The sequence below is a fragment of the Lysobacter sp. ISL-50 genome (assembly GCF_018612875.1).
Taxonomy (GTDB): Bacteria; Pseudomonadota; Gammaproteobacteria; order Xanthomonadales; family Xanthomonadaceae; genus Lysobacter.
In genome coordinates this window covers 1-54,312 of record NZ_JAGGRI010000006.1, presented here as the reverse complement: position 1 = coordinate 54,312, position 54,312 = coordinate 1, and the positions used below count along the sequence as shown (strand labels likewise).

General features: G+C 68.1%; 54 protein-coding genes and 2 riboswitches (1 of these 56 only partly in view). Of the genes, 23 read left to right on the top strand and 31 right to left on the bottom strand.

The genetic code is table 11. The features are described from left to right. On the bottom strand, positions 1–276 hold the start of the coding sequence (mutM, locus tag J7J50_RS04430; protein ID WP_215063027.1) for a bifunctional DNA-formamidopyrimidine glycosylase/DNA-(apurinic or apyrimidinic site) lyase. 537 nt of this gene lie to the left of the window's left edge; 276 of the gene's 813 nt are visible here — the first part of the coding sequence; it begins with the start codon at positions 274–276; its stop codon lies off the left edge, out of view. A gap of 69 nt (positions 277–345) precedes the next feature. Between mutM and J7J50_RS04425 the strand changes: the two genes are divergently transcribed. The 6 genes from J7J50_RS04425 (at position 346) to J7J50_RS04400 (ending at position 6,185) form a co-directional block, all read left to right on the top strand. Further along, the gene (locus tag J7J50_RS04425) at positions 346–1,242 is read left to right on the top strand and encodes a CHAD domain-containing protein (protein ID WP_215097463.1); all 897 of its coding nucleotides are present in this window, start codon (positions 346–348) and stop codon (positions 1,240–1,242) included. A gap of 376 nt (positions 1,243–1,618) precedes the next feature. Continuing rightward, positions 1,619–2,824, top strand: coding sequence for a fatty acid desaturase (locus tag J7J50_RS04420; protein WP_215058460.1), 1,206 nt, complete (start codon positions 1,619–1,621; stop codon positions 2,822–2,824). 152 nt (positions 2,825–2,976) lie between these two features. Continuing rightward, positions 2,977–3,327, top strand: a complete 351-nt coding sequence (locus J7J50_RS04415) for a calcium-dependent protein kinase 21 (RefSeq protein WP_215058459.1) — start codon at positions 2,977–2,979, stop codon at positions 3,325–3,327. A 136-nt stretch (positions 3,328–3,463) separates the two neighbouring features. After that, entirely contained in the window at positions 3,464–4,282 is an 819-nt protein-coding gene (locus J7J50_RS04410; RefSeq protein WP_215058458.1) for a kanamycin nucleotidyltransferase C-terminal domain-containing protein, read from the top strand. Between the two features lie 182 nt (positions 4,283–4,464). Further along, complete coding sequence (locus J7J50_RS04405) at positions 4,465–5,460, top strand: hypothetical protein (RefSeq protein WP_215058457.1); 996 nt, start codon at positions 4,465–4,467, stop codon at positions 5,458–5,460. Beyond that, entirely contained in the window at positions 5,457–6,185 is a 729-nt protein-coding gene (locus J7J50_RS04400) for an ABC transporter ATP-binding protein (protein ID WP_215058456.1), read from the top strand. The genes J7J50_RS04405 and J7J50_RS04400 overlap by 4 nt, the downstream gene beginning before the upstream one ends. A gap of 5 nt (positions 6,186–6,190) precedes the next feature. Here J7J50_RS04400 and J7J50_RS04395 read toward each other — a convergent pair whose 3' ends face one another. Continuing rightward, positions 6,191–6,703, bottom strand: coding sequence for a hypothetical protein (locus J7J50_RS04395; protein WP_215058455.1), 513 nt, complete (start codon positions 6,701–6,703; stop codon positions 6,191–6,193). Beyond that, on the bottom strand, positions 6,700–7,290 hold the full coding sequence (locus tag J7J50_RS04390) for an RNA polymerase sigma factor (RefSeq protein WP_215058454.1): 591 nt from the start codon (positions 7,288–7,290) through the stop codon (positions 6,700–6,702). The genes J7J50_RS04395 and J7J50_RS04390 overlap by 4 nt, the downstream gene beginning before the upstream one ends. Positions 7,291–7,390: 100 nt before the next feature. Beyond that, positions 7,391–7,496, top strand: a riboswitch (glycine riboswitch). Further along, positions 7,497–7,605: riboswitch (glycine riboswitch) on the top strand. Positions 7,606–7,768: 163 nt separating this feature from the next. Between J7J50_RS04390 and J7J50_RS04385 the strand changes: the two genes are divergently transcribed. Further along, the gene (locus tag J7J50_RS04385) at positions 7,769–8,374 is read left to right on the top strand and encodes a trimeric intracellular cation channel family protein (RefSeq protein WP_057944967.1); all 606 of its coding nucleotides are present in this window, start codon (positions 7,769–7,771) and stop codon (positions 8,372–8,374) included. A 9-nt stretch (positions 8,375–8,383) separates the two neighbouring features. On the opposite strand, the gene J7J50_RS04380 is transcribed toward J7J50_RS04385, so the two are convergent. From J7J50_RS04380 to J7J50_RS04370, 3 genes are all read right to left on the bottom strand, one after another. After that, a complete protein-coding gene (locus J7J50_RS04380) occupies positions 8,384–8,971 on the bottom strand; it encodes a uracil-DNA glycosylase family protein (RefSeq protein WP_215058453.1) in 588 nt (195 codons plus the stop codon). 91 nt (positions 8,972–9,062) lie between these two features. Further along, entirely contained in the window at positions 9,063–10,727 is a 1,665-nt protein-coding gene (locus tag J7J50_RS04375; RefSeq protein ID WP_215058452.1) for an MFS transporter, read from the bottom strand. A 322-nt stretch (positions 10,728–11,049) separates the two neighbouring features. Next, positions 11,050–12,462: a DcaP family trimeric outer membrane transporter gene (locus J7J50_RS04370; protein ID WP_215058451.1), complete on the bottom strand. Its 1,413-nt coding sequence runs from the start codon at positions 12,460–12,462 to the stop codon at positions 11,050–11,052. 388 nt (positions 12,463–12,850) lie between these two features. On the opposite strand from J7J50_RS04370, the gene acs reads away from it, so the two are divergent. Further along, positions 12,851–14,803, top strand: a complete 1,953-nt coding sequence (gene acs, locus J7J50_RS04365) for an acetate--CoA ligase (RefSeq protein ID WP_215058450.1) — start codon at positions 12,851–12,853, stop codon at positions 14,801–14,803. A 185-nt stretch (positions 14,804–14,988) separates the two neighbouring features. Here the strand turns inward: acs and J7J50_RS04360 are convergent, their stop codons facing one another. Then, on the bottom strand, positions 14,989–15,354 hold the full coding sequence (locus tag J7J50_RS04360) for an endonuclease domain-containing protein (RefSeq protein WP_215058449.1): 366 nt from the start codon (positions 15,352–15,354) through the stop codon (positions 14,989–14,991). Positions 15,355–15,490: 136 nt separating this feature from the next. On the opposite strand from J7J50_RS04360, the gene J7J50_RS04355 reads away from it, so the two are divergent. Beyond that, positions 15,491–16,159, top strand: a complete 669-nt coding sequence (locus J7J50_RS04355) for a response regulator transcription factor (RefSeq protein WP_215058448.1) — start codon at positions 15,491–15,493, stop codon at positions 16,157–16,159. 122 nt (positions 16,160–16,281) lie between these two features. Here the strand turns inward: J7J50_RS04355 and J7J50_RS04350 are convergent, their stop codons facing one another. The 4 genes from J7J50_RS04350 to J7J50_RS04335 form a co-directional block, all read right to left on the bottom strand. Next, positions 16,282–16,635 carry a DUF3634 family protein gene (locus J7J50_RS04350; RefSeq protein WP_215058447.1) on the bottom strand — a complete coding sequence of 118 codons (354 nt, stop codon included), beginning with the start codon at positions 16,633–16,635 and terminating at the stop codon, positions 16,282–16,284. Next, complete coding sequence (locus J7J50_RS04345) at positions 16,632–17,342, bottom strand: hypothetical protein (RefSeq protein WP_215058446.1); 711 nt, start codon at positions 17,340–17,342, stop codon at positions 16,632–16,634. The genes J7J50_RS04350 and J7J50_RS04345 overlap by 4 nt, the downstream gene beginning before the upstream one ends. Further along, a complete protein-coding gene (locus J7J50_RS04340) occupies positions 17,339–18,202 on the bottom strand; it encodes a DUF2167 domain-containing protein (protein ID WP_215058445.1) in 864 nt (287 codons plus the stop codon). Before J7J50_RS04340 ends, J7J50_RS04345 begins: the two co-directional genes overlap by 4 nt. A 334-nt stretch (positions 18,203–18,536) precedes the next feature. After that, a complete protein-coding gene (locus tag J7J50_RS04335) occupies positions 18,537–22,016 on the bottom strand; it encodes a PAS domain-containing hybrid sensor histidine kinase/response regulator (protein WP_215058444.1) in 3,480 nt (1,159 codons plus the stop codon). A gap of 764 nt (positions 22,017–22,780) precedes the next feature. Between J7J50_RS04335 and J7J50_RS04330 the strand changes: the two genes are divergently transcribed. Continuing rightward, positions 22,781–24,025, top strand: coding sequence for a serine protease (locus J7J50_RS04330; RefSeq protein ID WP_215058443.1), 1,245 nt, complete (start codon positions 22,781–22,783; stop codon positions 24,023–24,025). A gap of 439 nt (positions 24,026–24,464) precedes the next feature. Here the strand turns inward: J7J50_RS04330 and rpmG are convergent, their stop codons facing one another. Both rpmG and rpmB read right to left on the bottom strand, forming a co-directional pair. Then, positions 24,465–24,629 carry a 50S ribosomal protein L33 gene (gene rpmG / locus J7J50_RS04325; RefSeq protein ID WP_031370656.1) on the bottom strand — a complete coding sequence of 55 codons (165 nt, stop codon included), beginning with the start codon at positions 24,627–24,629 and terminating at the stop codon, positions 24,465–24,467. Between the two features lie 13 nt (positions 24,630–24,642). Further along, entirely contained in the window at positions 24,643–24,879 is a 237-nt protein-coding gene (gene rpmB, locus J7J50_RS04320) for a 50S ribosomal protein L28 (RefSeq protein WP_057916198.1), read from the bottom strand. Positions 24,880–25,198: 319 nt separating this feature from the next. Here rpmB and J7J50_RS04315 point away from each other — a divergent pair, with 319 nt between their 5' ends. Continuing rightward, positions 25,199–25,594, top strand: coding sequence for a GFA family protein (locus J7J50_RS04315; protein WP_215058442.1), 396 nt, complete (start codon positions 25,199–25,201; stop codon positions 25,592–25,594). Between the two features lie 21 nt (positions 25,595–25,615). On the opposite strand, the gene J7J50_RS04310 is transcribed toward J7J50_RS04315, so the two are convergent. From J7J50_RS04310 to J7J50_RS04275, 8 genes are all read right to left on the bottom strand, one after another. After that, entirely contained in the window at positions 25,616–25,951 is a 336-nt protein-coding gene (locus tag J7J50_RS04310; RefSeq protein ID WP_215058441.1) for a lipid-A-disaccharide synthase N-terminal domain-containing protein, read from the bottom strand. A 10-nt stretch (positions 25,952–25,961) separates the two neighbouring features. Beyond that, the gene (locus tag J7J50_RS04305) at positions 25,962–26,687 is read right to left on the bottom strand and encodes a glycosyltransferase family 2 protein (protein WP_215058440.1); all 726 of its coding nucleotides are present in this window, start codon (positions 26,685–26,687) and stop codon (positions 25,962–25,964) included. A gap of 373 nt (positions 26,688–27,060) precedes the next feature. After that, a complete protein-coding gene (locus tag J7J50_RS04300) occupies positions 27,061–28,026 on the bottom strand; it encodes an NAD-dependent epimerase/dehydratase family protein (protein ID WP_215058439.1) in 966 nt (321 codons plus the stop codon). 177 nt (positions 28,027–28,203) lie between these two features. Continuing rightward, a complete protein-coding gene (locus J7J50_RS04295) occupies positions 28,204–28,635 on the bottom strand; it encodes a hypothetical protein (RefSeq protein WP_215058438.1) in 432 nt (143 codons plus the stop codon). A gap of 392 nt (positions 28,636–29,027) precedes the next feature. Continuing rightward, positions 29,028–29,945: a ParB/RepB/Spo0J family partition protein gene (locus tag J7J50_RS04290; RefSeq protein ID WP_215058437.1), complete on the bottom strand. Its 918-nt coding sequence runs from the start codon at positions 29,943–29,945 to the stop codon at positions 29,028–29,030. Next, on the bottom strand, positions 29,942–30,760 hold the full coding sequence (locus J7J50_RS04285; RefSeq protein WP_215058436.1) for an AAA family ATPase: 819 nt from the start codon (positions 30,758–30,760) through the stop codon (positions 29,942–29,944). Before J7J50_RS04285 ends, J7J50_RS04290 begins: the two co-directional genes overlap by 4 nt. Positions 30,761–30,962: 202 nt before the next feature. After that, positions 30,963–31,628, bottom strand: coding sequence for a 16S rRNA (guanine(527)-N(7))-methyltransferase RsmG (gene rsmG, locus J7J50_RS04280; RefSeq protein ID WP_215058435.1), 666 nt, complete (start codon positions 31,626–31,628; stop codon positions 30,963–30,965). Between the two features lie 206 nt (positions 31,629–31,834). Further along, the gene (locus tag J7J50_RS04275) at positions 31,835–32,422 is read right to left on the bottom strand and encodes a 4'-phosphopantetheinyl transferase superfamily protein (RefSeq protein WP_215058434.1); all 588 of its coding nucleotides are present in this window, start codon (positions 32,420–32,422) and stop codon (positions 31,835–31,837) included. Positions 32,423–32,722: 300 nt separating this feature from the next. Here J7J50_RS04275 and J7J50_RS04270 point away from each other — a divergent pair, with 300 nt between their 5' ends. Continuing rightward, positions 32,723–34,009 (top strand): AMP-binding protein, encoded by a 1,287-nt coding sequence (locus J7J50_RS04270; RefSeq protein WP_251044298.1) that lies wholly within the window; start codon positions 32,723–32,725, stop codon positions 34,007–34,009. A 351-nt stretch (positions 34,010–34,360) separates the two neighbouring features. After that, on the top strand, positions 34,361–34,642 hold the full coding sequence (locus J7J50_RS04265) for a GlsB/YeaQ/YmgE family stress response membrane protein (RefSeq protein WP_215058432.1): 282 nt from the start codon (positions 34,361–34,363) through the stop codon (positions 34,640–34,642). A gap of 213 nt (positions 34,643–34,855) precedes the next feature. On the opposite strand, the gene xth is transcribed toward J7J50_RS04265, so the two are convergent. Then, positions 34,856–35,626 carry an exodeoxyribonuclease III gene (gene xth, locus J7J50_RS04260; protein WP_215058431.1) on the bottom strand — a complete coding sequence of 257 codons (771 nt, stop codon included), beginning with the start codon at positions 35,624–35,626 and terminating at the stop codon, positions 34,856–34,858. Between the two features lie 187 nt (positions 35,627–35,813). Then, entirely contained in the window at positions 35,814–37,241 is a 1,428-nt protein-coding gene (locus tag J7J50_RS04255; protein ID WP_215058430.1) for a coniferyl aldehyde dehydrogenase, read from the bottom strand. A gap of 251 nt (positions 37,242–37,492) precedes the next feature. On the opposite strand from J7J50_RS04255, the gene J7J50_RS04250 reads away from it, so the two are divergent. The 8 genes from J7J50_RS04250 (at position 37,493) to J7J50_RS04215 (ending at position 45,561) form a co-directional block, all read left to right on the top strand. Continuing rightward, on the top strand, positions 37,493–38,035 hold the full coding sequence (locus J7J50_RS04250) for a gamma carbonic anhydrase family protein (RefSeq protein WP_215058429.1): 543 nt from the start codon (positions 37,493–37,495) through the stop codon (positions 38,033–38,035). Positions 38,036–38,100: 65 nt separating this feature from the next. Further along, complete coding sequence (locus J7J50_RS04245) at positions 38,101–38,619, top strand: RDD family protein (RefSeq protein ID WP_215058428.1); 519 nt, start codon at positions 38,101–38,103, stop codon at positions 38,617–38,619. Then, positions 38,619–39,302, top strand: a complete 684-nt coding sequence (locus tag J7J50_RS04240; RefSeq protein ID WP_215058427.1) for an RDD family protein — start codon at positions 38,619–38,621, stop codon at positions 39,300–39,302. The genes J7J50_RS04245 and J7J50_RS04240 overlap by 1 nt, the downstream gene beginning before the upstream one ends. Then, complete coding sequence (locus J7J50_RS04235; RefSeq protein WP_215058426.1) at positions 39,299–40,312, top strand: stage II sporulation protein M; 1,014 nt, start codon at positions 39,299–39,301, stop codon at positions 40,310–40,312. The genes J7J50_RS04240 and J7J50_RS04235 overlap by 4 nt, the downstream gene beginning before the upstream one ends. After that, positions 40,309–41,958, top strand: a complete 1,650-nt coding sequence (locus tag J7J50_RS04230) for a DUF4129 domain-containing protein (RefSeq protein ID WP_215058425.1) — start codon at positions 40,309–40,311, stop codon at positions 41,956–41,958. Before J7J50_RS04235 ends, J7J50_RS04230 begins: the two co-directional genes overlap by 4 nt. Then, complete coding sequence (locus J7J50_RS04225; RefSeq protein WP_215058424.1) at positions 41,955–43,184, top strand: DUF4350 domain-containing protein; 1,230 nt, start codon at positions 41,955–41,957, stop codon at positions 43,182–43,184. The genes J7J50_RS04230 and J7J50_RS04225 overlap by 4 nt, the downstream gene beginning before the upstream one ends. Further along, positions 43,181–44,170 (top strand): MoxR family ATPase, encoded by a 990-nt coding sequence (locus J7J50_RS04220; protein ID WP_215058423.1) that lies wholly within the window; start codon positions 43,181–43,183, stop codon positions 44,168–44,170. The genes J7J50_RS04225 and J7J50_RS04220 overlap by 4 nt, the downstream gene beginning before the upstream one ends. After that, positions 44,167–45,561, top strand: a complete 1,395-nt coding sequence (locus J7J50_RS04215) for a DUF58 domain-containing protein (protein WP_215058422.1) — start codon at positions 44,167–44,169, stop codon at positions 45,559–45,561. The genes J7J50_RS04220 and J7J50_RS04215 overlap by 4 nt, the downstream gene beginning before the upstream one ends. Positions 45,562–46,031: 470 nt before the next feature. Here the strand turns inward: J7J50_RS04215 and J7J50_RS04210 are convergent, their stop codons facing one another. The 3 genes from J7J50_RS04210 to aroE form a co-directional block, all read right to left on the bottom strand. Then, a complete protein-coding gene (locus J7J50_RS04210; RefSeq protein ID WP_215058421.1) occupies positions 46,032–46,289 on the bottom strand; it encodes a YkgJ family cysteine cluster protein in 258 nt (85 codons plus the stop codon). 7 nt (positions 46,290–46,296) lie between these two features. Then, a complete protein-coding gene (locus J7J50_RS04205; protein ID WP_215058420.1) occupies positions 46,297–46,638 on the bottom strand; it encodes a hypothetical protein in 342 nt (113 codons plus the stop codon). 109 nt (positions 46,639–46,747) lie between these two features. Further along, on the bottom strand, positions 46,748–47,611 hold the full coding sequence (gene aroE, locus J7J50_RS04200) for a shikimate dehydrogenase (RefSeq protein WP_215058464.1): 864 nt from the start codon (positions 47,609–47,611) through the stop codon (positions 46,748–46,750). A 150-nt stretch (positions 47,612–47,761) separates the two neighbouring features. Here aroE and J7J50_RS04195 point away from each other — a divergent pair, with 150 nt between their 5' ends. Together J7J50_RS04195 and J7J50_RS04190 are read left to right on the top strand one after the other, a co-directional pair. Further along, a complete protein-coding gene (locus J7J50_RS04195) occupies positions 47,762–48,580 on the top strand; it encodes a TolB-like protein (RefSeq protein WP_251044257.1) in 819 nt (272 codons plus the stop codon). A 218-nt stretch (positions 48,581–48,798) separates the two neighbouring features. Beyond that, positions 48,799–49,104 carry a hypothetical protein gene (locus tag J7J50_RS04190; RefSeq protein ID WP_215058418.1) on the top strand — a complete coding sequence of 102 codons (306 nt, stop codon included), beginning with the start codon at positions 48,799–48,801 and terminating at the stop codon, positions 49,102–49,104. Between the two features lie 104 nt (positions 49,105–49,208). Here J7J50_RS04190 and J7J50_RS04185 read toward each other — a convergent pair whose 3' ends face one another. The 5 genes from J7J50_RS04185 to cysT form a co-directional block, all read right to left on the bottom strand. Next, the gene (locus J7J50_RS04185; protein ID WP_215058417.1) at positions 49,209–49,784 is read right to left on the bottom strand and encodes a hypothetical protein; all 576 of its coding nucleotides are present in this window, start codon (positions 49,782–49,784) and stop codon (positions 49,209–49,211) included. 30 nt (positions 49,785–49,814) lie between these two features. After that, complete coding sequence (hemB, locus tag J7J50_RS04180; RefSeq protein WP_215058416.1) at positions 49,815–50,807, bottom strand: porphobilinogen synthase; 993 nt, start codon at positions 50,805–50,807, stop codon at positions 49,815–49,817. Positions 50,808–51,096: 289 nt separating this feature from the next. Beyond that, the gene (locus tag J7J50_RS04175; protein ID WP_215058415.1) at positions 51,097–52,140 is read right to left on the bottom strand and encodes a sulfate/molybdate ABC transporter ATP-binding protein; all 1,044 of its coding nucleotides are present in this window, start codon (positions 52,138–52,140) and stop codon (positions 51,097–51,099) included. Positions 52,141–52,175: 35 nt separating this feature from the next. Beyond that, positions 52,176–53,048, bottom strand: coding sequence for a sulfate ABC transporter permease subunit CysW (cysW, locus tag J7J50_RS04170; RefSeq protein ID WP_215058414.1), 873 nt, complete (start codon positions 53,046–53,048; stop codon positions 52,176–52,178). Then, complete coding sequence (gene cysT, locus J7J50_RS04165) at positions 53,041–53,907, bottom strand: sulfate ABC transporter permease subunit CysT (protein WP_215058413.1); 867 nt, start codon at positions 53,905–53,907, stop codon at positions 53,041–53,043. The genes cysW and cysT overlap by 8 nt, the downstream gene beginning before the upstream one ends. Positions 53,908–54,312: the final 405 nt, after the last annotated feature.

The window sequence follows — 54,312 nt, the reverse complement described above, 5'->3', positions numbered from 1 at the left end:
GTCGTGATCGCGCACCGGCGTATCGGCCGGCAGCACGCGCAGGCTGCCGGACATGCCCAGGTGCAGCAGCGCGCTGCCGGCGGCGGTGTCCAGCAGCAGGTACTTGGCGCGGCGGCGCACCGCGTCGATGCGCTGGCCGGGCAGGGTGTCCTCGATCTGCAGCGGGATCGGCCAGCGCAGGTCGGGCCGGCGCAGGATCGCGGTCACCACGTGGCGGCCTTCCAGGTGCGGGGCCAGGCCGCGCCGGGTGGTTTCGACTTCAGGTAATTCAGGCATGACGCCAGCGTACTATCCCGGTCGGGCCGCTGCCGATACGGCATCGGTCGCGAATCGAGGAAGTCGCTCATGCAGCAGGCGAGTGCATCCGAAGAAGGCGCCGGGGCCGGGTCCAGGTCCGCCGCGGCGCAGGCCGCCACCGCCGGAGATTCGGAGCGGCCGCCCGGCCTGCGCCTGCGCGGCTTCGCCTCGCGCGAACTCGACCAGGCCCTGGACGCGTTGGGCTGGCGCGGCAATCGCATCCATTCCGGCGTGCATCTGGCCCGCAAGAGCCTGCGCCGGGCGCGCGCCACCCTGGCCCTGGGCGGGGCGGCGCTGGGGCCGGGCGCGGCCTTGATCGATCGCGAGCTGCGCCGCCTCAACCTCGACCTGTCCGGCCTGCGCGATGCGCATGCCCTGGTGGAAACCTTCGACCGCCTGCTGCGCAGCCATACCGAAGCCGACATCCGCCCGCTGCTGCTGCGCGCGCGCCGCCGCGCCGCCGCGGGACGGGCGGCCGCCGCGCGCCAGGCCCGCGCCGAGGACCCGGATCTGGGCGCGCGCCGGTCCCTGCTGCGGGTGTTGCGCGCCGGCCTGCGGGCGCTGCCCTGGGCGGACCTGCAGCCCGGGCATTGGCGCGAAGCGGTCGCCGCCAGCCTGATGCGGGTCGCCCAGACCGGCGCCCGCGCCCGCCGCAGCGGCTCGAACGAGGACTGGCACGACTGGCGCCGGCGCGCGCGGCGGCTGTCGCAGCAGCAGCGCGCCTTGAAGGCGGCCAAGCTGGGCCGCGACGCGCCCAAGTTCGACAAACACCAGATCGAGCGCCTGGGCGAGGCCCAGGACCTGAACCTGCTGCTCGACCATTGCGGCAAGCGCTCGCCGTTCGGCAAGCCCGACCGCGCCGCGCTCAAGCGCTTCGCGCAGACCGAGCTGGCCCGGCAGCGCGAGCGCATCGCCGGGGACGGGGAAATCTCGGCGGAGGATTGAAGCCTTTTGTGGGAGGGCTTCTGTAGGAGGGGCTTTTGTGGGAGGGGCTTTTGTGGGAGGGGCTTCAGCCCCGATGCTTTCCGTTCCGGAGCGGCGATCCAGCCCTGAACGAAGAGCATCGGGGCTGAAGCCCCTCCCACAAAAGCCCCTCCTACAAAAGACCTCTCAACCTCGGCTCATCCCCTGAACCCCGCCGCCGCGCCCGGTTCTTCGCGCCTTGCCCGTTGGAATTTACGACCCCATCACAACACCCGAGGCCGTACCGGCGCGAACGGTCATCGCGACGTGGCATCATCCAATATACAACTGTCTTTTAATTGGCCTAAGGCCGAACCGCCCGGCTGCCGCCACAGCCATCGTCCTCCCGGAGTCTGCAATGCCCGCGTCCCTGATCGATTTCCTTGCCGGCGGCCTGATCCAGGCCAGCTTTTGGGAACTCGCCGTGTATTTCCTGGTGGTGACCCAGCTCACCATCATGTCGGTGACCTTGTACCTGCACCGCTCGATGGCGCACCGCTCGGTCGATTTCCATCCCGCGCTCGCGCACGTGTTCCGCTTCTGGACGTGGCTGACGACCTCGATGATCACCAAGGAGTGGGCGGCGATCCATCGCAAGCACCACGCCAAGTGCGAGACCGAGGAAGACCCGCACAGCCCGCAGTTCAAGGGCATCGACACGGTGATGTGGCGCGGCGTGGAGCTGTACCGCGAAGCGCGCGCCGAGCGCGAGGACATCGAGAAGTACGGCAAGGGCTGCCCGGACGACTGGATCGAACGCAAGCTCTACACCCCGCACGCGACCATGGGCCCGGTGCTGTTGCTGGCGCTGAGCTTCGCCTTGTTCGGCGCCGCCGGCGTGGCGATCTGGGCGCTGCAGATGGTGTGGATTCCGTTCTGGGCCGCCGGCGTGGTCAACGGCCTGGGCCACTGGTGGGGCTATCGCAATTTCGAAACCACCGACACCGCGACCAACCTGACCCCGTGGGGTTTCTGGATCGGTGGCGAAGAACTGCACAACAATCACCATGCGTTCCCGAGCTCGGCCAAGTTCGCCCTGCGCAAGTGGGAATTCGACATCGGCTGGACCGCGATCCGCGGCCTGAGCGCGCTGCGCCTGGCCAAGGTGCTGCGCGTGGCGCCGTCGCTGGACGTGCGTCCGAACATCGCCATGCCCGACAGCGAAACCTTGAAGGCGCTGCTGGCGATCCGCTTCCAGGCCATGACCGACTACTACCGCAACGTCACCCTGCCGGCGCTGCGCGAGGAAGCCGGCAACGCCGGCGACCGCGTGCGTTCGCTGCCGCGGCGCCTGCGCAAGGGCCTGGCCGACGGCGGCCGCTGGCTCGACGACGGCGCCCGCTCGCATCTGCAGAGCTGGATCGACGAACGCCCGAAGATGGCGACCCTGGCCGATTTCCGCCAGCGCCTGGCGCAGGTGCTGGACGATCGCTCGCACGACGCCCAGGCCACGCTGCAGCGCCTGCACGCCTGGTGCGTGGAAGCCGAAGCCAGCGGTATCCACGCCCTGCAGGCCTTTTCCGAGCGCTTGAAGGGCTACGCCCTGGCGCCCGCGCGCCACTGAGCCCGCGCCGCAAGCCCCGGCGACCCGAGACCCGCGCAGCGATGCGCGGGTTTTTCGTATCCGCGCCTCGGCGCGCCGATCCGGCATCCGCCCCTTGCCTGCGCGCCGCGCCCGCGTCAGGCTCAGCCGCGTCCCCCGTCGCCGATACCCTCATGCGCCATCGTCTGTCCGCTTTGCTTGGCTTGTGCTTGCTGTGTCCGGCGCTGTGCGTCGCGCAAGTCGTGACCTCCACCGGCGACTACCTCTCGCGCATGGACGCCGACGGCGACGGCAAGATTTCGCTGAGCGAATACCAGGACTGGCTCAGCTACGCCTTCGACGCGATGGACGCCAATCACGACGGCGTGCTCGATGCGACCGAGCAACCCGCCAGCGGCCGCGGCGCGCGCGCGACGCTGACCCGCGAGCAGCACCGGCAGACCCTGGCCGAGCGTTTTCGCAAACAAGATCGCAATCACGACGGCTGGCTCGACGCGCGCGAACTCGCCTCGCCGCCGCAGTGAAGCCGCGTTCGATCCCAAGCTGAATCGCGCGTTCGCACGCGCGCGGCGCATGGCGCGATGCGAATTCTCCGCCGCGCGTCGCAATGCCCGCCTCGCGCAATTGCCGCATTCGCGCGCCGCGTGTTAACTAGCGCCGATGGAATACGCATTGCCGCAAGGCGAACTCGACACCCTGTTCGCCGGCCCCCAATCGGTCACCGGCGAGCAACGCCGCGAACTGGTGGACGATATCGTCGAACAACTGCGCCGCCGTCACGGCGAGCGCTTGCTCGCGGTCGCGTTGTACGGTTCGACCGCGCGCCAAGCCGACGGCCCGTACTCGGACGTGGAACTGTGGGCGGTGCTCGACGACGGCGCCTTCGGCGCGGATTTCGAGGAATCGCTGGAATGGGTGCACGGCCGCGGCAAGGCCGAGGTCAATCTGATGTCGCGCACCACGGTGGAAGCGTTCGCGCGCGAAGTCGATGAGCGCTGGGCGCTGACGCACGGCCAGTTCGTGCATGCGCGCGCGCTGTGGATCGCACCGGATCACGGCACCTTGATCGAGACGCTGCGCTCGCTGGCCGCGCATCCCGACGACGAAGCGGTCGATCGCGCCATGGCCGAGGCCGTGGTCGGCGAGTTGTACGAGTTGGTCGGCAAGCTGCGCAACCGCTTCGCGCGCAAGCCGCTGGCGCTGCTGGCCGGTGAGTTCGCCGAGCAACTGGCCTGCCTGATCGGCCTGGCTGAGCGGCATGTGTTCGTCAGCGCCGGCAGCTTGTTCGACGAAGCCGCCGACCTGCCGGCGCCGGACGGCGCGACGTCCTTGTTCAAACTGGTCGCCCGGGGCGATCTGAGCGACGAAGCGGCGATCACCGCGGCGATCGAGCGGGTCTGGGCCGGCATGGAGGCCTGGGCGGGCGAGGTGGCCCTGGACGCGGCGCTGCTGCGGCGCTGCGTGGCAGGCGAACGCTGAGGCGGTCTACGCGGGCGAATCTTTCTGCAAGCCCGCTCAGTCCGGCACGATCCGCTAAGCCCGATACCTAAGGCACTGGAGCGCCGCGTGCGCGATCATGACGATGTCCCCGGCGCGGTCCGATCCGCGCCGCGCGTCGCGTTCGTGTCATTGCCCGACTCCGTCCTTTCAAGCGCCCATTCATGACGATGCTGCTTCATCCGTGGCTGCATGAGGCCCGCATCGCCGCCGCGCGCGGCGGCGGCCGGCGCCGTTGGCGCACGCCGGGGCTGGTGCTGGCGGCCTGCGTCCTCGTGCCGATCGCGTTGCGGCTGTGGAGCGCGCAGGCAGCGGCCTTGCCGGCGGCGCTGCCGCGATTGATCGTGCAACTGCCGTTGCCGTTCGGCCTGCTCGCGATCGCCTTCGCCTACGCGATCGCGCGCGGCCGGCTGATCGCGCTCGACGAACACCTGCGCCACGGCTGGTGGGCGGCGGCGCCGATCGATCCGGCCCGCGCCACCCGCACCCTGATCGTGCTCGCCGCCATCGCCACGGCGGCGGCGATGGCGATCGTCGCGATCGTGCTGGCCGCGTTCGGCGGCATCGCCGGCGCATGGCGCGGCGCGTGCGGGGTGGTCGAAGCCGGCGTCGCGGTCGGCGCCGTGCTGGGTCTGATCTCGGCGCTGCGCCATCGCCGCCATCCCGCGCGGCGGGCGCGCGAAGGCGCGCGCGAGCCCTTGTTCGGCCTGCGCTGGCTCGACGACGCGCGTCTGCCGCACATCAGCGACTGGCAACGGCGCGAAGCGCTGCTGCGCTGGCGCCGCGGCGGCCACGCCTGGATGATCGGCGCGGTGCTGTTGGCGCTGCCCAGTTCCACCGGCGCCGCGAGCGGGCTGGGGGTGTTGCTGATCGTGATCGCGCTGGCCTGGTTCAGCCTGCTGGTGCAGGCCTGCGCGGCGAGCATCGTCGCCGCGCAAACCCTGCTGCACAGCGCGCCGCGCGCACCGCATGCGCTGGCGCGCGCGGCCTGGCGTTATCCCGCCTTCGCCTTCGCTTGCGCGGCCGGGTTCGCGACCGTGGGCTGCGTGCTGTTGTCGCTGAGCTGGCGCGCCGCGCCGGTGCTGCTGGCGATCCTGATCGTGCTGTGCCTGCCGGCGCTGTTCGCGCTGCGTCCCGCCCATCGCCCGACCACGCCATGACCTTCGTGCTCGAACTGGAACAACTGCAACACCGCTACGACGAGCACGCGGTGCTGCACGGCATCGATCTGCGCCTGCCGGGCGGCGAGTTCGCCGCGCTGATCGGCCCGAACGGTTCCGGCAAGACCACGCTGCTGCATTGCCTGGCCGGCATCCAGCGGCCCAGCGCCGGTCGGGTGCTGATCGGCGGCCATGACATCGTGCGCGCGCCGCTGCCGGCCAAGCGGTTGCTCGGCTTCGCGGTCGATCCGGCGCGATTGCCGCCGCTGCTGAGCGGACGCGAATGCCTGCGGCTGTTCGCCGGCGCGCGCGGCTTGAGCGAGATCCCGGCATCGACCTTGGCGCTGGCCGAAACCTTGTCGCTGTCGCCGATGCTCGACCGCCGCATCGGCCAGTATTCGCTGGGCACGCGGCAGAAACTGGCGATCGCGCTCGGCCTGCTCGGCGAGCCGCCGCTGCTGGTGCTGGACGAGCCGCTCAACGGCCTGGACCCGCTCAGCGCCTACGCGCTCAAGCGCCACCTGCAACAGCTCGCGCGCGAATGCGGCACCACCGTGCTGCTGGCGACCCATTCGCTGGACGTGGCCGAGCGCTTCATCACCCGCGCGGTGCTGTTGATGGACGGCCGGCTGCGGCGCGAATGGCATGCGCAGGAACTCGATGCGATCCGCGCCGATCCGCGGCGCTCGCTGGAGCAATCGATGGTCGAAGCGCTGGCCGGTTGAAACGCTCAGCCGCGCTCGCCGAGCGCGCGTTGCAACTCCGACCGGCGCCGCTGCAAACCACCGTAATAACGATGCGCGCGCACCAGCAGCGCCAACGCCAGCGCCAGCATGAACAGACCCAGCACGCCGGCGAGGAAAGCGCCTGGGCCGCCGCCCGACCCGGCGAGAGCGAACGCACCTACGCTGAAGACCGAGCAGAACAGCGTGGCCATGCGCGCCGATACCAGCCGATGGCGCGCATACAGCACGCGCCGATGACGCAAGGCCCAGATCGCGAAACCGCACCACGACAGCGCGATCGCCAGCAACACCGCGAACGCGACCTGGGTGCGCATCGGCAGCGACGGCTCGGTGATCCACAGCGAGGCCACGGCGATGCCGGCGGCGAGCGCGAGCAACAGCAGGCCGACGTAGGCCAGGCGCGCGCCGGGCGAGAGTTCGTGCTCCAGCAATCGGCGCAGCGCTTCGGGCAGGGGCGCGTCGTCGCTGGCGGCGGTGTAATTCGTATGCGTGTTCATCGATCCGCTCCGGTGGGATTCAATTGCAGCCGCAGCAGGCCGCGCGCGCGGAACAAGCGCGATTTGACCGTGCCGACCGGCAATTCCAGTACTTGCGCGATGTCCTGCAGCGACAGCTGTTGCAGATAGAACAGGCTCAGCGCTTCGCGCTCGATCAACGGCAGCCGGTCCAGGCCGCGTTGCAGCCGGTCCAGGTCCATGGCGTGGTCCAGGGCCTGCTCCGGCGCGGCTTCATCGCCGGGCAGGCTGTCGAGATCGGTCTCGTCCCCGCGCGGCGGCGCGGAGTAGCGGCCGCGCAGCCGGTCCATCAGCGCGCGCCGGGCGATGCCGAACAGCCACGCGCGCAAACGGGCGCCGTCATGCAATCCGGCGATGCCGCGCAGCACGCGCAGCCAGGTGTCCTGCGCGATCTCGTCGGCCAGTTCGTCGTCGCCGCACAGGCGCCGCGCGTAGCCGCGGATCGGCCCGTGCCAGCGCCGGATCAGGGTCTCGAAGGCGTCGCGCTCGCCGAGCTGGCAACGCACGACCAGCCACTCGTCGTAGCGGGGATCGGCAGGCGTCGCGGGATGGGCGGGCGGGGCGTTCAAGAGGCGATTCCGGCGGGGTTCGATCCTGTAGTCGCGATCTGGCGGAAAAGGTTCACGGGCGCCGGCCGCGGGATTGGCGGGCATCGCGCCTGCTACCATGCGCCGGTTCGCAGAAGAGTGGCGCCGGCCCGCACGCCGCCGCCCGCCGAAGGCGCAGGCTCCCATAATCGCTCAGGCCCGGCCGTTCGGCCGGAACACTGCGAACACTTCGCCGATCTGGAGAGAGGCCGCCACGCGGCCCACCGAAGGGGCAAGCGGCCGCCGGCGCATCGCGCCGGGCCGCGCAAACTCTCAGGTAAAAGGACAGCGGGAGCGGCGCCGCGGCCACGGCCTCGGAGACATCGGTTATCGGTGCGCGATCGCGTTCTTGCGTGATCGCGCGCGTTCGACGGCGCCCGAACCTGTGGGTTCGGCGCCCCGGCCCTGTCTTCGTTCGCGCGTCCGCGGTTTCCCCGCGTTCGTCCGACGGAGTTGCGCCGTGTTGCTGCAAATCATCTACCTCATCGCCATCAGCGCCGAAGCCATGACCGGCGCGCTGTCCGCCGGGCGCCGGCGCATGGACCTGTTCGGCGTGGTCATCATCGCCAGCGTGACCGCGCTCGGCGGCGGCTCGCTGCGCGACATCGTGCTCGGCCACTATCCGCTGGGCTGGGTGAAGCATCCCGAGTACCTCGCCTACACCGTGTGCGCGGCGATCGCGGCGACGTTCCTGGCCAAGAAACTGCATTACCTGCGGCGCGCGTTCCTGTGGCTGGACGCGCTGGGCCTGATCGCCTTCACCCTGATCGGCTGCGCGGTCGCGCGCGAGGGCGGCCACGCCCCGGTGATCGTGGTGATCGCCGGCATGCTCACCGGCGCCTTCGGCGGCGTGTTGCGCGATGTGTTGTGCAACGAGATTCCGCTGGTGTTCCAGCGCGAGTTGTACGCGGTGATTTCGCTGCTGACCGGAGTGGCGTATCTGCTGATGCTGCGCCTGGGCGTGGCGGAGAATCTCAGCGTGCTGCTGTGCCTGGGCGGCGGCTTCGCCTTCCGATTGCTGGCGATCCGCTACGAGTGGGAAATGCCGAAGTTCGTCTATCAGTGAGCGACGCGTTCAATCGGCGCCGTCCAGCACCCGCGCCACGCGTTCGCGCAACATCGGCAGCAGCTCGCGTTCGAACCACGCATTGCGTTTGAGCCAGGCCTGATTACGCGGACTGGGATGCGGCAGCGCGAGCTTGAGCGGCCAGGTGTCGCGCCATGCCGCCACCGCCTGGGTCAACGAAACCCCGGCGCCGGGTAGGTGATAGGCCTGCGCGTACTGGCCGATGGCCAGACTCAATCGCAGTTCGCGCAGTTGCGGCAGCAGGCGCGCGTGCCAGGTCGCGGCGCATTCGGGCCGCGGCGGCAGATCGCCGGATTTGCCCGTGCCCGGATAACAAAACCCCATCGGCACGATCGCGACGCGGCGTGCGTCGTAGAACGTCTCGCGGCTCATCCCCAGCCATGCGCGCAAGCGCTCGCCGCTGGCGTCGTCGAACGGAATCCCCGATGCGTGCACCTTGCGCCCCGGCGCTTGTCCCGCGATCAGAATCCGTGCGCTCGCCTCCATCTGCAACACCGGACGCGGCCCGTGCGGAAGGTGCGCCGCGCATACGGTGCAGGCGCGGGCTTGGGCGAGCAAGGTGGGCAGCGACTCCATGCGGCCGATTCTAGAGCCGCCGGCCGACCCGTGCCGCAACGAACGACGCCGGCGCGAGGCCGGCGTCGTTCGCGACCGATGGACAGGCCGATCAGTCGGTGATGTCGCGATCCTTGGTTTCCGGCAGGAACAACGCGCCGATCACCACCGTCATCGCCGCGACGATGATCGGATACCACAAGCCGCTGTAGATGTTGCCGGTCGCCGCCACGATGGCGAAGGCGGTGAACGGCAGGAAGCCGCCGAACCAGCCGTTGCCGATGTGGTACGGCAGCGACATCGAGGTGTAGCGGATGCGGGTCGGGAACAACTCCACCAGCCAGGCGGCGATCGGCCCGTAGACCATCGTCACCAGCAGCACCAGGAAGGTCAGCAGCGCGATCACCATCGGCTTGTTGATCTGCGCCGGATCGGCCTTGGCCGGGTAGCCGGCGGTCTTCAAGGCTTCGGTGAGTTGCTTGCCGAATTCCTCCGACTGGGCCTTGAACGCGGCGCTGTCGAGCGATTCGCCTTCGAAGCTGCTCAGGTTGGCGCCGCCGATGCCGACGGTGGCGACGCTGCCGGCCGGGCCGGGCGCGTTGACGTAGGGAATGCCCTTCTTCGCCAGCGCCGACTTGATCACGTCGCAGGACTGCTTGAACGCGGCCTTGCCGACCGGGTCGAACTGGAACGCGCAACGCTGCGGATCGGCGGTGACGGTGACCGGCGAAGCGGCGACCGCGGCTTCCAGGGCCGGATTGACGTTATGCGTGAGCGCCTTGAACACCGGGAAGTAGGTGAACACCGCGATCAGGCAGCCGGCCAGCACGATCTTCTTGCGGCCGATGCGGTCCGACAGCCAGCCGAAGAAGATGAAGCCGCCGGTGGCCAGCGCCAGGGCGATGGCGATCAGGATGTCGGCCTGGTTCGGGTCCATGCCCAGGGTCTTGGTCAGGAAGAACAGCGAATAGAACTGGCCGCCGTACCACACCACCGCCTGGCCCGCGGTCGCGCCGAGCAGCGCGAGCAGGGCGATCTTGCCGTTCTTGGAGAAGAAGCTCTCGGTGATCGGCGCCTTGGAGGTCTTGCCCTCAGCCTTCATCTGCTGGAACAGCGGCGACTCGGCCAACTGCAGGCGGATCCACACCGACACCGCGAGCAACAGCACCGACACCCAGAACGGAATGCGCCAGCCCCAGGACTCGAAATCTTCCTTGCCGAGGAAATTGCGGCAGCCCCAGATCACCAGCAGCGACAGGAACAGGCCCAGGGTCGCGGTGGTCTGGATGAAGCTGGTGTACAGGCCGCGCTTGCCGTTGGGCGCGTGCTCGGCCACGTAGGTCGCCGCGCCGCCGTATTCGCCGCCGAGCGCGAGGCCTTGCAGCAATCGCAAGGTGATCAGGATCACCGGCGCGGCGATGCCGAGGGTTTCGTAACTGGGCAATATGCCGACCAGGAAAGTGGCCAGGCCCATGATCACGATGGTGACCAGGAAGGTGTACTTGCGCCCGATCATGTCGCCGAGGCGCCCGAACACCAGCGCGCCGAACGGCCGCACCGCGAAACCGGCGGCGAAGGCGAGCAGGGCGAAGATGAACTGGCTGGTTTCGTTCAAACCGCCGAAGAACTGTTTGCCGATGATGACCGCGAGCGAGCCGTACAGATAGAAGTCGTACCACTCGAACACGGTGCCCAGGCTGGAGGCGAAGATGACTTTCTTATGGTCTTTGGTCAACGGCGCGGTGGACGGCGCCGCTTGGGCTGAAGTGCTGGACATGAGCTGTTCCCCCGAACAGTGGGAAGGAGCGGACTAGGGCCCGCCGAGGGTGTTACCGATCAGCTGCGTGATGGTTGAGGGTTGATGGTTGTTGGTGGTCTTGGGTAATCGTGGGTGGTCGCACAGGTTGTACGAGATCGTGGAGGTCGTAGATATTCGCGGATGGTCGTGGATGGTCGCGGGCGACATCCCTCCAGCCGTCATTCCCGCGAATGCGGGAATCCAGTGACTTTCGTGCGAGAACGTTTGAAGTCTCTGGATTCCCGCATTCGCGGGAATGACGGCTGGAGAGGCCCCGACGATCGGAAAGTTCATCGAAACATCAGAAACTGTACTTCACATGCGTCTGCAAGCGATTGAGTTCGCCCTTGTCGCCGGTTTCGATCTCGCGCTGGCCCCAGATGTATTCCGCGCCGATGTCGAGCTTCGGAATCGGGGTGTAGATCAGGTTGAGATGCGCCGACTGCGCCGACTTGGTGATGCCCAGGCCGGTCAACGCGGTCTTGTTGTCGTATTCGGCGCGCGAGTAGAACACGTTGCCGCGCAGCTTCGGGCTGAACACGTGACGCCAGCCGACGAAACCGGAGATCAGGTCGATGTTCTCCAGATCGCCCGCGCCGTCCAGCACCGCGTCGTTGTTCAGCGCCAGACCGACATAGCGGCCGATGCCGCTGCCGGTGGTGACCATGTAGCGCAGATCGTCGCGGGCGCCCAGGTTCCACTTGCCCGACAGGCTGATGCCGTAACCGGTGTTGGAATCGTTGGCGCGGCCGCTCTGATACTTGAGCTGGCGCGCCAGCGCGCCGACGCTGAAGTGGCCCCAGTCGCCCTTCGCGGTGTAGCGCGCGGTGACGTCGGGAACCGCGCCGTCGTCGCCGGCCACCTGCGCCATGTTGCCGCGGAACGGCGTGTAGACGGTTTCCGGATTTTCGACCGAGAACGACCACGGGCCGCTGGTGTAGCGCAACTGCGCCTGCCGCACGAACACCGTGCCTTCGGTGGGGCCGAGGAAGTCGACCGTATCCGGCAGCGCGTTGGCGTCCTGGAAGTTCGACCAGGTCTGGCCGGCCAGCCACTTGTTCCAGGTCACGTAGGCGTGGCGCACGGTGAGCGCGTAGGTGTTGGTGGCGATCTCGTTGCCGCTGAAGGCGGTGGTGCCGCCGCCGAACAGATCGAATTCCAGATAGCCCTTGAGCTTGTCGCCGCTTTCCAGATCGGTATCGGCGGCGAACCAGAAGCGCGAGAAGTTCGCGCCCATGTCGGTGTCGCTGCCGCCTTCGCGGGTGGCGCCGCCGCCGACCGGAATCGCCTTGGGCACGTAGAACAGCCGGCCGACCGAACCGTCGGCGATGTCGCCGTCGTTGGTGGAGGTCACCGACGCATCGAGCTTGATGAAGCCGCCGTAGCTGAAACGCGTGCCGGGATTGCCGGCGGTGCTGATGGTGGTGGCCTGGATCGGATTCTTCACCGGCGTCGCCGCGATCGCCGCCGGCGCGGCCGTCTGCGCGGCCTTCACCTCGGTGACCTGGGTCTGGACCTGCTGCTGTTGCGATGCCAGTTGCTGGACCAGGCGTTCGAGCTCGGCGACGCGCGCTTCGAGTTCTTTTTCTTTCGCGGTCTGTGCCGCGGCCAGTCCGGGCAGCATCAGCGCGACCAGCAGGGCGCAGGCCAGAGGCCGTCGCCGGATCGTCGCGCGCGGTGTGGCGCTGCGTGTGAGCACGCTAGAGAAAGTCATGATTTCCCTCCCAAGGAATGCCGCCCGAAAGGTGCGGCCGCGGCCAGCCTGCGCGCCGGCGGTGGCCGCCCACCATTCGCCATTGGTCGAAAACACACACCTGTCTGCGGGGTTTACGACGAAGGTCTAGGTCGGGAGCCGGGATTGGGGATGGGTGATTCGGGATTCGCAAAAGCCAAGAGCGAGTCCGGTTGTCGCGTCTTCGATACCGGATTCGGCGCTTCGACCAAGGTCTACATCGGCGGCTTGGCCGCGCTTGCTGCATTGCGGCACACTTGAGGGCCGAGCTTGGGGATTCGCGGTTCCCGCGTCGGCGCGGCATCATCGGCGCCTGATTTTCGAATCCCGAATCCCCAGTCCCGAATCCCGCCCCTAGCAGGAGCCCTCCATGAGCCACCCCGCCAGCGTTTATCCCATCGATGAGGCGTTCGCCGCCAAGTCCCGGTATAAGCGCGAAGACTACGAGCGCCAGTACGCCGAATCGATCGACGATCCGGAAGGCTTCTGGGGCCGCGTGGCCCAGCGGCTGGACTGGTTCAAGCCGCCGGGCAAGATCCAGAACGTCAGCTACGACCTCGACGATTTCCGCATCAAGTGGTACGAGGACGGCGAGCTCAACGCCAGCGTCAACTGCCTGGATCGCCATCTGGCCACGCGCGGCGACAAGACCGCGCTGCTGTTCGAGCACGACGATCCGAACCTGCCGGCCGAGCCGATCAGCTACCGCGAGCTGCACGCGCGTGTCTGCCGGCTGGCCAATGCGCTGCGCAACCTGGGCGTCAAGAAGGGCGACCGCATCACCATCTACCTGCCGATGATTCCCGAGGCGGTGGTGGCGATGCTGGCCTGCGCGCGCGTGGGCGCGATCCATTCGGTGGTGTTCGGCGGCTTCGCCCCGAACTCGATCGCCGACCGCATCGCCGACTGCGCCAGCAAGCTGGTGATCACCTCCGACGAAGGCCTGCGCGGCGGCAAGAAGATTCCGCTCAAGGCCAATGTCGATGCGGCGCTGAAACTGCCGGGCACCAACTCGGTCGAAACCGTGCTGGTGGTGCGCCACACCGGCGCCGCGGTCGATATGCAGATGCCACGCGACCGCTGGTACGACGCGGTGGTCGCCGGCCAGCCCGACACCTGCGAGCCCGAGCGCATGAACGCGGAAGACCCGCTGTTCATCCTCTACACCTCCGGCAGCACCGGCAAGCCCAAGGGCGTGCTGCACACCACCGGCGGTTACCTCGCCTACGCCGCGTTCACCCACGAGGCCGTGTTCGACCTGCGCGAAGACGACGTCTACTGGTGCACCGCCGACGTGGGCTGGGTCACCGGCCACAGCTACATCGTCTACGGCCCGCTGGCCAACGGCGCGACCGCGCTGGTGTTCGAAGGCGTGCCCAACTATCCGGACGTGTCGCGCTTCTGGAACGTGATCGACAAGCACAAGGTCACGATCTTCTACACCGCGCCGACCGCGATCCGCGCGCTGATGCGCGACGGCGACGAGCCGGTCAAGAAGACTTCGCGTTCTTCGCTGCGCCTGCTCGGCACGGTCGGCGAGCCGATCAATCCCGAGGCCTGGCGCTGGTATTACGAAGTGGTGGGCGATTCGCGCTGCCCGATCGTGGACACCTGGTGGCAGACCGAGACCGGCGGCATCCTGATCACGCCGCTGGCCGGCGCGATCGACCTCAAGCCCGGCTCGGCGACCAAGCCCTTCTTCGGCGTGCGGCCGGCGCTGGTGGACGCCAACGGCGGCGTGCTCGAAGGCGAGGCCGAGGGCAATCTGGTGCTGACCGGCTCGTGGCCGGGGCAGATGCGCACGGTCTATGGCGACCATCAGCGTTTCATCGAAACCTATTTCAAGACGTATCCCGGCAACTACTTCACCGGCGACGGCTGCCGTCGCGACGCCGACGGTTATTACTGGATCACCGGCCGCGTCGACGACGTCATCAATGTCAGCGGCCACCGCATCGGCACGGCCGAGGTGGAGAGCGCGCTGGTCTCGCACCCGAAGGTCGCCGAAGCGGCGGTGGTGGGTTTCCCGCACGACCTCAAGGGCCAGGGTATTTACGCCTACGTCACCCTGATCGCCGGTCAGGCGCCGAGCGACGAACTGCGCAAGGAGCTGGTGGCGTGGGTGCGCAAGGAAATCGGCCCGATCGCCACGCCCGATCATCTGCAGTGGGCGCCGGGTCTGCCGAAGACGCGCTCGGGCAAGATCATGCGCCGCATCCTGCGCAAGATCGCCGAGAACGCGCCGGATCAGCTGGGCGATACCAGCACCTTGGCCGATCCGTCGGTGGTGGAGAGTCTGGTGAATGAGCGGTTGGGGAAGTGATGGGCGGTTGAGTTGAGCTAAAAGCAAATCCCCCCTGGCCCCCCTTTTTCAAAGGGGGGAACCCGTTAGGTGGGGCTGCCTGGCGTGGCGTTGCGTCTGATCGCGGCAGGTAGAGCCAATCGCTGCCGACACTACTGCTGTTGCTGTTCCCCCCTTTGAAAAAGGGGGGCAGGGGGGATTCGCTCTTAACGCCGAACCCGCCGAGAAACCACCCCAAAGATCACCTCCATCACCGCAGCCGTCTCATTGAGCGCCTGCAGATTGTCGAACCGCAGCACCTCCAGCCCCAGCGCATTCAGCGCCGCGGTGCGCACCGCATCCGCCGCAAGCCCTTCCGCGCCGAGATGCTGCGAGCCATCCACCTCGACCACCAGCCCCGCCGCCGGCGCATAAAAATCCACGATGTACCCCAGCAGCGGCTTCTGCCGATAAAACCGCACCCCGCACACCTGCCCGCGCCGCAGCAGGTGCCAAAGCCGCTGCTCGGCCCGGCTCATCGCGCCGCGCAACCGCCGCGATGGATTTTTGAGACGTCGTTCATACGGCTGCATACCCGCATTTCACCCGCCTTCACCCATCGTCCAATAGCGGGCGACCCGCCGAACGGGCATAAGATTTCTCTGAAACACGGAAAAATCCGCCATGCACGTCGTCCGCGGCAATGCTCCACCGACCAGGCCCGCCCCCATGCCGACTTTGCTGATCGCCGACGACCACCCGCTGTTCCGCGAAGCCTTGCGCGGCGCGGTGGCGCGGGTGCTGCCCGATGCGGTGCTGCGCGAGGCCGACAGCGTTGATGCGCTGTACGTGCTGGTGGAGGCCGAATCCGACGCCGATCTGCTCCTGCTCGACCTCAACATGCCCGGCGCGCAAGGCTTCAGCGCGCTGGTGCATCTGCGCGCGCTGCATCCGCAACTGCCCATCGTGGTGGTGTCCGCGCGCGAGGAACCGGCGACCATGCGCCGCGCGCTCGATCACGGCGCGGTCGGCTTCATCCCCAAGTCCGCCGACGCGGTCAATCTGGGCGAGGCGCTGACCCGCGTACTCGACGGCGATCGCTGGGCGCCCGCCGCCGCGCTCGCCGCCCCGGCCGCTAACGCGGAAGAACACGACGCCGCGCAGCGCTTGCGCGACCTCACCCCGCAGCAGTTCCGGGTCCTGCAGATGCTCGGCGCGGGCTTGCTCAATAAGCAGATCGGTTACGAACTCGGCGTGTCCGAGGCGACGGTGAAGGCGCATGTGACCGCGATCCTGCGCAAGCTCGGCGCCAACAACCGCACCCAGGCGGTGCTGATCGCCGGACGTTTGGCGCTGGACCCGGGGGCGATCGTGCCGCCGCCGGAAGAAGCGGATTGATCGCCGCCGCATAAGCGCCTGCAAGCCAGCGCTGCTTCAACCCGCAATACCGGCGATTGCCGCCGCGCGCTCGCCGGCCCAGACTGGAGCCATCGCGCCGCCAGCCCCACACCGGATATCGCTCAGCGCTCGCCGCCCTCGTCGCGACGCCCGAACCCCAACTCCCGCATCGCCGCCGCATACGCGCGATCGATCTGCATGATCCGCCGCTGCGCCTGATTGCGCACATCCGCGCTCAGATGGGCGACGCGCTCGGGCAGGTGCTCGGCACGTTTGGCCTGATGGGCGGCGTCGATGGTGCCGCGATCCGCGTCTTCGGCCACGTCCAACACTTCGTGCCAAGGTGGATCGGCTTCGAACAACGGTGGACCGGGCGGTGCGTCGCCGCGATTGCGCAACAGCGGCCATATCACCGCGACCAGCCAGTAACCGAGCGCCGCGCCGCCGAGGATGACGATGAATTCGGTCGTGGTCATCGCAGCAACTCCAGTCGTTGTTTCGCGGCGATCAGGCGGGCATCGCCGTCGTGGAAATCCAGGGCCATCGCCAGCCGCCCGTCGATGGCGTCGGCGATGCCGCTGCGTTCGGCGCCGGTGAGCAGGCGCCGCGCCGCGTCGACGGCGTTGCCGTGCAGGCCGCGCCGCGCGCACAGGCGACGCACGACGTTGATCGCATGCGGCGGACAGCACAGCAGTTCGAAGCCCAGCGACAGCGCCTGTTTGCCGCTGAGTTCCAGCACCCGCCGATAGCGCCAGATGTGCAGGCCGATCTTGAGCACGTTGAGATAGATCAGCAGTGCCAGGCCGAGCATGACCGTCGGGCTCGCCGAACGCCACAACAACAGCGGCAGCCAGATCAACAGCAGGCTCCACAGCGTCCAGCACGCAGGGCGAAAGGTATCCAGCGCGGCGAGGTAGTGGTCGAAGCCGGCCCAATGCTCGCCCCGCGCCCTTGCCGGATCGGCCAGCCAGCCGCTGCGGAACAGCGGCGATGCCGGTTGCAGCGGATCGGGCAGATAGGGATAACGCCCGCCGATCTGGCTGGACGAGCCGGCCGAAGCCTGCCAGCGGCGACCGTGGCGCACTACGACGATTTCGTCGTAGTGCAGCAACATCATCGAGTCCTGCAGATAGAACCCGATCACGCCCAATACCAGCAGCAGCTCCAGCGGCGGCAGCGTCATTCCCGGTCGGCGTCTTTCTTGCGGCCGAACAGCTTGGCGATCACGCCGCCTGCGGCGGCCAGGCCGACCAACACCAGCTTCCAGGCCTTGAGCAGGAAGATGCCGATCGCGGCGAAGAAGCCCTTCTTGGTCGCCACCGCGGCGGCGCCGCCGGTGATCAGCGCGGCCAGTCCGAACTCGGCGACATGATCGCCGGGCTTGAACTCGCTGTACTTCTCGCCGTCGTTGAAGGTGTAGCCCGGCACCAGTTGCTTGAACTGGCCGATGGCCTGATTCAGGCCGGCCTGATCGGCGACTAGGATCACCTCGGTCACGCCGTGGCGGCCGAGCAGGCGGGTGTTGTAGTTGACGATCTTGTCGGCCGAGCCCGAGGTCGAGGCCAGCACCGCCCATTCCAGGTTGTGCGTGCTCTTGTCGTACTGCGGCTTGAAGCTCCAGCCTTCGATCTTCATCGTCTCCCAGCCGCGCTTGCGCCGTTCGACGTTGCCTTCCTCGGTGCCTTCGCGGATCGAATCGAGGATGCCGTCCGGGTCCAGCGATTCTTCGTCCTTCACGTAGCCGATGTCGTTGTAGTGGAAGAACGAAAACCATTTCAGGTCTTTCGGCGCCAGCGTGTATTCGTCGGTGCCGGTCGGCGGGTTGTGCAGCAGTTCGTTGAGCTTGCGGGTGCCGGCGGCGTCGAGGAAGGCGTAGCCGTCGGGCACCTTGATGCTCGCCTTTTCGGCGATCGAGCCCTGGGTGGGGCCGACCTTCCAGGCCAGATTGGCCACGGCATCGGCGCCGGAATCCTGCGCGGCGGCCGGCGCGGCGGCGGCGACCAGCGCGAGCGCGGTCAGAACGGATAGCAGGCGCTTCCGCATGAGTGATCCCCTGTTCGATTCAATACGTCTGTGATGAGACGCTGACGAGCGTTCCCCACGCTCGGCCCGCTATCGCGTCCTTGGATAGGTGCGGGCGGTGCAAGCTTAGTGTGTTCCCGGTCACGCAAGCAACGATGGCCGGGGTTTGCCATGGCAATGAGCGTGCGCCGGTTCGCGCATCGCGGTAAGCCGGCGCCGGCTTGATTGGTATCCGAGCATCGGGACCGGGACTCGCTCGCGCCTTGCGCCTGCCGGTGGTCCGGTCACGCCGTGGCGTCGCGCCGATGTCGGCCGGCGCCAGGACCGCACAAAACACGATCGATCCGCGAACCGGTCAGGCCTGCACCGGCCGACGCTGCGCGGCGAGGAAGGCGCGCAACGAGGCCGGCTTGATCGGCTTGGTCAGCACCCGGCAGCCGCGTTCGCGCGCGGCGAGCTTGAGCGCGTCGCTGCCGTCGCCGGTCAGCAGCGCGGCCGGCAGTGCGATGCCCAGGCGTTCGCGCAGGGCGTCGATGATCGCCAGGCCGTCGAGGCGGTCGTGCAGGTGGTAATCGACCAAGGCCACGTCCGGACGCTGATCGAGCAACGCCAGCGCGTCATCGACCGTCGCCGCCAACAGCGCGCTCGCGCCCCATCGGTCCAGCAGCGCGCGCATGCCGTCGAGAATCTCGCGATCGTTGTCGATGCACAGCACGCGCAGCCCGGCCAGCGAATCGGTGAGGGTGGCGTTGACCGGCTCGGCCGCGACTTCGCGCGGCGGCTCGCCGCACGGCACCGCGATCGAGAACACGCTGCCGTGGCCGATGCGCGAACGCACGCGCAGCGGATGATCGAGCGTGCGCGCGATGCGCTGGCAGATCGACAGGCCCAGGCCGAGGCCGCGCTCGCCGCCGATGCCGGGTTGGTCGAAGCGGCGGAACTCGTCGAAGATCTGTTCCAGGTGATGCTCGGGAATGCCCGGGCCGGTGTCCCAGACCTGCAGTTCGATGCGCTGCAGGCCCGGCCGCGCGCGCGCGGCCAGCAGCACGCCGCCCTCGCGGGTGTAGCGCAGCGCGTTGGCGAGAAAGTTCTGCAGGGCGCGGCGCAGCAGGCGCCGGTCGCTGCGCACCGGCATGGTGTTGAGCGGCGCGCGCACGCGCAGTTGCAGGCCGCGGCCGGCGGCGCTGGGGGCGTATTGCGCGGCCAGTTCGCGCAGCAGCTCGCCGGCGTCCAGGTCGGCCAGTTCCGGCCGCAGCGCGCCGGCGTCGAGGCGCGAGATGTCGAGCAGACCGTCGAGCAAGTCCTCGGCCGCGCGCAGCGAGGCGTCCACGCGTTCGGCCAGGCGCCGTTGCTCCTGCGCGTCGTCGCTTTCGCGCAGCGCGGTGGTGAACAGGCGCGCGGCGTTGAGCGGTTGCAGCACGTCGTGGCTGACCGCGGCGAGGAAGCGGGTCTTCGATTGCTGCGCCGATTCGGCTTCCTGCGTGCGTTGTTCGACTCGCTGCTCCAGGGTCTCGTTGGCTTCGCGCAAGGCCTGTTCGGCGCGCTTGTAGTCGGTGACGTCGCTGTAGCTGGTGACGTAGCCGCCGCCGAGCAGCGGCCGGCCGACCAGTTCGATCACCTGGCCGTTGCTGCGCACGCGTTCGAACACGTGCGGCGCGCCGGCGCGCAGATGGGCGATGCGGCGGCGCACGAGTTCGTTGATGGTGTCTTCGTCGAGCGGGCCGGGGCCCATCTCGCCGCGTTCGGCGTTCCAGCGCAGCAGATCGCTGACCGGGCGGCCGACGTAAAGCATGCCGTCGGGATAGTCGAACAGTTCCTGATAGCGGCGATTCCACGCGACCAGGCGCATTTCCGGATCGACCACGCTGACGCCCTGGCTGATGTTCTCCAGCGTGGTCGACAGCACCTGGCGGTTGAAGCGCAGTTCCTGATTGGCCTCGTCGAGCAGCGCCACCACTTCGCCCAGCTCCATGCCCGAACCGCGCAGCGCGCTGGTCAGGGTCAGGCGCGCGGAGGCCGCGCCGATCGCGGCGGCCAGCAATCGCTCGGTGAACTGCGCCAGCGCGCGATCGGCCGGTTGCTCGGGCTGCCATTCGCGGCCCTGCTGATGGGCGTAGTCCTCGAACGCGCGCCGCGCGTGACGCTCGCCGACGATGCGTTCGGCCAGCGCCAGCAACTCGCCGCTGCGCACCGCGCCGGCCCAGCCGCCCGGGCCGAGCGCGGGACGGCGCACGTAGGGATCGAGGAACGGCGCGGCCAGCAGTTGTTCCTGCAGGCGCGGGCGCTGCCGCACCGAGATGAACAAGAACGCGCCGACATTGAACAGCAGCGACCAGAACGTGCCGTGCGTCAGCGCGTCCCAACCGACCAGGCCGAACAACTGCTCCGGCCGCAGCCACAGGATGCCGAGCGGGCCGCTGCTGAGCCAGCCCTCGTCCAGCCAGCCGATCCGCGTCAGCGCGGGCAGCAGCAGGGTGTAGATCCACACCACGGTGCCGGCGAACAGGCCCGACACCGCGCCGGCGCGACTGGCGCCGCGCCAGTACAGCCCGCCGATCAGCGCCGGCGCGAACTGCGCGACCGCGGCGAACGCGAGCAGGCCGTGCTGGGCCAGGCCGTTCGCGCCGATCGAGGCGCGGTGATAGGCATAGGCCATCAGCGCCAGCAGCACGATGGTGATGCGGCGCACCCACAACACTTGCCGGTCGATGCCGGTGCTTTCGTGCGGCGCGCCTTCGTGCAGCACGCCGCTGCGCAGCAGCAGCGGCATGACCAGATCGTTGCTGACCATCGTCGACAGCGCGACCGAAGACACGATGACCATGCCGGTCGCGGCGGAGAAGCCGCCGATGTAGACCATCAGCGCCAGCGCCTGCTGATCGAACTGCAGTGGCAGCGCCAGCACATAGGTGTCCGGCGACACGCCGCTGCCGCCGAGCACGGCCTGGCCGGTCAGCGTGATCGGCACCACCAGCAGGCTGATCAGCACCAGATAACCGCCGAACAGCCAGCGCGCCGAGCGCAGGTCGTTGGGGTCCTGGCATTCGACCACGGCGACGTGGAACTGGCGCGGCAGGCAGATGATCGCGGTGAAGGCGAGCAGGGTCTGGGTGACGAAACCGGCCGGCAGGCCGGGTTGCATGACTACGCGCGCGGCCTGTTCGACGCGCTGCGCGTAGTTGCCCAGGCCAGGCAGATGGATCAGCGCGAACACGCCGATGGCGATGAAGGCGATCAGCTTGACCAGCGATTCCAGCGCCACCGCCAACACCATGCCGTGGTGGTGTTCGGTCGCATCGACCCGGCGCGTGCCGAACAGGATCGCGAACACCGCTAGCATCATCGCCACGTAGAAGGCCGGATCGGCGAGCAGGCCGGCGTCGGACGGCACCCCCGCCAGCACCTGCACGCTCATCGCCACCGCTTTGAACTGCAGGGCGACGTAGGGCACCGCCGCGGTCAGCGCGACCGCCGCGACCAGCGCCGCCAATCCCGGCGCGCGGCCGTAGCGCGAGGACAGGAAGTCGGCGATGGAGACGATGCGGTGCTCGCCGGAGATCAGCACCAGCCGCTCCAGGATGCGCCAGCCGAACAGCAGCATCAGCAGCGGGCCGAGGTAAATCGGCAGGAACCCCAGCCCGGTGCGCGCGGCGGTGCCGACCGCGCCGTAGAAGGTCCACGACGAGCAGTACACCGCCAGCGCCAGCGAATACACCGCGGTACGCAGCCAGCGCGCGCGCGGCGTGCGTTCGCGCTGATCGCCGTAGTAGGCGACCGCGAACAGCAGGCCGACGTAGCCGGCCGATACCAGCAGCAGGATCCAGCCGGGAATCAAGGGCGTTTCAGGCTCGGGTGGGAGGTCGGTCGAGTGTAAGGCCTGGGGTTGGGCGCGGGGCCGCGGCGGGGGTTCGACCTTCGGGTAGGTGGGCGGATGGCGGGTGGAACGGGCGGTGGTCGGGGCGGCCGTAACCGGGTGGGTGCGGCTCGGGGCTGGCAATGGCGGCCAGTGCGTCGTCGCGGGTTCGATCCACGCCGAAGCGGCCCGGCGTATCCGCGCCGCATCGCGAGCGAGATGGACGATTCGGTTTGCGACGAACGCGCATCCGTGTCTTACCTCGCTATTTCATCGGCGATCACGGAATCGACGTGCGCGTCCGATCGGCAGTACTGGAAAATTTCGCGAAGACGAGATCGGGGATTCGCATCGTTTTCGATGTCGCCGATCTTGCGCATGCCGCCAATGGAAACGCTCTTCGCGATGGCGAAAAAAGCCAACGCGCGCTAGTAACGAAGCGACGCGATTCACCCCGCAGCGCAGCGCTCAGGCTGAACTGGCCCCACCTTCGGCACGATTCAGCTGAGCCGGCGGTCAAGCTTCCAGTCATCGATGCGGCGTAATCCACTGCGATCACGGTTTCGGTCGCGCTCATTTGCCAGTGTCGCCGCGCACGGCAGCCGTCGCTGCCGGTGCGCAATCCAACCTCTCTCATCGGCGCATGCAACCGCCATGCACGTTCGTCGCCGCGTTCGCGGTGCGCGCCCGTGCGCTTGCCCGTTTCGATTGCGACCGCGCCGCCATCGTTCCAGGAGGAACACCGTATGAAGTATGGACAGTGCAAGCAGTTCGCCCCGGCCCTGCTGTTGGGCGCCTTGTGTCTGGCGTTGCCGGCGCTCGCCGCCGCGCAGACCGAACCGGCTGCGCCGGTGCCGTTGAAGATCGCCGAGCAGCGGAGCATCGACCTGCAACTGGGCGCACAGCCCGGCCGCGTCGGCCGTGCCGGCAACGACGCCGGCACCAAGCCGGTGGAGATCCGCACGCCGGACGCGTCCTTCATCAAGGTGCACTTCGATCGCTTCTCGCTGCCCGCCGGCGTGAGCCTGGAAGTGTCCAGTCCCGATGGCCGCGAGGTGTATCGCTACAGCGCGCAGCAGTTGGGGCCGCACACCGTCGCCGCCGATCTGGGCCAGGACGGCAAGACCAGTTTCTCCGCGATGTCGATCAGCGGTCCGGTCGCGGTGCTGCGCCTGGTCGGTACCGCACGCGAACCGTGGCGCGCCGATCACGGCGTGAAGGTGTCGCGTTATCTGGAAGGTTATCCCGAGGACATGCTGCCGGAGTTGCAGAACGAAGGTCTGCTCGGCACGCAGGTCGGCGGTAAATCGATCTGCGGCACCGACAACAAGCGGGCCGCGGCCTGTTATGTCACCAGCGACACGCAGGCCTTCAACGGCTCCAGGCCGGTCGCGCGCGCGGTCATGAGCGGCGGCAGCCTGTGCACGGCGTGGCGGGTGAGTTCGAGCAACCGCATGTTCACCAACAACCACTGCATCAGCACCGCCGCGGGCGTGGCCGGCGCGGAGTTCTGGTTCAACTACCAGCGCAGCACCTGCACCGGCGCGCAGGCGACGGTGACCAAGGTCGCGGGCGATCAGATGCTCAAGACCAACACCACGCTCGACTACACGCTGTTCACGGTGAAGAACTTCGCGAACATCTCCAGCTTCGGCTCGCTGGGCCTGGATGTGCGCGCGGCGACCGCCAACGAAGGCATCTTCATCGCCGGCCATCCGGGCGGACGCATGAAGGAACTGAGCGTCGCCGACACCCAGAACAGCGGCGGCAAATGCCGCGTCGACGCGCCGAGCGTCACCGGCAACGCGCCCAACAGCGACGTGGGTTATTACTGCGACACCGAGGGTGGCAGCTCGGGCTCGCCGGTGATCGCGCGTTCCACCGGCAAGGCGATCGCCTTGCACCACTTCGGCGGCTGCTTCAATTCCGGCGCGAAGATTTCGCTGATCTGGCCGCAGGTTTCGACGTATTTCGGGGGTGTGATTCCCTGAGGGCTGATTGGTTCGGCAGTGCGAAGAAACCCGCCTTCGGGCGGGTTTCTTCTTGGGGAGGCAGCGCAAGACAAGCGGCCGTTGCCGTTGCTGTTGCTGTTCCCCCCTTTGAAAAAGGGGGCAGGGGGGATTTGCCTTTGCTCCTCCCTACAACCACAAGCCAAAGCAAATCCCCCGCGCCATCAGCGACGGTCCAGACATCCCACTGTCGCCGGGCGTCCGCCCCCTTTTTCAAAGGGGGCAACGGTGGCGCGCTTGTTCGCAGTGTCCGTTCGCAACGTCGGTGCAATTGGTCGCGGCATATCAACCGTGCCACAAAATCTTGGCCAAAAAAAACCCGCCGAGTAGGCGGGTTTCTTCTGAAGGCGCTGAATCCCCGCTTTCGCGGGGATGACGTCTTGGCAAAGCCGTTCGCGCCAGGCGCGAACGGGCCAAGACGTCACTTGATCTTGCCTTCCTTATAAATCACGTGCTTGCGAACGACGGGGTCATACTTCTTGACCTCCATCTTCGCCGGGGTGTTCTTCTTGTTCTTGTCGGTCGTGTAGAAGTGACCGGTGTTCGCCGTCGAGATCAGGCGGATCTTGTCGCGCTTGGAAGCCATGGTTCGATCCTCCTCAGATCTTTTCGCCGCGTGCGCGGAGTTCGGCGAGGACGGAATCGATACCGTTCTTATCGATGGTGCGCAGGGCATGGGCGGAAACGCGCAGCTTCACCCAACGGTTCTCACTGGCGACCCAGAAGCGGCGCTCGTGCAGGTTGGGGAGGAAACGGCGGCGGGTCTTGTTCATGGCATGCGAGACGTTGTTGCCAGTCGTCGTTCGCTTGCCCGTTACTTGGCATACGCGGGACATTACGCACCTCGAAAGGAGTCTTGCTTCCCTTGGCCAGGGAGGCGGCGGCCCCGGCACCGCTTCTTTCGAAGGCGGGCACCGCGCGATACAGGTAAGGATTCTCGCCGTACGTGGCGGCCCGGAATCGCGCTTCCGAGGGCCGCCCGGTGATGCCCCTAAGGACAGCCGGACACAGCGAGCCGCGCATTATGCCGGCAAATCCAAGTCGGAACAAGCACTTGCCGGCCACGATCTCGGCAGCCGGCCGGAAAGCCGCGATATTCTCCCGAACCGGGCCGCGAGCCTCTTATCCCGTCCTATCCCAGCCGAGGAGATCCGCATGATCCGTCGCACAGCATCCTGCGATTGCGGCCAATTGAGCCTGACCTGCGAAGGCGATCCGGTGCGGATCTCGGTCTGCCATTGCCTGTGCTGCCGGCGCCGCACCGGCAGTGCGTTCGGCTGGCAGGCGCGGTTCCCGCGCGAGGCGGTAACGATCGAGGGCGAGTCGCGCGATTACGTGCGACAAGGCGACAGCGGCAGTTCGGCCCGCTTCGGCTTCTGTCCGAACTGCGGCTCGACCGTCTACTGGCGCGCCGAAGGGCTGGAGGCGTTCGTCACGGTCGCGGTCGGCGCCTTCGCCGAGCCGGACTTCCCGCCGCCGTGGGTGTCGGTCTACGACGACCGGCGCTCGGGCTGGGTCCGGATGCCGGAAGGCTGCGAGATTCTCGCCTGATCCGAGCGCCCGGCCCGCGCCTCAGTGGCTGGCGCGGTCGCGGCGCCAGCCGCGGTGCTTGATGTCCAGGTACAGGCTGTAGGCGGCGGTGAAGGCCGGAAACAGGTTCTGGATGACGCCCACCGAGTCCTGCTTCTGCGAGAACACGAAGTAGCTCAGCGTCATCACGCTGCCGACCAGGCTCATGTACCAGAACGCGCGCGGGATCACCGGCTTGCCGTGGCGCTTGCTGGCGATGAACTGCACCAGCCAGCGGCCGCCGAACATCAGTGCGCCGATCAGGCCGATCAGCTTCCACGGCGACATGTGCAGGCCGGTCCAGGCCAGCCACGCGATCGGCGAATTCATGAAGTCCATGGCGGCGACCTCAGCGTTCGACGATCTGGGTGAGCTTGCCGCGACGGATCAGCCACGCCACCCCGCGCAGGTCGCTGATGCCGACCAGGGCGCGGTTGAGGTTGTTGTACTTGGACACGCCGGTGCTGCGCTGGCGGTGGTTGACCGGCACGCTCAGGGTCTTCCAGCCGGCGCGCTGCATCAGCGCCGGCAGGTAGCGGTGCATGTGGTCGAAGTAGGGCAGTTCCATGAACGCGGCGCGCTCGAACAGCTTGATGCCGCAGCCGGTGTCGGGGGTGTCGTCGCGCAGCATGCGGCTGCGGATCGCGTTGGCCCACTTCGACGCCCAGCGCTTGCTGCCCGAGTCCTGGCGGTTGACTCGCCAGCCGGCGAACAGCTTGACCTCGGGGCCGGATTCGGCGCGCTTGGCCAGCAGCTTGGGGATGTCGGCCGGATCGTTCTGGCCGTCGCCGTCCAGGGTCGCGATCCAGGCGCCGCGCGCGGCCTTGACGCCGTTGCGCACCGCCGTGCTCTGCCCGCTCTGGCTGACGTGGTGCAGCACGCGCAGTTCCGGCACGCCGGCTTTCAGGGCTTCCAGCGCGGCCAGGGTGCCGTCGCGCGAGTGGTCGTCGATGTAGACGATCTCGAAATCGGCCACGCCGCGCAGGGCGGTGACGATTTCCTCGACCAAGGGGGCGACGTTGTCCTGTTCGTTGAATACCGGGACCACGACGGACAACTGGGGGGTTTGCGTCATGAATGAAGCTCGCGAGTAATACGGGTAGTTGCGCCCGGGGCCGTGTCGGCGCGGGGTGATGAACGCGGCGGCGGGGCCGGGCCGGGTCGCATCGAGGCGAGCCCGTCCTGGGGCGACAGCGGATTACAAAGTGTTAAAGCGTGCCCAGACGACCCACGTCGCAGAGCTGCAAAAAACACGCGCAGCTTAAGCTTCTGATGTGCCTGAGTGCACGGCCCGAAGGCGGGTTCGGAATGCCGGACCATGAATGAGCCGATGTCGGCGGGATGTCGGCGCGGGGTCGAGCGCTGATCGCGCCGCCCGCCCGCGGCGAACGGCCGGGCGGAGAACATCGGCGAATTATCGATTTTCTCGCCGCTATGCGGCCAAAACGTCAGGCATTGTCGCCGAAATAGCTCCGGCACCATTCCACCACGCGCGGCAATCCGGCCTCGATCGTCGTCGCCGGCTCGAAACCGAACGCGGCCTGAGCGCGCGAGGTGTCGGCCATGGTCTCGACCATGTCGCCGGGCTGCATCGGCTTGTAGACCTTCTGCGCCGGCCGGCCGGCGGCGTCGGCGATGACCTGGATGAAGCGCTCCAGTTCGACCGGGGTGTGATTGCCCAGGTTGAACACGCGGTGCGGCGGCTCGGACTGCGGCGGATGGTCGAGCGCGCCGATCACCCCGGCGACGATGTCGTCGATGTAGGTGAAGTCGCGGCGCATCTTGCCGTGGTTGAACACGTCGATCGGCCGGCCCGCCAGCACCGCGCGCGAGAACAGCAGCGGCGCCATGTCCGGCCGGCCCCAGGGCCCGTAGACGGTGAAGAAGCGCAGGCCGGTGGCGCGCAAGCCGTACAGATGCGCGTAGGTGTGCGCCATCAGTTCGTTCGCGGCCTTGGTCGCCGCGTACAGCGAGCGCGGCTGGTCGATGCGCTGGTCTTCCGAGAACGGCGGCGTGGCCGAATCGCCGTACACCGAGGACGAACTGGCATACGCCAGATGCTGCACGCCGCGATGGCGGCACAGTTCCAGCAGATTGACGAAGCCGACCAGGTTGCTGTCCACGTAGGCATGCGGATTGGTCAGCGAATAACGCACGCCGGCCTGCGCGGCCAGATGGACCACGCGCTCGAAGGCGAACTCGTCGAACAACGCGGCCAGGCCGTCGCGATCGCCCAGGTCCAGCGCGCGGATCTCCACGTCCGCGCACAGCGCGGCGACGCGATCGCGCTTGATCCGCGGATCGTAGTAATCGTTGTAGTTGTCCAGGCCGACGACCGCGCGGCCTTGCGCGCGCAGGACGCGGCAGACGTTGGCGCCGATGAAGCCGGCTGCGCCGGTGACTAGGATGGTCATTCGAAGTGGAGTCGGCCGATGAGGCGCAAAGTGTCGCCTAATTCGTGTTCCGGTTTCGCGTCGATGCGCACGCGGAACATCCGCCCGCTGCCCGCGGCGTGCAAGGAAAACACGCCGGCCTCGGCCGCGCGCGCGCTTCCGGGCGGCGGCCGCCCGGCGCGCGCTGCGGCCGCGGGTTTACTGCACCGCCACCTGCTTGGCCAGGGCGAAGCCCTCGTTGAGCTGCTCGGCGGTGGCCGCGTCGATCCACACGTAGACCTTGACCTTGCTCCTGGGCTTTTCGCCCGGCAGGTTGACCAGGGTTTCGCGCGAGTACGGACGCAGGTTGTTGACGGTCTGCTTGGTGAACCACTGGACCTGTTGGCTGCCCACGGTGCCCTTCTCGGCGCGGGCTTTCTTGGCCGGCTTGAAGGTGCGGGTGCCCAGGTAGACGCCGAAGCCGGTGCCCGTGCCCAGGCTGTTGGGCAGTTCGAGGTAGCAGATCGTGTAGTTGGCGCCTTGGCGCTGATTCCACTTCAACTCGGGATTCTTCAGTTCCGGGCACGACCCGGTCTGCGCCCAAGCCATAACCGGTGCCAGCATCAATGCGGCGGCGGCCATCCATTTCATGTGTATCTCCTTCTCGGTGGTGTGGTTCGTAGTGCGGCGACGACGCTTCGACCCGGCCGGGAAGGCCCGGCAGGCGTGTTCAGCGAAAGCGAATGCACGAGTTTAGTGGATTACCCCAATCCCGCCGGCGCGAATCGTCACAGGACGGTCGTTTTCCGGCCCGCCTGGCGGCGGTGCGCCCAGGCTAGTGCCTGGCAGTCGAGTCTGTGCTCTGGAGTGCTTGGGTGGGAGAGGGCGGGGCACTGAGCGGAAAGCATCGGGGCTGAAGCCCCTCCCACAAAAGACCTCGGGCCTGCACGCAAGCCTTGAGGCCGAAGCGGGGCCGCGAAACATCCGGCCGGAGCGCTCGTCAGGATTGTTGTGGGAGGGGCTTCAGCCCCGACGCCCTGGCCTCAGGCGTCGACCTTGCCGCGCAGCTTCTCCAGCACCCCGTCCAGCGAATCCAGGTCGGTGTAGTGGATCACCAGCCGGCCCTTGCCGCCGCGGCCGTGCAGGACGTTGACCTTGGTGTTGAGCGATTCCGACAGCTCGCGTTCGAGCGTGACGATGTCGGCTTGCGGCTTGGCCTTGACCGGCTTGGCCTTGCCCGCCACCGGGATCTTGCCGGCGGCCAGCTGCTGCACGCGGTGTTCGACGTCGCGCACCGACCAGCCCAGCTCGGCGGCCTGGCGCGCCAGCGCGATCGCCGCTTGCGGCTGCAGGGTCAGCAGGGCGCGGGCGTGACCCATTTCCAGGGCGCGGGTCTCGACCAGGACGCGGATCTCGCCGGGCAGTTCCAGCAGGCGCAGCAGGTTGGACACCGCCGCGCGCGAACGGCCGACCGCTTCCGCGGCCTGGGCGTGGGTGAGGTCGAATTCGTCGATCAGCCGCTGCAGCGCGGTGGCTTCTTCCAGCGGGTTGAGGTCTTCGCGCTGGATGTTCTCGATCAGCGCCATCGCGACCACGGTGCGGTCATCGACTTCGCGGATGACCACCGGGATGTCCGCCAGCCCGGCCAGGCGCGAGGCGCGCCAGCGGCGTTCGCCGGCGATGATTTCGTAAGTCTTGCCGCCCTTTTCGCCGATCTCGCGGACCACGATGGGCTGGATCACGCCCTGGGCCTTGATCGATTCGGCCAGCTCGGCCAGCTTGGCTTCGTCCCAGTGCTTGCGCGGCTGGTACTTGCCGGCGCTCAGCGAATCGACCGGCAAGTTGCGCAGCATGTCGCCGGGCTGGGCTTCGACCAGGGTCGGCGCCTCGGCGGCGGCTTTCGGGCCGAGCAGGGCTTCCAGGCCGCGGCCCAGGCCGCGCTTCTTGGCGGGGTTGCTCATGCGGGGGTCTCCGCGCCGGCGGCGGTCTTGGCGGCTTTGGCGGCCTGTTCGCGTTCGCGCTGGCGGCGCAGCACTTCGCCGGCCAGGCCCAGGTAGGCGATGCCGCCGCGGCTGGTCTTGTCGTAGCCGACGATGCTCTGGCCGTAGCTGGGCGCTTCGGCCAGGCGCACGTTGCGCGGCACGATGGTGCGGAACACGCGGTCGCCGAAGTGGGTGGTCAGGTCGGCCGACACGGCATTGGCGAGGTTGTTGCGCACGTCGAACATGGTGCGCAAGACGCCTTCGATTTCCAGTGAAGGATTCAGATTGGCCTTGAGCGCCTCGATGGTATCGACCAGCGCGCTCAGGCCTTCCAGGGCGTAGTACTCGCACTGCATCGGCACGATGATCGAATCGGCCGCGGTCAGCGCGTTCAAGGTCAACAGCGACAGCGCCGGCGGGCAGTCGATCAGGATGTAGTCGTAATTGCCGCGCAGCGGCGCCAGCGCGCGCTTGAGCCGCTGCTCGCGCGCGTCCTGGTTCATCAGGCTGATTTCGGCCGCGGTCAGGTCGATGTTGGCCGGCAGCAGGTCGAAGTCTTCCGGCGCGCGCACGATGGTCGCGGCGGCGTCGGCTTCGCCGAGCAGGACGTCGCAGACCGTGTCTTCCAGCTGGCGCTTATCCACGCCGCTGCCCATCGTGGCGTTGCCTTGCGGGTCCAGATCGACCAGCAGCACCCGCTTGGGCGTGCGGGCGAGCGCGGCGGCCAAGTTGACCGCGGTGGTGGTCTTGCCGACCCCGCCTTTTTGATTGGCGACGGCGATGATGCGGGCCATGCGGCTCGTCCCCTGCTTGTTGCGGAGTGAATTGAGTAACGACGGCGTCCGGCGCCAGGCGCCGACCGGACTGGGGATTATGCCCGCGCCGGCTGCCTCGCGCTTGACGCGGGCTCGCGGCCGGTTCGGCGGGCGCCGCCGCGCCGCGAGACAGACGGTTGCGCGGCCCGGCGTATGGTCGCAGACCCGTCGCAGGCGCGGCTCAGCCTTCGCCCTGGCGGCCGATCACGACCATATGACGTTCGGCGGCCAGCCCGGGCACGGTCATCGGCTCGACCGCGCGGACTTCCCAGCCTTGCGGCAGCGCGGCGATTTCCTCGTCCGGGCGCTGGCCCTTCATCGCCAGCAGCACGCCGCCGGGCTTGAGCAGGTGGCCGCCGAGTTCGAGGATCAGCGGCAAGGTGGCCAAGGCGCGCGCGGTGATCGCGTCGTAGGCGCCGGGCTCGGCGAAGGCTTCGATCCGCGATTCGGCCACGCGCGCGTCCTTCAGGCCGAGCTGGCGCAGCGCCTCGCGCATGAAGCGGGCTTTCTTGCCAGCGCTTTCGACCAGGGTCACGCGCAGGCCGGGCTTGACGATCGCCAGCGGAATTCCCGGCAGGCCGGCGCCGGTGCCCAGGTCGGCCAGGGCGCCGCCGCGCGCGGCCAGCGCATCGACGTAGCGGTGCATGGCCAGCGAATCGAGCAGGTGCTTGCCGACCATGTCCTGCGGATCGCGCACCGCGGTGAGGTTGTAGGTGCGGTTCCAGCGCGCGAGCAGGGCCAGGTAGTCCAGCAGCGGCGCGGACAGGGCGGGGTCGAGTGCGAGCGCGGACAGGCCGGCTTCGAGCTCGGCGCGCAGCCCGGGCGGGAGGGAGACGGGGGTATTCATCGCGGCGATTATCGCCGATGGCGCGGGCGGCTGGAGTTGGGTCGTGGCGTGGGTCGGGGCTGAAGCTCCCTCCACGGAGATTCCGAGCGCACGCAGGCTCTCCGGCAGCGTCTTCCATGTTCGCGGCGCAATTGCCGATGTATTTTGTGGGAGGGAGCTTCAGCCCCGACCCGAACCCCACCTGCGACGAAACCGCGACCGGCCCATCAACCCCAAGGCCGCCACGCCAACGCGCCCAGATACCCTGGCGCCGGCTCGATCTCGCACAACCGCCATTGCTGCGGCAGCCCGAGCCCCGGATCGCATTCGACCAGCACCAGGCCCCGGTCGCGTTCCTCGAAACGCAGCTTGTCCAGGCCGTACGACAGCCCGTGCCCGTGCGCCTTCAACACCGCTTCCTTCGCGCACCACAGGCGCAGGAAGGCGAGGTCGCGATCGCCGTGCGCGGCCAGCCACCGCGCTTCGGGCGCGGTGAAGTAACGCTGGGCGATCTCGACCGCGCGCGGCCGCCGGTGCAGCCGCTCCAGGTCCACGCCGACCTGGGCGCGATGCGCCAGCGCGACCAGCAGGTGTTCGCCGCTGTGGCTCCAGTTGCAGTCGTAGTCCTGGTGCGGCGGGTCCAGGTGCGGGCGCTGGCGGTCGTCGCGCGACAGCGTCAGCCCGGCATCGTCCAGTTGCCCCGCCAGCCAACCGCGCGCCTGCGGTTCGGCCGGCGCGCCGTGCGGGTGCGGCAGCCAGATCCAGCGCGGCGTCGCGTCGCCGGCGGACGAGGGTGAACGAGCGGACAGGGACATGAACGAGGGCGGCTTGGCGGGTGGCGGCCCAGTCAGCGTAAGCTAAACGCTTGGGGACCGGGTTCGTTCGAGGTGCGCACGCGGGGGCGTGACACCGTTCCTGAAGTGGAGCTGGGCGGCCGCGACGGCCGTCAGCCTGCGATCAGGCGCAGCCGGGCAAGTTGCAGGCAATGAAAGCGGCCGCGGCCGCGGGAAATCATATTGATGTCAGCGGTTATCGATCCGAGCCAGGTTCCGCTCAGCCAGGGTCTCGCGCACGCCGTCCAGTGGTTCGATCTGGTCGCCGGCGCGCCCGGACGCATGCTCGCCTTCGGCGGCGGACCGCGGATCGAACGCGCGCGCTTCGAGCGCGAAGTGCGCGCCCTCGCCGCCCGCCTGCCGCAGGCCGCGTGCGCGGTGAACCTGTGCGAGAACCGCTATCGCTTCCTGGTCGCGCTGTGCGCGGTGGCGCTGCGCGGACAGACCAATCTGCTGCCGTCCTCGCGCGCCCCGGCGGTGATCGACGACGTGCTGGTGCGTTTCCCGGACAGTTACTGCATCGGCGATCTGCCGCTGGACCCGCCGCCGCCGCGCTATCTGCGCTTGGCCGACACGCTGGAACAAGCCGAGGGCGAGCCGCTGCAGGTCGATGCGCAGGCCTTGCTGGCGATCGGCTTCACCTCTGGCAGCACCGGCCAGCCCAAGCCCAATCACAAGACCTGGAACGCGTTCCGCACCAGCACCGCGCAGAATCTGGCCGCGCTGCACGACTTGCTGCGCGACGGCGAGATCACCCCGCTGGTCGCGACCGTGCCGCCGCAGCACATGTACGGCATGGAGATGTCGGTGCTGCTGCCGCTGCTGGGACCGGTCGCGGTGCACGCGCATCGGCCGTTCTTTCCCGGCGACGTCGCCCGCGCCCTGAGCGATGCGGATACGCCGCCGCTGTTGGTGACCACGCCGGTGCATCTGCGCGCGCTGGTCGAATCCGGCGTCGAACTGCCGGCGCTGGCCGGCATCGTCTCGGCCACCGCGCCGCTGCCGGTGGAACTGGCCCAGGCCGCCGAAGCGCGTTACCGCTGCGAAGTGCGCGAAGTATTCGGCTCCACCGAGACCTGCGTGTTCGCGCGCCGCCGCACCGCGCTGGAAACGGCGTGGACGCCGTTGCCCGGCGTGCGCGTGTGTCCGCAGCCCGACGGCACCGCGATCCACGCGCCGCATCTGCCCGAACCGGTGGTGCTGGCCGATCTGATGGAAGTCGAAGCCGACGGCCGCTTCGTGCTGCGCGGCCGCAGCGCCGATCTGCTGGAAATCGCCGGCAAGCGCGCCTCGCTCGGCGATCTCACCCGCAAGCTGCTCGCCATCGACGGCGTGCGCGACGGCGCGGTGTTCCAGCTCGATGCCGCCGACCATTTCGGCGTGCGCCGCATCGCCGCGCTCGCGGTCGCGCCGGGCCTGAGCGAAACGCAGATCCTGCACGCGCTGCGGCAGAGCATCGACCCGGTGTTCCTGCCGCGCCCGCTGCGCTGCGTGAGCGCGTTGCCGCGCAACGAAACCGGCAAGCTGCCGCGGCATGCGCTGGAAGCGATGCTGCATTCGCAGGAGTGAGGCGGTTGCGCGGGTGAACGGTTCATCCGCGTCGGGGTCTTCATCGCGCGACATCGGCGATCGTTTCCGCGCTCATTGCCGCGCCGCGCGCGGCCATTGCCGTGATGCAGAAGCGAAACGCGTTCGGACTTTTCATTCTTGCAACGATGTCGAAACCCGCCGCATCACAATCCGTTCACCTGCATGAAAAGCCGTGCGTTTCTTCACGGATCGTCGATGCGTACTTCGACGTTGCCATCACGTAGCACGCTCCAGACTGCCTGTGTCTCCCGTTCAGGGGACAGCGATCGACAGTGCGTTCAGGCACGCGATCGCTGTATGTATTCATCAGGAATCGTCAGGAGAACGCGCATGAACATTACCGGCTTAATCATCTGGCTTGTCGTAGGCGGCGTCATCGGCTGGATCGCCAGCATGATCATGAGGACCGATGGTCAGCAGGGCCTCTTCCTCAACATCATCGTCGGCATCGTCGGTTCGTTCCTCGGCGGCTGGCTCGGCGGCGTGGCCGGCATCGGCGGCGGCACCATCAACAGCGGCGCGTTCAATCTGTCCGGACTGCTGCTGTCGCTGGTCGGCGCGGTGGTGCTGCTGGCGATCGTGAATCTGTTCCGCCGCGGGCGGGTGCGTTGATCGCGGCTTAGATCGATACGCGACAAAGCGAAGGCCCGGCGCAAGCCGGGCCTTTGTCGTGAGAGGGATCAGGCTTTACCGGCGAAGTCTTTTGTAGGAGGGGCTTCAGCCCCGATGCCTTTCGATCAGCCGCTGCGACCGGAACGGAAAGCATCGGGGCTGAAGCCCCTCCTACAAAAGACCTCGCCGCTTTCGCAGAATCTTCCCGAAAAATCAGCCCGCCAGCTCCACCCACGCCGGCGCATGATCGCTCGGCCGATCCCAGGTGCGCGGTTCGCGGTCGATGCCGGCGGCCACGCAACGCGCGCGCAGCGATTCGGAGATCAGGGTCAGGTCGATGCGCAGGCCGAGGTTGCGGCGGAAGCCGGCCTGGCGGTAATCCCACCACGAAAACTGGCCGTCTTCCTGATGGTGCAGGCGGTAGGCATCGTGCAGGCCCAGCGCGAGCAGGCGCCGCAGCGCGTCGCGCTCGGCGGTGGAGGTGAGGATGTGGTTTTCGTTCCACACCGCCGGGTCGTGGGTGTCGCGCGCTTCCGGCGCGATGTTGAAATCGCCGAGCACGATCAGATCCGGGTGCTGCTGGATTTCCTGCGCGACCCAGGCATGCACCGCATCGAGCCAGCGCAGTTTGTAGGCGTACTTGTCCGTGCCCACGTCCTGGCCGTTGACCACGTAGAGATTGACGATGCGCACGCCGCCCACGGTCGCGGCGATCACGCGCTTTTGCTCGTCCTCGAATCCCGGGATGCCGATCTGCACGTCCTGCGCGCTCTCGCGCGAGAGGATCGCCACGCCGTTGTAGGTCTTCTGCCCGGCGAACACGCTGCGGTAGCCGGCGCCGATCAGCGCGGTGTCCGGGAAGCGGCTGTCTTCGAGCTTGGTTTCCTGCAGCGCGACCACGTCGGGCGCGAACCCGGCCAGCCACTGTTCCAGATGCGGCAGGCGCACGTTGAGGGAGTTGACGTTCCAGCTGACGATTTTCATGGGCGAAGTGTAGCCGCAGGGCGGCGCGATGTCGGCACGCAGGGGCGGCCCTTGCCTTCGATCGGCTCGATCGCCGCCTTGGGCAACCGCGCCGCCGCGTCGGTCAGGACCCAGGCACCATCGCTCTTCCGCGCCGGGCAGTTGGCGTCCACATAGGCGGACGGCGCGGCGGCTTATCCGCCGCCGCTCACTTCGACAGCCAGCGGATCATCGCGTCGATCCGGCCCCGGTACGGCGGCTTGATCATGTCGCTGCCGGCCTTGGAGCGCTGATAGAACACCGGCAGCAGCTTGCTGAAGGTGTCGAAACCGTTGCGGCCGTGGATGGCGCCGATGCCGCTGGGGCCGATGCCGCCGAAGGGCAGGTCGTGGGCGCCGAAATGCAGCAGGGTGTCGTTGACGGTGACGCCGCCGGACAGGGTCTGGGCCAGGATCTTTTCGATCTGCGCCGAATCGTGGCCGAACGGATACAGCGCCAGCGGACGGTCGAGCGCGTTGATGCGGGCGATGGCTTCGTCGAGCGTGCGGTAGCTCAGGATCGGCAGGATCGGCCCGAAGATTTCGTGCTGCATCACCAGCGCGTCCATGCCCGGATCGATCACCAGCGCCGGTGGGAAGATGCGCTCGGCTTCGCGCTGTTCGCGCGGGGCGCTGCCGGCGAAGGGTTCTTCGATGCGCAGGCCGCGCGTGCGCGCATCGTCGAGGTAGCTCGACAGCCGCGCGTACTGGCTGGCATTGATGATGCGGGTGTAATCGCGCGGTTCCACCAGATCGCCGTAGCGTTGTTGCAACTGCCGCAGCAGCGCGGCAACCAGTTCGTCGCGGCGCGCCGCATCGACCAGCACGTAGTCCACGCCGATGCAGGTCTGTCCGGCGTTGAACCACTTGCCGCTGGCGATGCGCGCGGCGGCCTGTTCGATCGGATAGTCGGCGCAGATCAGCGCCGGCGCCTTGCCGCCCAGCTCCAGCGTGACCGGGGTGAGGTTGGGCGCGGCCGCGGCCATGACCTTGCGCCCGACCGCGGTCGAGCCGGTGAACAGCAGATGGTCGAACGGCAGCGCGGAAAACGCCGCGCCGACCTCGGGCCCGCCGATCGCCACCGCGACGCGGTCGTCCGGGAATACTTCGGCCAGCAATTCGCGCAGGAACCGGGCGGTGCGCGGGGTGTGTTCGGACGGCTTGAGATAGACGTGATTGCCGGCGGCGATCGCCGACACCAGCGGCACCAGGGCCAGGTTCACCGGGTAATTCCACGGCGACAGGATGCCGACCACGCCGACCGGTTCGGGCCGGATCTCCGCGCGCGCAGGCCAGAAGCGCCAGCCCACCGACGCGCCGCGCGGGCGCATCCAGCGGCGCAGGCGGCCGAGCGCGTGGTCGATTTCGGCCTGGGTGATCATCGCCTCGGACAGCAGGTTCTCGTGGCTGGAGCGATGGCCGAAGTCGCCGCGGATCGCCGCGTCCATTTCGGCGCCGCGCTCGCGGAACGCGTCGCGCAGGCGGATCAGGTCGGCGCGGCGCTGGGCGTAGTCGGGCTTGCGCGCCTGCCAGGCGGCGCGCAGGCGCTCGCGGGTGGCGGCGAGGTCGGCGATCGGAGTGTCGGCGAGTATGTCCATACGCGGCAGTGTAGTCGTCCCGCCGGCAGGGAAGGGTGCCGGCGACGGGGCGCGAGAGGACAAGCGAGGGGGCGGCGGCGGCCGTTATGCGGCGCGGGCGCGTATCGATCGCCGGCCCGCGTGGCCGCTGGCCGCCGTGCATGGGGCCGGGCAGCGGGCGGCGGCCATTCGAACGTCGGGCCCGCCTTGCCGGCTGAGCCCAAACCGCGCCGTCGCGGCGGTTCGCCGCGCGCACCGCTTACAATGCCGGCATGAGCCTGCGCCCCTATCTCGACAGTTTTCCCACCCTCGGCGAACGCGTTTACGTCGATCCCGCCGCCACCATCATCGGTGCGGTCGCCCTGGCCGACGACGTCTCGATCTGGCCCGGCTGCGTGATCCGCGGCGACGTCAATTCGATCGCCATCGGCGCGCGCACCAACATCCAGGACGGCAGCATCGTCCACGTCACTCACGAAGGCCCGTTCACCCGCCCGGGCGGGCTGCCGACGGTGATCGCCAACGACGTGACCGTCGGCCACGGCGCCATCATCCACGCCTGCACCGTGGATGAGTTCGCCCTGATCGGCATGGGCGCGAAGATTCTCGACGGCGCCCGGATCATGCGCTTCGGCTTCGTCGGCGCCGGCGCGGTGATCGCGCCGGGCAAGGTGGTCGGCGAGGGCGAGCTGTGGGTCGGCAATCCGGCCCGGCTGGCGCGCCGCCTCAGCGAACGCGAGATCGAGCAACTGCAATACAGCGCGCAGCATTATGTCCGCCTCAAGGACCGCTACCTGGGCATGTTGTCGGGCTAGTCAGGCCCGGCGGCCGCGTTTACAGTCGCGGCAGGGGAAAGCAGGACTCAGGGAGTCATCGCGACATGGAAGAAACGCAGAATCCGTACGCCGCGCCGAGCGCGCCGCCGCCGTTGCCCGCCGAAGCCTTGGACCACAGCGCCAAGGCCGATCGCGGCGTCCGCCTGGTCGCGCGCCTGATCGACTGGGGCCTGCAGATGGCTTGCCTGGTGCCGTTGATCGTGATCGTGGCGATGAACCCGCAACCCAGCGGCGGCAACCCGGATTTCACTCCATTGCAGATCGCCGGCATGGTGATCTGCGGCCTGGCCGCGCTGGGTCTGGCGATCTATCAGCTGGTGCTGCTGTACCAGACCTCGCAGACGCTGGGCAAGCGCTGGATGGGCATCAGGATCGTGCGCAACGACGGCTCGCCGGCCAGCTTCGGCCGCATCCTCGGCCTGCGCATGGTGGTCACCGGGGTGATCGAACAAGTGCCCTGCCTCGGCGGCCTGTTCGCCCTGGCCAACGTACTGTGGATCTTCGGCGAAGAAAGCCGCTGCCTGCACGACCTGCTCGCCGACACCAAGGTCGTCAACGCCTGATGCTCGACACGTACCGCCAGGTGGTGACACCCGAAGGGGTGGCCCTGCATCTGCGCGCGGCCGGTCCGGTGCCGCGGGCCTTGGCGTACGCGATCGATCTGGCCGCGCGCGGCGCCATCCACACCGCGTTTTTCCAGGCCCTGGTGAGTTTGTTCGGCGGCGCCGGCTACGCGCTGCTGATGCTGATCAGCTTCGTGCTGAGCTGGTTCTACTCGGTCCTGTTCGAAGTGCTGATGCAGGGCCGCACGCCCGGCAAATGGGCGTTGGGTCTGCGCGTGGTCGCCGCCGACGGCGCGCCGGTCGGCTGGATGGCGTCGTTCACGCGCAATCTGTTGCGCGTGGTCGATGCCTTGCCGGTCGGCTACGCGGTCGGCTTGACCACGTGCCTGATCGATCCCTGGGGCCGCCGCCTCGGCGACATGGTCGCCGGCACCCTGGTGGTGCACGCGGCGCGTCAGCAGATCCTGCATGAGGCCGCGGTCGCGCCGGCGATCGCGCCGAACCAGATGCTGCTGCAGCACGAGCAAGCCGCCGTGGTCGCCTTCGCCGAACGCGGCCCGCGCCTGACCGCGGCGCGCCAGGCCGAGCTCGCCGATCTGGCCGAGCCGCTGGTGCACGCGCGCGGCGAAGCCGCGGTGACGCGGCTGTACGGCATCGCCAACTGGCTGCTGGGGCGACGATGAGGCAGGAGCGTTTCGTCGAGCGCCATCAGGCCGAGTGGCGCGAGTTCGAATTCTGGCTGGAGAAGCGTTCGCTCAGCGCGCGCGAGGCGCGCAAGCACCGGCGTTCGTGGACCGGCATCGGCGACGACGAAATGCCCGCGCGCCATCGGCGCCTGTGCCAGCAATTGGCGCTGGCGCGCCGGCGCGGCTACAGCGCGGTGGTCACCGACCGCCTGCAGTCGCTGATGCAACGCGGCCACAGCGTGCTGTACCGGACCAAGCCGGTGCACGGGCGGCGCGCGATCGAATTCCTGCTGGCCGGTTTCCCGCGCTTGGTGCGCGCCGAATGGCGCTGCATGCTGGCGGCGGCGCTGCTGTTCGTGATTCCGCTGGTGAGCATCTTCGTCGCCATCCAGATCAAGCCCGATCTGGCCTCGGGCCTGTTCGACGCGCAATCGCTGGCCAGTTACGAACAAATGTACGACCCGGCCTCCAAGCGCGACCTGGGCCGCACCGACGAAGACGATCTGCAGATGTTCGCGCACTACATCGGCAACAACGTCGGCATCGGTTTCCAGACCTTCGCCGCCGGCCTGCTGGCCGGCTTGGGCACGGTGTTCGTGCTGATCTTCAACGGCATCACCATCGGCGGCGTCGCCGGGCATCTGCAGGCGGTCGGCCACGGCGATCCGTTCTGGCGGTTCGTCGCCGGGCATTCGGCGCCGGAACTCACCGCGATCGTCATCGCCGGCGGCGCCGGGCTGCGCATGGGCCTGAGCCTGCTGGCGCCGGGGCAGCGCCGTCGCGTCGATTCGCTGATCCACGGCGGCCGCCGCGGCGCCAAGATCTGTATCGGCGTGTTCGCGATGCTGGTGTTCGCCGCCTTCGTGGAAGCGTTCTGGTCCTCGATCGCGAGCGTGCCGGCGTCGATCAAGTACACGGTCGGCGCGGCGCTGTGGGTGCTGGTGTTCGCCTGGCTGGCGCGCGGCGGCCGCAACGCGCTGCATCAGGACGACGAAGACGCGCAATGAAGCTCGAAGCGCTCACCGTCGCTCTGCGTCCGCGCACCTCGTGGGAGGCCTGCGAGCTCGGCATGGCCCTGGTCCGCCGCCATGCCGGCGCGATCTGGAAGCCGTGGCTGCTGGTGACCTTGCCGCTGCTGGTGCTGCTCAACGCCGCCGGCTGGGCGCTGGACCTGCTGTGGCTGTCGGGCCTGCTGATGTGGTGGCTCAAGCCGTGGTTCGACCGCATCCCGCTGTTCGTGATTTCGCGCGCGGTGTTCGGCGAAACCCCGAGCACGCGCCAGACCGTGCGCGCGCAGCTGCGCTGGGGCGCGCGCTGGTGGCTGCCGTACCTGACCTGGCGCCGGCTCGGCCCGGCGCGTTCGTTGTACCTGCCGGTGGATCTGCTCGAAGGCGGCGACAGCTCGGAAGCGCGCCAGCGCCGTTCCGCGCTGGGCGCGCCGGTGTACGGGGTGTGCGCGCTGCTGACCTTGGTGTGCGCCAACTTCGAAATGCTGATCGTGCTGGGCACGGTGTTCGCCGGTCTGGTCATCATTCCGTTCGACTATCTGCCCGACACGCTGAAGTCGCTGTGGGATTCCTTCCTCGAACAACCGCACTGGATGAACGCGTTGTTCAACGGCCTGATCTGGATCGCGGTCAGCGTGATCGAGCCGTTCTACGTCGGCGCCGGTTTCGGCCTGTACCTCAACCGCCGTACCGAGATCGAAGGCTGGGACATCGAAATCGTGTTCCGCCGCCTGCGCGCGCGCCTGGCCGCGGCCGCCGCGCCGACGCTGCTGGCGTTGTGCCTGATGTTCGGCTGGCTGCCCGATGCCGCGGCGCAGATCGCTGCAAGCGATGAACCCGCCGCCGCGGCGCAGGTCGCGGACGCGCCCAGCGAGGCGAGCGACGACGCCGACTCCGAGGAAGATCCGGAGGCATCGCACACCCGCACCGCGCCGATCCGCGAATTCGACAGCAGCAAGAAATCCAGGCGCCTGCCGTCCACGCTGGGCGAGTTGTACGGCGATGCGCGCGCCGACGACCGCGGCCTGCGCGACGCGGTGGCCAAGACGATGCTCGAACCGAGCGTCGCGCCCAAGCGCAAGCAGTCGGTGTGGAAGGCCAAGAACGAGGTCAACAAGGACGAGCCCAAGGCGCCCGACGGCGCCTTGTTCAAGGGCCTGGGCCAAGGGCTGGCGTCGGCCCTGCAGGTGGTGCTGTGGGGCATCCTGGCCGTGATCGTCGGCCTGTTGTTGTTCAGCGCCGGACGCTGGCTGGGCTGGTTCCGCGGCGGCGGCGAGGAAGACGCGCCGGCGCCCGGCGAAGTGCGCACCGCCGCGCTGGCCGAACCCGAGCCGCTGCCCGACAACCTTCCCACCGCGATCCGCCGCCTTTGGCGCAGCGGCCGCCATCGCGATGCGCTGGCGCTGATGTACCGCGCCGCGGTCGAATCGATGGCCGCGCGCGCGCAGATCGTGCTGGTGCCCGGCGCCACCGAAGCGCAGTGCCTGCGCGCCTCGCGCAAGCTCGGCGCGGCCGAGGACCGCGACGTGTTCGCGCGCGCGGTGCGCACCTGGCAGTACGCGGCCTATGCGCAGACCCTGCCCGGCAGCGAGGATTTCGACGATCTGGTCGGCCAGTTGGCGCAGCGCTTCGGGTGGACGGCATGAACCGCGGCAACGCGGTGTTCGTCGCCGTCGGCGCGGTCGTGGTGATCGCGCTGGCGCTGATCGTCGGGGTGATCTGGAAGCGCGGTTACGTCAAGGTCGAGGAAACCGTCGATAGCCCGCGCACCGGCGAGGCCGCCAGCAATCCGCTGTACGTGCTCAAGCTGGCCTTGCAGAAGGACGGGGTCAAGGTCGATGCGCGCCAGCGCCTGTTGCTGTCCACGCATGCGCTGAAGCCGCGCGACACGGTGCTGATCTATCGCGATCCACGCACGCTGTCCGCGTCCGACGCCGATGCCTTGCTGGCCTGGGTCGAGCGCGGCGGCCATCTGATCGTGCGCACGCCGCCGTGGCGCGAGAACATCGGCAGTTCGCCGGTGCCGGTGCTCGGCGCGCTCGGGGTGACCTTGCTCGACGCCGACGACTTGCCCGACGCCACCGAGGATTGGCGCGACGAATGCGTGGGCCTGTACGAGCGCAGCAACGCGCCGCAGGACGTGTTCTGCGACGCGCGCCGGTTTTACTTCTACAACAGCGACGTCGATCCGGACTTCGCTTGGGGCGACGAGGACCGCGCCTACGTCTACGCGCGCTTCCCTTACGGCGAGGGCAAGGTCGATGTGCTGTCGGACCTGGATTTCCTGTCCAATCGCGGCGGCACCGGCAATGCGTTTCTCGACGGCCTGGGCATGGGCGGGCGCGATCGCATCGCCAAGCCGGGCAGCGCGGCGCTGGCGCGGCAGATCCTGGCGCCTAACTACCGCGCCGGCACCGTGCACCTGATCTACGCCGCCGAAGTTCCGTCGCTGTGGAAGACCCTGATCGTCAACAGCTGGATGGCGTGGCTGCCGCTGTTGCTGTGGCTGCTGGGCTGGCTGTGGCAGCGCATGCAGCGGCTGGGCCCGTTGCGGCCGGCGCCGGCGATGGAGCGGCGTTCGCTGCTTGAACACATCGCCGCCAGCGGCGAGCACATCTACCGCTACGGCTACGGCCCGAGCCTGCACGCGGCGGTGCGCGCCGCGTTCCTGGCGCGATTGCGCCGGCGCGATCCGTATGCCGCGGCGATCCAGGGCGAGGCGCAGATCGATCTGCTCGCCCAGCGCTACAAGAACGAACCCAACCTCGACGTCGCCGCGATCCGCGACGCCCTGGCCACTCCGCTGGCGCGCGACCACGCCGCGTTCCGCGCCCGCATCGCCACTTTGATCCGCATGAGAAACCGCTTATGAGCCTCGACGCCGCTCCGCTCGTTCCGATCACCGGCGCCGCGCTGGCGCAACGCGCCGCCGATGTGCGCGAGCAAGTCAGCAAGGCCTTCATCGGCCAGGCCGACGTTCTCGACCAGATCCTCATCGCCTTGCTCGCCGGCGGCCACGCGCTGCTGGAAGGCGTGCCCGGCCTGGGCAAGACCCTGGTGGTGCGCGCGCTGTCCAAGGCCCTGGACTGCGGCTACGCGCGCGTGCAGTTCACGCCCGACCTGATGCCCAGCGATATCAGCGGGCACGCGGTGTACGACCCTAAAACGGAGAGCTTCAATATCCGCAGGGGCCCTGTTTTCACCAATTTGCTGTTGGCCGACGAAATCAATCGCGCCCCGGCCAAGACCCAGTCGGCCTTGCTCGAAGCGATGCAGGAACTGCAGGTCACCATCGAAGGCCACAGCTTCGAGCTGCCGCCGCCGTTCCTGACCCTGGCCACGCAGAACCCGGTCGAGCAGGAAGGCACTTACCCGCTGCCCGAAGCGCAGTTGGACCGGTTCCTGCTGAAGATCCTGATCGACTACCCCAGCCGCGCCGACGAGAAGCGCATGGTCACCGCGGTCAGCCTGGGCCGCAGCGCGTCGGATTTCGATCTCTCGCAGGTGCAGCGCGTGCTGGGACCGGAAGAGATCGTGGCGATGCAGCAGGGCACCGCGCTGGTGCGGGTGGACGAGGCGGTGATCGACTACGTCGTGCGCATCGTCGGCAAGACCCGCGACTGGGCCGGCATCGCGCTCGGTGCCGGCCCGCGCGGCAGCCTCGGGCTGGTGCGCGCGGCGCGCGCGCAGGCGGTGCTGTCGGGCCGCGATTTCGTCACTCCCGACGACGTGCGCGAAGTCGCCAAGCCGGTGCTGCGCCATCGCATCGCGCTGGCGCCGGAGTTGCAGATCGAAGGCCAGTCGCCCGACGACGTGCTGCACACCCTGCTCGCCACGGTGGAAGCGCCGCGTCAATGAAATCGGCCTTGCCGCCGCCGCTGCCGGTCGCCTCCAGCGAGGCCGATCTGTCGGTGCCGCGCGATCGCGCGCTGCCGCGGCGCGGTTGGGCGCGGCCGGCGCCGCGCTGGGCGTGGCTGGTGCTGCCGTGGTCGGCGCTGGGCCTGGCCGCGAGCGCGGGCTGGCTGCAGGCGCAGGCGTGGCAGGCGGCGACGATAGGGGTGCTGCTGATTGCGCTGATCGATCTGGCGCGGCTGTTGCGCGCGCCGACGCCGCAGGCCGCGCGCAAGATGCACGACACCTGGGCGATCGGTGTGGAGCGCCCGGTCACCCTGATCGTGGAGGCGAGTCAGCGCCGCCAGCGGGTGGACGCGTTCGATCTGCATCCCGGCGGCTGGGCGATGCGCGATCTGCCGCGCCGGCTCGATCTGCGCCGCGGGGAAGCTGCGATCTTCGATTACCAATTGCGCGCCAACATGCGCGGCGATTTCCAGTTCGACGGCGTGCAGTTGCGCATGCATTCGCCGTGGGGCCTGTGGTGGCAGTCGCGGGTGACCGGCGAAATCCAGCGCGTGCGCGTGTTCCCCAATTTCGCGCCGCTGGCCAAGTTCGCGATGTTCAGCGCCGAACAGGCCTCGCGGCTGGTCGGCGCGCACGTCAAGCGCCGCCGCGGCGAAGGCACCGATTTCCATCAGATGCGCGAATACCGCGTCGGCGACAGCCTGCGTCAGATCGACTGGAAGGCGACCGCGCGCGCGCGCCGGCTGATCTCGCGCGAGTACCAGGACGAACGCAACCAGCAACTGGTGCTGATGCTCGACACCGGCCGCCGGCTGATGGCGCGCGACGGCGCCTTGTCGCATTTCGATCACGTCCTCGACGCGGCGCTGGTGGTGGCGTATCTGGCGCTGCGCCAGGGCGACGGCGTCGGCCTGCTCGCCAACGGCGGCCAGAGCCGCTGGGTGCCGCCGCAGCGCGGCGTCGGCGCGATCGACAACCTGCTGCGCGCCAGCTACGCGCTGCAGCCGCAGCCGATCGCCACCGACTTCCTCGCCGCGGCCACCGAACTGTCGCTGCGCCAGCGCCGCCGCTCGCTGGTGATGCTGGTGACGAACCTGCGCGACGAAGACATGGACGATCTGCTCGCCGCCGTGCGCATGCTGCGCGGACGCCATCTGGTGTGCGTGGCGAGCCTGCGCGAAGGCTCGCTCGACCAGGCGCTGGATGAAGACGTCGACGACCTGTCCGGCGCGATCCGCGCCGGCGCCACCGCGCAGTACCTGGAGCACCGCGTGCGCGCGCACGAAGCCCTGCGCAATCACGGGGTCATGGTCCTGGACGTGAGCTGCAGCCAGCTGGCGGCGTCGTTGGTGGAGAAGTATCTCGCGATCAAGCGTGACGGGTTGCTCTGAGGCAATAAGCCCGCGGCGGTTCGTTTCGATACGCACAGACACGATGCGATTCGTCCTTCGCTCCCAACCCGGCCTTCACATCCCTACCTACCGCTTCCCCCCTTTGAAAAAGGGGGGCAGGGGGGATTTGCTTTTTGCCCGCATAGAACAGCAAAAGCAAATCCCCCACGTCCGCTGCGCGGCCGTTCGCCCCCTTTTTCAAAGGGGGCAACAGCAACGGCGCTGCGGTTCGCTTCGATACGCACAGACACGATGCGATTCGTCCTTCGTCCCCAACCCGCCTTCACATCCCTACCTACCGCTTCCCCCCTTTGAAAAAGGGGGGCAGGGGGGGATTTGCTTTTTGCCCGCATAGAACAGCAAAAGCAAATCCCCCACGACCGCTGCGCGGCCGTTCGCCCCCTTTTTCAAAGGGGGCAACAGCAACGGCGCAACGATGACAGCGGCCATCGCGTACCGCCGACGACCGCTCAGTTCGGCGCGGTCGCCCGCTCCAACTCCGCCAACGAAGCCATCGCCTCGCTGCGGTCGCGTCCGCACATCTCGACCGAAGGCCGCAACGACGCGCAGAACGCCGGCCGCTCCGGCTGGCCGAACAAGCGGCAACGCAATTCGTCGTCCAGTTGCACGCACGGAATTCCGGCCGGCTTGCCGTGCGGCATGCCGGGAATCGGCGAGGTGATCGAAGGCGCGATGCAACACGCGCCGCATTGGTCGCGGCAACGCATGGCCGGCTCAGCCGCCCTGCGCGGGCCGGCGAACGAGGATCGCCGCGAGCAGCAAGCCGACGCCGGTCAGCGAGAGCAGGGTGCTGGCGATGCTCAGCACGGCCACCCGGATCGAGAGCGAACTGATCGAGGCGTGTTCGTGCTGCGCCGACCACATGATCCAGGCTTGACTGCCCAGGCTCAGCAACGTGCTGAGCAGCAACAGGCCGAAACCCAGGGCGGCGTAGGTGCTGGCCCGGCCCAGCGAGGGCTTGCGCATCAGGCACAGCGACAGGCCGAGCACGTACAGCAGCATGCCGGGCAATCCCATCAGCAGGTTCGTCAGCATCGAGAGCAGGAACTCGTTCATCGCGACGCCTTTACCGCCGCGGCGCCACCGCGATCGCATCGCTTGCGGCGCGGGCATCGAAAAGCCGATGCGCGCGAAGAACGCGCGCCCGATCGCGACCGCATGCCGCTCAGTCCGCCGTGACCAGCGACAACGCGCCCTGGCGCAGCTGCGCGTACACCGGATCGGTGTCCGGGCGCTTGCGGTGCCAGCGCTCGAAACTTTCCGCGGCCTGTTCGACCAGCATGCCCAGGCCGTCGATGCGATCGTGCGCGCCGGCGACCTTGGCCCAGGCCAGGAACGCAATCGCCGCTTCGCCGTAGCTCAGGTCCACCGCCGCGGTGCGCGGCGTGGCCAGACTCATCGGCAGGGTCGGCATGGCGTCGTCGCGCGCGGCCGAGGTCGCGTTGACGATCAGGTCGAAGTTGCCGAGCGTGCTCACGTCGGACAAGTAACGCGGATGCACGCGGCCGGGCAGGCCAAGCGTGTCGGCGAGCGCGTCGGCGCGTTCGGGCGTGCGGTTGACGATGAACAGATCGCCGATGCCGGCATCCAGCAGCGCCGGCGCCACGCCGCGCGCCGCGCCGCCCGCGCCGATCAGCAAGGTGCGGCGCTCGCGCAGGTCCAGGCCGTGGCGTTCGGTGAGATCGCGGATCAGGCCGACGCCGTCGGTGTTGTCGCCTTCCCAACCGGTGGCGCTGCGGATCAGCGTGTTGACCGCGCCGGCGCGGTGGGCGCGATCGCTCAAATGCGAGCAGATGCTGGCGGCGCGGGTCTTCAACGGCAGGGTGATGTTGGCGCCCAGTCCGCCCTCGGCGGCGAATTCGGCCAGGGCCACGTCGAAGCGCTCCGGCGCGGCGTCCACGCCGACGTACTCCAGCGCGATCCCGAACTGGCGCGCGAACGCGGCATGGATGCGCGGCGACAGCGAGTGGGCGACCGGATGGCCGAAGACCGCGTAACGCAGGACCGGGCTGGACGAACTGGAATCCATCGACATGAGCGCGCCTCGTTCTAGACTGTGGACCCTTCCGTTGGGAGACGCACAATGCGGCACGCCAGGGTCTTAGGATCGAGTGTACTCCTCGCCTGTGGGCTCGCCAGCACGGTCCACGCGGGCCTGAGCGAATTCGGCATAGAAGGCATGGGCATTGTCTCGACCCCGCACAGCGAGGTGCGCGCGAGCGTGAGTCCCGACGGACGGCGCATCGTCTGGGGCAGCAGCGACCGCCCCGGCGGACCGGCCGGGCGCGACCTGTGGCAGGCCCACCGGGTCGATGGCCGCTGGCAGAACCCCGAGCCGTTGTCGATCAACACGCCGTCCAAGGACTACGACCCCATGTTCAGCGGCGACGGCCGCTGGTTGTATTTCTTCTCCGACCGCCCCGGCGGCCTGGGCAACGAAGACCTGTATCGCGCCGCGGTATTGGACGACGGCGGCTACGGCCCGGCCGAGAACCTCGGCCCCGGGGTCAACACCTCCGGCAGCGAATGGGCGCCGACGCCGAGCCGCGACGGCCAGCACCTGATGTTCGCCAGCGACGGACGCGGCGGCGCCGGCGGCCAGGATCTGTGGATCGCGCGCTGGGACGGCAAGGCCTTCGTCGATCCGCAACCGGTTCCGGGCATCAACACCGACGCGGACGAATTCGACGCGACCTGGCTCGGCGATGGGCGCGCGATCGTGTTCACCCGCTCGGACGACGTCAAGACCAAAGCGGTGCGTTTGTTCGTCGCCCAATGCGACGGCCGCCAATACGGCCACGCTGAACTCTTGCCGCTGTCGTTCAACAGCGAGGACGGTTTTACCTACGGCCCGGTGATCGACTGGAACAAGCCCGGCGAGCTGTTGCTCAACGGCACCGCCAAATCGCCGAAGGCCGGCAAGCAGGACATCTACCGGATGAAGGCGCCGGCAGCGACGGGCAAGGCCGGCTGCGGTGCGGCCGCCACGGCGCAGTAACGCGCAGCGGCCAGCCACTCGTCGGGCGCCAACGGTCGCGCGCGTTTGATGCAGTGCATGAGGATCGTGCGCGCGCGCCGCGCCGCGATTCCGCCGATCCGCGTCCATTCGCCGCCCATCGGATTCGCGCATGCGCGCGCGGCCTCGCCTGGCGCCGGGTGCCTATGCTGCGCCGGCCACACTCGGTGGCTGACCAAAAAGGACTTTCGATGCGCAACATGAAACGTCGTACAGGGGGCTTGTGGTTGTCGTTGCTGTTGACGGTCGCCGCGGCGCCGTCGCTGGCCGCTCCGATCGGCGGCACCAACCCGCAGCCTCCGCAACCCAGTTGGGGCACCTGGGACGCGACCGTGCGTTGGGTGCAACCGCATACCGTCCCCGGCCCGAACGGCCCGCTCCGTTACACCTACACCTATGCGCACATCTCCGCCGCCACGCAGAGCGATTGCGAAACGCAGCTGTATGGCTATGCCAGCCAGCCCGGCGTCACCGTGATCGACTTCTGCACCTTCCACTCGTTCTGACGTAGTTCACCGCGGGGCCGTGCGGCCGGCCTCGTGGTATGGGGATGATGACAGCAAGTTACAAAGATGCTGATGCGAGAACGATCTGACAACGTGTGCCGTCGTTAATGAGAGAGTTCACGCAACGCGTTTTTAAGTCGTATTTCAAGCAGGTTCCACGCTGCATTTGTTCTATCTTGTAGATGTTCGTCATGCCACAAGATGGATCCACTCTCGTTGCGCACGTAGGCCGATATTCCGCAAAAGATGAGTGCTTCCTTGAGTCGGTGATTTCTTGATACTGACCAGGATTTAGTGTTGAAGTGGACTAGATCGTTCCTGGTTTGATCGAAGCTCTCGATGGCAGCTTTGTGGTCGCCTTCTGACGGAAGTGCTTTCGCGCCGGCTCTCAAATTGCGGACTGACAAAAGTTTCGTGTACAGATTTACGAAGTTGTCCATATAGGGGGGCGGATAGGGTGTGCCACTATCCAGTGCACTGATCATCTTTTGCGCGGTGCTGGATTTTTGAACGAGGAGTTCATTTCCGTTGTCAAGCGCCATGCAAAACAAACCCTGCATGCCGCTATGCAGGGCTATGACATACCACTTCCAATATCGATCATCCGATTTGCTGGCTTCAAAGAACTCAGCCGCTAGTTCGATCGATGATGTTGCATCAGTTTCGGTATCAAATCTCATGAACGGACTGGATGGCATGACGGTTGATGGTCAGTTCGCCTCGCGCATCCACCGCGCCGCATCCAATGCGAAATACGTCAACACGCCGTCGGCGCCCGCGCGCTTGATCGAGGTCAGCGCTTCCATCACGCAGCCGCGTTCGTCGAGCCAGCCGTTCTGGATGGCCGCGCGCAGCATCGCGTACTCGCCGCTGACCTGGTAGACGAAGGTCGGCGCGCCGAATTCGTCCTTGGCCCGGCGCACGATGTCCAGGTACGGCATGCCCGGCTTGACCATGATCATGTCCGCGCCTTCTTCCAGATCCAGCGCGATCTCGCGCAGGGCCTCGTCGCTGTTGGCCGGGTCCATCTGGTAGGTGTACTTGTTGCCCTTGCCGAGCGCGCCGGCCGAGCCGACCGCATCGCGGAACGGGCCGTAGAAACTGGACGCGTACTTGGCGCTGTAGGCGAGGATGCGGGTGTGGATGTGGCCGTCGAGTTCCAGCGCGTTGCGGATCTGGCCGATGCGGCCGTCCATCATGTCGCTGGGCGCGACGATATCGGCGCCGGCGACGGCGTGCGACAGCGCCTGCTTGACCAGCGCCTCGACGGTTTCGTCGTTCATGACGTAGCCGCTGTCGTCGATCAATCCGTCCTGGCCGTGGGTGGTGTACGGGTCCAGGGCGACGTCGGTGATCACGCCCAACTGTGGGAAGCGCTGTTTAAGCGCGCGCACGGCGCGCTGGCACAGGCCGTCGTCCTGCCACGCGGCTTCGGCGGTCAGCGACTTGGCGTCCGGCGCGGTCACCGGGAACAGCGCCAGCGCCGGCACGCGCAGCTCGCTGGCCTGTTCGGCCACGCGCAGCAGTTCGTCGATCGACAGGCGGTCGATCCCGGGCATTGAACCGACCGGCGCGCGGCCGTCGAGTTCGTGCACGAAGACCGGATAGATCAGGTCGTCGGCGGTGAGGACGGTCTCGCGCATGAGTCGGCGCGAGAAATCGTCGCGGCGCATCCGCCGCGGGCGCGAGTAGGGGTAAGTCATGGCGGCTAGTTTACCCCTGCGCGGCGGGGCGGCCTGCGACCGGCGGTCGCGTCCGGGCGGTGACGCTGTGTTCTGCCCGATCCGGCAAGCTTGCTTGTCTCCCTCTCCCTCTCCCGCTCGCGGGAGAGGGCTGGGGTGAGGGGAAGCGCCGTAGGCGCGAATGCTGTTGCTTGGATTTCTGCGACTGCCCGCGCCCCTCACCCCAACCCCTCTCCCGCGAGCGGGAGAGGGGCTCTTATGCGGCGTCGGAGGGAATCAAAGCCACCGGCCGAGCTTCGATCCGATATCCCTAATCCGAATACACCCGATACCGCAGCGGCCGCACATGCACGGTGCTGCCCGAAGCCGGCGTCACCGCGTCCGGCGTCGCCACCAAGTCCAGCTCCAGCGGCCGCTGCTGGCCGTTGATGCTCAGTTCCAGGGTGATCCGCTCGGCCAGGCGGTGCGAGGACAGCACCCGCGCCGGCAGGCCCTCGCCGTCGCCGACCAGGGCCATGTCGTGCGGCCGCACGTACAGGCGCGCGCGGCTGCGACTATGGCTGTCCACCGGCAGGCGCAGGGCGTGGCCGTTGACCGACAGCTCGCCGCCCTCGGTCTGGCCTTCGATGACGTTGGCGCGGCCGATGAAATCGAACACGTAGGCCGAGGCCGGCGCGCTGTAGATCTCGTCGGGCGTGCCGATCTGCTCGATCCGGCCGTCCTTGAGCACGACCACGCGGTCGGCCAGCTCCAGCGCTTCTTCTTGATCGTGGGTGACGAACAAGGTGGTCTGGCCGGTGTGATCGTGCAGCCGGCGCAGCCAGCGGCGCAGTTCGACGCGGACCTTGGCGTCGAGCGCGCCGAAGGGTTCGTCCAGCAGCAGCACGGTCGGGTCGATCGCCAGCGCGCGCGCCAGCGCCACGCGCTGCTTCTGCCCGCCGGAGAGTTGTTCCGGATAACGCCCGCCCAGCTCGGGCAACTGGATCAGCCCCAGCAATTCCTGCACGCGTTTGGCGATGGTCGCCTTGTCCGGCCGCCGCGAGCGCGGCCGGCTGCGCAGACCGAAGGCGATGTTCTCCGCCACCGTCATGTGCTTGAACAGCGCGTAGTGCTGGAACACGAAACCGACGTTGCGCTCGCGCAGGCTCAGCCGGGTCGCGTCCTGATCGCCGAACAGCAGCTGGCCCGAATCGGGTTGCAGCAGGCCGCCGATGACCCGCAACAGCGTGGTTTTGCCCGAACCCGAAGGCCCGAGCAACGCGACCAGCTCGCCGGAGGCGACATTCAGGCTCACCGCATCCAGGGCGGCGACGGTCGCATAACGCTTGGCGATGGCTTTGAGGTGCAGATCCATTCGTGGCGATACCTAGTGAAACGATGCTCGGTGAATCAATGCCTGCGGTGCGAACGCGCAAGCGCGTCGCCATGTCGCGCTTCCAGCCAGATCTTGATCACCAGGGTGATCAAGGCCAGACCGGCCAGCAGCGAAGCCACCGCGAATGCCGGAGTCGGGTCGCCGGGGTGGTTGAACAACACTTCCACATGCAGCGACAGCGTATTGGTCTTGCCGACGACGTTGCCCGACACCACCGTGACCGCGCCGAACTCGCCCATCGCCCGCGCGCTGCACAACAGCACGCCGTAGAGCAGGCCCCATTTGATGTTGGGCAGGGTCACGCGGAAGAACATGCTCCAGGCGTTGGCGCCGAGCGAGCGCGCGGCCAGTTCCTCGTCGCTGCCTTGCTGTTCCATCAACGGAATCAGCTCGCGCACCACGAACGGGAAGGTCACGAACATCGTCGCCAGCACGATCCCGGGCGTGGCGAACATGATCTTGAGGTCGTAGGCGTTGAGGACATCGGCGAAGAAGCCGTGCGACGGGCTGAACAACAGGATCAGGCACAGGCCGGCGACCACCGGCGACACCGCGAACGGCAGATCGATCAGCGCCAGCAGCATGCGCTTGCCGCGGAATTCGAAGCGGGTCAGCGCCCAGGCCGCGAACACGCCGCAGATCGCGTTGACCGGCACCACGATCGCGGCGGTGAGCAAGGTGAGTTTCAGCGCCGCCACCGTGTTGGGTTCGGTGACCGCGTTCAACCAGGCCTTCAGGCCGTTGCCGAAGGCGGTGCCGAGCAGCATCAGCAGCGGCAGCACCACGATCAGCAGCATGATCGCGCCGGCCGCGCCGATCAGCAGCCAACGCACCCAGGCCGGCTCCTGCAGGGGATCGCGTTGCGGCGGCAGGCGCGGCTCAGCCATCGCGGCGATTGCCGTGCGAGAAAAACGCGGACGCGGCATTGATCGCGACCAGGCAGGCGAACGACATCAGCAGCAGCAAGGTCGCCAGCACGATCGCGGCGTTGATGCCTTCGTCCTCGAACAGGCGGATGGTGATCAGCAGCGGCGCGATCTGGGTTTTCATCGGCAGGTTGCCGGCGATGAAGATCACCGAGCCGTACTCGCCCAGGCCGCGCGCGAACGCCAGCGAGAAACCGGTCAGCAGCGCCGGCAGCAATTCGGGCAGGACCACGCGGCGCAGCGCGGTCAGGCGCGAGGCGCCGAGCGAGATCGCGGCTTCTTCCTGTTCGCGGCCCAGCGCTTCCAGCACCGGCTGCACCGTGCGCACCGCGAACGGCAGGCCGATGAAGATCAGCGCGATGACGATGCCGGTGAGATTGTTGACCAGCTTGATGCCGAAGGGCTGCAGCAGTTGGCCGATCCAGCCGGTCTCGTCGTAGATCGCCGCCAGGGTGATGCCGGCGACCGCGGTGGGCAGCGCGAACGGCAGATCGACCAGGGCGTCCATCAGGCGCCGGCCGGGGAAGCGGTAGCGAACCAGCACCCAGGCGATCAGCGCGCCGAACACCAGCGCGGTCACCGCGGCGATGAAGGCGCTCAGGAAGCTGACCCGCAGGGCGGACAGCACCAGCGGATCGGAGACCGTGCGCACCCAGCCGGCCATGCCGAGGCCGCCGGAGCGCAGGATCAGCGCGGCCAGCGGCAGCAGGACGATCAGGCCGAGCCAGGTCATGCCGATGCCCAGGCCGAGGCCGAGACCGGGTAACGGCCGGCGCCAGCGGGTGGCGGAGGTCGGCAGGGGAAGGGCGTGCTCGCTCATGTGGCGTGGGCGGCAGAGGTTTTGTGGGGGCGAAGGAGGTGACGCTATCGCAGATGCGCGGGCCTTTGGAAATGTGCGTTGGTTGTTTCGAGGTGCGAGATGGCGATATGGGTGGGGATTGTGGCGTTGGGTGGTTTCGGGGAGGTGAATGGGCGGTTGGGGGGCGGGGGTGTCATTTCGGCGGGTTCGGGGCGAGATGCCGAGTCGCTGCTGAGGTTGTTGCTGTGCCCCGCCGTTGCTTTGATCCTTGCCTTGCCTTGCCTTGCCTTGCCTTGCCTTGCCTTGCCTTGCCCTGTGCCCTGTGCCCTGGTCTTGGCTGTGGCTGTGGCTGTGGCTGTGGCTGTGGCTGTGACTGTGGCTCTTGTCTTGCTCTGGCTTGGCGCAGCTAGTAACTCGCGAGACCAG

What these genes read in the sequence shown, in the direction of transcription:
- J7J50_RS04350 (WP_215058447.1), bottom strand. Translation starts at nt 16,635, where the DNA reads ATGACCACGACCGAATTCATCGTCATCCTCGGCGGCGCGGCGCTCGGT.
- J7J50_RS04185 (WP_215058417.1), bottom strand. Translation starts at nt 49,784, where the DNA reads ATGAGATTTGATACCGAAACTGATGCAACATCATCGATCGAACTAGCG.
- J7J50_RS04310 (WP_215058441.1), bottom strand. Translation starts at nt 25,951, where the DNA reads ATGGACTTCATGAATTCGCCGATCGCGTGGCTGGCCTGGACCGGCCTG.
- J7J50_RS04285 (WP_215058436.1), bottom strand. Translation starts at nt 30,760, where the DNA reads ATGGCCCGCATCATCGCCGTCGCCAATCAAAAAGGCGGGGTCGGCAAG.
- J7J50_RS04330 (WP_215058443.1), top strand. Translation starts at nt 22,781, where the DNA reads ATGAAGTATGGACAGTGCAAGCAGTTCGCCCCGGCCCTGCTGTTGGGC.
- J7J50_RS04265 (WP_215058432.1), top strand. Translation starts at nt 34,361, where the DNA reads ATGAACATTACCGGCTTAATCATCTGGCTTGTCGTAGGCGGCGTCATC.
- J7J50_RS04290 (WP_215058437.1), bottom strand. Translation starts at nt 29,945, where the DNA reads ATGAGCAACCCCGCCAAGAAGCGCGGCCTGGGCCGCGGCCTGGAAGCC.
- J7J50_RS04225 (WP_215058424.1), top strand. Translation starts at nt 41,955, where the DNA reads ATGAACCGCGGCAACGCGGTGTTCGTCGCCGTCGGCGCGGTCGTGGTG.
- cysW (WP_215058414.1), bottom strand. Translation starts at nt 53,048, where the DNA reads ATGGCTGAGCCGCGCCTGCCGCCGCAACGCGATCCCCTGCAGGAGCCG.
- J7J50_RS04425 (WP_215097463.1), top strand. Translation starts at nt 346, where the DNA reads ATGCAGCAGGCGAGTGCATCCGAAGAAGGCGCCGGGGCCGGGTCCAGG.
- J7J50_RS04405 (WP_215058457.1), top strand. Translation starts at nt 4,465, where the DNA reads ATGACGATGCTGCTTCATCCGTGGCTGCATGAGGCCCGCATCGCCGCC.
- aroE (WP_215058464.1), bottom strand. Translation starts at nt 47,611, where the DNA reads ATGGATTCCAGTTCGTCCAGCCCGGTCCTGCGTTACGCGGTCTTCGGC.
- J7J50_RS04240 (WP_215058427.1), top strand. Translation starts at nt 38,619, where the DNA reads ATGCTCGACACGTACCGCCAGGTGGTGACACCCGAAGGGGTGGCCCTG.
- J7J50_RS04315 (WP_215058442.1), top strand. Translation starts at nt 25,199, where the DNA reads ATGATCCGTCGCACAGCATCCTGCGATTGCGGCCAATTGAGCCTGACC.
- J7J50_RS04355 (WP_215058448.1), top strand. Translation starts at nt 15,491, where the DNA reads ATGCCGACTTTGCTGATCGCCGACGACCACCCGCTGTTCCGCGAAGCC.
- xth (WP_215058431.1), bottom strand. Translation starts at nt 35,626, where the DNA reads ATGAAAATCGTCAGCTGGAACGTCAACTCCCTCAACGTGCGCCTGCCG.
- J7J50_RS04345 (WP_215058446.1), bottom strand. Translation starts at nt 17,342, where the DNA reads ATGACGCTGCCGCCGCTGGAGCTGCTGCTGGTATTGGGCGTGATCGGG.
- J7J50_RS04275 (WP_215058434.1), bottom strand. Translation starts at nt 32,422, where the DNA reads ATGTCCCTGTCCGCTCGTTCACCCTCGTCCGCCGGCGACGCGACGCCG.
- J7J50_RS04415 (WP_215058459.1), top strand. Translation starts at nt 2,977, where the DNA reads ATGCGCCATCGTCTGTCCGCTTTGCTTGGCTTGTGCTTGCTGTGTCCG.
- J7J50_RS04215 (WP_215058422.1), top strand. Translation starts at nt 44,167, where the DNA reads ATGAAATCGGCCTTGCCGCCGCCGCTGCCGGTCGCCTCCAGCGAGGCC.
- J7J50_RS04205 (WP_215058420.1), bottom strand. Translation starts at nt 46,638, where the DNA reads ATGAACGAGTTCCTGCTCTCGATGCTGACGAACCTGCTGATGGGATTG.
- J7J50_RS04235 (WP_215058426.1), top strand. Translation starts at nt 39,299, where the DNA reads ATGAGGCAGGAGCGTTTCGTCGAGCGCCATCAGGCCGAGTGGCGCGAG.
- J7J50_RS04395 (WP_215058455.1), bottom strand. Translation starts at nt 6,703, where the DNA reads ATGAACACGCATACGAATTACACCGCCGCCAGCGACGACGCGCCCCTG.
- J7J50_RS04375 (WP_215058452.1), bottom strand. Translation starts at nt 10,727, where the DNA reads ATGTCCAGCACTTCAGCCCAAGCGGCGCCGTCCACCGCGCCGTTGACC.
- J7J50_RS04295 (WP_215058438.1), bottom strand. Translation starts at nt 28,635, where the DNA reads ATGAAATGGATGGCCGCCGCCGCATTGATGCTGGCACCGGTTATGGCT.
- J7J50_RS04220 (WP_215058423.1), top strand. Translation starts at nt 43,181, where the DNA reads ATGAGCCTCGACGCCGCTCCGCTCGTTCCGATCACCGGCGCCGCGCTG.
- rsmG (WP_215058435.1), bottom strand. Translation starts at nt 31,628, where the DNA reads ATGAATACCCCCGTCTCCCTCCCGCCCGGGCTGCGCGCCGAGCTCGAA.
- J7J50_RS04410 (WP_215058458.1), top strand. Translation starts at nt 3,464, where the DNA reads ATGGAATACGCATTGCCGCAAGGCGAACTCGACACCCTGTTCGCCGGC.
- cysT (WP_215058413.1), bottom strand. Translation starts at nt 53,907, where the DNA reads ATGAGCGAGCACGCCCTTCCCCTGCCGACCTCCGCCACCCGCTGGCGC.
- rpmG (WP_031370656.1), bottom strand. Translation starts at nt 24,629, where the DNA reads ATGGCTTCCAAGCGCGACAAGATCCGCCTGATCTCGACGGCGAACACC.
- J7J50_RS04230 (WP_215058425.1), top strand. Translation starts at nt 40,309, where the DNA reads ATGAAGCTCGAAGCGCTCACCGTCGCTCTGCGTCCGCGCACCTCGTGG.
- J7J50_RS04245 (WP_215058428.1), top strand. Translation starts at nt 38,101, where the DNA reads ATGGAAGAAACGCAGAATCCGTACGCCGCGCCGAGCGCGCCGCCGCCG.
- J7J50_RS04270 (WP_251044298.1), top strand. Translation starts at nt 32,723, where the DNA reads ATGCTCGCCTTCGGCGGCGGACCGCGGATCGAACGCGCGCGCTTCGAG.
- J7J50_RS04420 (WP_215058460.1), top strand. Translation starts at nt 1,619, where the DNA reads ATGCCCGCGTCCCTGATCGATTTCCTTGCCGGCGGCCTGATCCAGGCC.
- J7J50_RS04305 (WP_215058440.1), bottom strand. Translation starts at nt 26,687, where the DNA reads ATGACGCAAACCCCCCAGTTGTCCGTCGTGGTCCCGGTATTCAACGAA.
- J7J50_RS04340 (WP_215058445.1), bottom strand. Translation starts at nt 18,202, where the DNA reads ATGCGGAAGCGCCTGCTATCCGTTCTGACCGCGCTCGCGCTGGTCGCC.
- J7J50_RS04255 (WP_215058430.1), bottom strand. Translation starts at nt 37,241, where the DNA reads ATGGACATACTCGCCGACACTCCGATCGCCGACCTCGCCGCCACCCGC.
- J7J50_RS04190 (WP_215058418.1), top strand. Translation starts at nt 48,799, where the DNA reads ATGAAACGTCGTACAGGGGGCTTGTGGTTGTCGTTGCTGTTGACGGTC.
- J7J50_RS04370 (WP_215058451.1), bottom strand. Translation starts at nt 12,462, where the DNA reads ATGACTTTCTCTAGCGTGCTCACACGCAGCGCCACACCGCGCGCGACG.
- J7J50_RS04360 (WP_215058449.1), bottom strand. Translation starts at nt 15,354, where the DNA reads ATGCAGCCGTATGAACGACGTCTCAAAAATCCATCGCGGCGGTTGCGC.
- J7J50_RS04210 (WP_215058421.1), bottom strand. Translation starts at nt 46,289, where the DNA reads ATGCGTTGCCGCGACCAATGCGGCGCGTGTTGCATCGCGCCTTCGATC.
- rpmB (WP_057916198.1), bottom strand. Translation starts at nt 24,879, where the DNA reads ATGTCCCGCGTATGCCAAGTAACGGGCAAGCGAACGACGACTGGCAAC.
- J7J50_RS04175 (WP_215058415.1), bottom strand. Translation starts at nt 52,140, where the DNA reads ATGGATCTGCACCTCAAAGCCATCGCCAAGCGTTATGCGACCGTCGCC.
- J7J50_RS04195 (WP_251044257.1), top strand. Translation starts at nt 47,762, where the DNA reads ATGGGCATTGTCTCGACCCCGCACAGCGAGGTGCGCGCGAGCGTGAGT.
- J7J50_RS04300 (WP_215058439.1), bottom strand. Translation starts at nt 28,026, where the DNA reads ATGACCATCCTAGTCACCGGCGCAGCCGGCTTCATCGGCGCCAACGTC.
- J7J50_RS04250 (WP_215058429.1), top strand. Translation starts at nt 37,493, where the DNA reads ATGAGCCTGCGCCCCTATCTCGACAGTTTTCCCACCCTCGGCGAACGC.
- acs (WP_215058450.1), top strand. Translation starts at nt 12,851, where the DNA reads ATGAGCCACCCCGCCAGCGTTTATCCCATCGATGAGGCGTTCGCCGCC.
- J7J50_RS04400 (WP_215058456.1), top strand. Translation starts at nt 5,457, where the DNA reads ATGACCTTCGTGCTCGAACTGGAACAACTGCAACACCGCTACGACGAG.
- J7J50_RS04380 (WP_215058453.1), bottom strand. Translation starts at nt 8,971, where the DNA reads ATGGAGTCGCTGCCCACCTTGCTCGCCCAAGCCCGCGCCTGCACCGTA.
- hemB (WP_215058416.1), bottom strand. Translation starts at nt 50,807, where the DNA reads ATGACTTACCCCTACTCGCGCCCGCGGCGGATGCGCCGCGACGATTTC.